General features: G+C 57.7%; 52 protein-coding genes, 2 tRNA genes and 6 pseudogenes (1 of these 60 running past the window's edge). 47 read left to right on the top strand and 13 right to left on the bottom strand.

Features of this window, described 5'->3' with window-relative positions:
• Positions 1 to 414 (bottom strand): annotated as a pseudogene (locus ACQY4M_RS03985) (transposase); the annotation flags it as partial.
• Positions 415 to 480: 66 nt separating this feature from the next.
• Between ACQY4M_RS03985 and ACQY4M_RS03990 the strand changes: the two are divergent.
• A protein-coding gene (locus ACQY4M_RS03990; RefSeq protein WP_428539245.1) for an IS3 family transposase occupies positions 481 to 1613 on the top strand; the annotation gives its coding sequence in 2 pieces (ribosomal slippage) (positions 481 to 733 and positions 733 to 1613; 1134 coding nt in all).
• 61 nt (positions 1614 to 1674) lie between these two features.
• Here ACQY4M_RS03990 and ACQY4M_RS03995 read toward each other — a convergent pair.
• The 5 genes and pseudogenes from ACQY4M_RS03995 to ACQY4M_RS04015 form a co-directional block, all read right to left on the bottom strand.
• A pseudogene (locus ACQY4M_RS03995) lies at positions 1675 to 2193 on the bottom strand (transposase); the annotation flags it as partial.
• 236 nt (positions 2194 to 2429) lie between these two features.
• Positions 2430 to 3656 carry an IS256 family transposase gene (locus tag ACQY4M_RS04000; protein WP_428542059.1) on the bottom strand — a complete coding sequence of 409 codons (1227 nt, stop codon included), beginning with the start codon at positions 3654 to 3656 and terminating at the stop codon, positions 2430 to 2432.
• 200 nt (positions 3657 to 3856) lie between these two features.
• Positions 3857 to 6217 (bottom strand): M10 family metallopeptidase C-terminal domain-containing protein, encoded by a 2361-nt coding sequence (locus ACQY4M_RS04005; RefSeq protein ID WP_428541140.1) that lies wholly within the window; start codon positions 6215 to 6217, stop codon positions 3857 to 3859.
• Between the two features lie 103 nt (positions 6218 to 6320).
• Entirely contained in the window at positions 6321 to 7547 is a 1227-nt protein-coding gene (locus ACQY4M_RS04010; RefSeq protein ID WP_428542062.1) for an IS256 family transposase, read from the bottom strand.
• Positions 7548 to 8013: 466 nt separating this feature from the next.
• Positions 8014 to 8229 (bottom strand): DUF1127 domain-containing protein, encoded by a 216-nt coding sequence (locus ACQY4M_RS04015; protein ID WP_428541143.1) that lies wholly within the window; start codon positions 8227 to 8229, stop codon positions 8014 to 8016.
• A gap of 150 nt (positions 8230 to 8379) precedes the next feature.
• Here ACQY4M_RS04015 and ACQY4M_RS04020 point away from each other — a divergent pair, with 150 nt between their 5' ends.
• The 21 genes and pseudogenes from ACQY4M_RS04020 (at position 8380) to ACQY4M_RS04120 (ending at position 28146) form a co-directional block, all read left to right on the top strand.
• Positions 8380 to 9423, top strand: a complete 1044-nt coding sequence (locus tag ACQY4M_RS04020) for an IS5 family transposase (RefSeq protein ID WP_428539227.1) — start codon at positions 8380 to 8382, stop codon at positions 9421 to 9423.
• Between the two features lie 65 nt (positions 9424 to 9488).
• Positions 9489 to 9638: a hypothetical protein gene (locus tag ACQY4M_RS04025; protein ID WP_428541146.1), complete on the top strand. Its 150-nt coding sequence runs from the start codon at positions 9489 to 9491 to the stop codon at positions 9636 to 9638.
• Between the two features lie 127 nt (positions 9639 to 9765).
• Positions 9766 to 10836, top strand: coding sequence for a P-loop NTPase (locus ACQY4M_RS04030; RefSeq protein WP_428541149.1), 1071 nt, complete (start codon positions 9766 to 9768; stop codon positions 10834 to 10836).
• Positions 10837 to 11459: 623 nt separating this feature from the next.
• Positions 11460 to 11960 carry a division/cell wall cluster transcriptional repressor MraZ gene (gene mraZ, locus ACQY4M_RS04035; protein WP_428541152.1) on the top strand — a complete coding sequence of 167 codons (501 nt, stop codon included), beginning with the start codon at positions 11460 to 11462 and terminating at the stop codon, positions 11958 to 11960.
• A 6-nt stretch (positions 11961 to 11966) separates the two neighbouring features.
• Complete coding sequence (rsmH, locus tag ACQY4M_RS04040; RefSeq protein ID WP_428541155.1) at positions 11967 to 12953, top strand: 16S rRNA (cytosine(1402)-N(4))-methyltransferase RsmH; 987 nt, start codon at positions 11967 to 11969, stop codon at positions 12951 to 12953.
• Positions 12953 to 13300, top strand: a complete 348-nt coding sequence (ftsL, locus tag ACQY4M_RS04045) for a cell division protein FtsL (RefSeq protein WP_428541158.1) — start codon at positions 12953 to 12955, stop codon at positions 13298 to 13300. Before rsmH ends, ftsL begins: the two co-directional genes overlap by 1 nt.
• Positions 13297 to 15078: a peptidoglycan D,D-transpeptidase FtsI family protein gene (locus ACQY4M_RS04050; protein ID WP_428541161.1), complete on the top strand. Its 1782-nt coding sequence runs from the start codon at positions 13297 to 13299 to the stop codon at positions 15076 to 15078. Before ftsL ends, ACQY4M_RS04050 begins: the two co-directional genes overlap by 4 nt.
• Before the next feature lie 20 nt (positions 15079 to 15098).
• Complete coding sequence (locus ACQY4M_RS04055) at positions 15099 to 16589, top strand: UDP-N-acetylmuramoyl-L-alanyl-D-glutamate--2,6-diaminopimelate ligase (RefSeq protein ID WP_428541164.1); 1491 nt, start codon at positions 15099 to 15101, stop codon at positions 16587 to 16589.
• On the top strand, positions 16586 to 18037 hold the full coding sequence (locus tag ACQY4M_RS04060; RefSeq protein ID WP_428541167.1) for a UDP-N-acetylmuramoyl-tripeptide--D-alanyl-D-alanine ligase: 1452 nt from the start codon (positions 16586 to 16588) through the stop codon (positions 18035 to 18037). Before ACQY4M_RS04055 ends, ACQY4M_RS04060 begins: the two co-directional genes overlap by 4 nt.
• Positions 18038 to 19123 (top strand): phospho-N-acetylmuramoyl-pentapeptide-transferase, encoded by a 1086-nt coding sequence (gene mraY / locus ACQY4M_RS04065; RefSeq protein ID WP_428541170.1) that lies wholly within the window; start codon positions 18038 to 18040, stop codon positions 19121 to 19123.
• Positions 19124 to 19262: 139 nt separating this feature from the next.
• Positions 19263 to 20666 (top strand): UDP-N-acetylmuramoyl-L-alanine--D-glutamate ligase, encoded by a 1404-nt coding sequence (gene murD, locus ACQY4M_RS04070; protein ID WP_428541173.1) that lies wholly within the window; start codon positions 19263 to 19265, stop codon positions 20664 to 20666.
• 78 nt (positions 20667 to 20744) lie between these two features.
• Positions 20745 to 21831: pseudogene (locus tag ACQY4M_RS04075) on the top strand (transporter substrate-binding domain-containing protein).
• Positions 21832 to 21841: 10 nt separating this feature from the next.
• On the top strand, positions 21842 to 22186 hold the full coding sequence (locus ACQY4M_RS04080; RefSeq protein ID WP_428541176.1) for a 4a-hydroxytetrahydrobiopterin dehydratase: 345 nt from the start codon (positions 21842 to 21844) through the stop codon (positions 22184 to 22186).
• Positions 22187 to 22225: 39 nt separating this feature from the next.
• Positions 22226 to 23353: a tRNA guanosine(34) transglycosylase Tgt gene (gene tgt / locus ACQY4M_RS04085; protein ID WP_428541179.1), complete on the top strand. Its 1128-nt coding sequence runs from the start codon at positions 22226 to 22228 to the stop codon at positions 23351 to 23353.
• A gap of 100 nt (positions 23354 to 23453) precedes the next feature.
• Positions 23454 to 24110, top strand: coding sequence for an IS1595 family transposase (locus tag ACQY4M_RS04090; RefSeq protein WP_428539609.1), 657 nt, complete (start codon positions 23454 to 23456; stop codon positions 24108 to 24110).
• 221 nt (positions 24111 to 24331) lie between these two features.
• Positions 24332 to 26743 (top strand): endopeptidase La, encoded by a 2412-nt coding sequence (lon, locus tag ACQY4M_RS04095; RefSeq protein WP_428542065.1) that lies wholly within the window; start codon positions 24332 to 24334, stop codon positions 26741 to 26743.
• 78 nt (positions 26744 to 26821) lie between these two features.
• Positions 26822 to 27190 (top strand): HU family DNA-binding protein, encoded by a 369-nt coding sequence (locus ACQY4M_RS04100; protein WP_428541182.1) that lies wholly within the window; start codon positions 26822 to 26824, stop codon positions 27188 to 27190.
• Between the two features lie 116 nt (positions 27191 to 27306).
• Positions 27307 to 27382, top strand: a tRNA-Val gene (locus ACQY4M_RS04105).
• 188 nt (positions 27383 to 27570) lie between these two features.
• Positions 27571 to 27647: transfer RNA gene (locus ACQY4M_RS04110), tRNA-Asp, on the top strand.
• A 31-nt stretch (positions 27648 to 27678) separates the two neighbouring features.
• Positions 27679 to 27894 (top strand): RND transporter, encoded by a 216-nt coding sequence (locus tag ACQY4M_RS04115; protein WP_428541185.1) that lies wholly within the window; start codon positions 27679 to 27681, stop codon positions 27892 to 27894.
• Positions 27895 to 28053: 159 nt separating this feature from the next.
• The gene (locus tag ACQY4M_RS04120; protein WP_428542068.1) at positions 28054 to 28146 is read left to right on the top strand and encodes a nucleotidyltransferase domain-containing protein; all 93 of its coding nucleotides are present in this window, start codon (positions 28054 to 28056) and stop codon (positions 28144 to 28146) included.
• Between the two features lie 137 nt (positions 28147 to 28283).
• Here the strand turns inward: ACQY4M_RS04120 and ACQY4M_RS04125 are convergent, their stop codons facing one another.
• Complete coding sequence (locus tag ACQY4M_RS04125) at positions 28284 to 29327, bottom strand: IS5 family transposase (protein WP_428539227.1); 1044 nt, start codon at positions 29325 to 29327, stop codon at positions 28284 to 28286.
• Between the two features lie 201 nt (positions 29328 to 29528).
• Between ACQY4M_RS04125 and ACQY4M_RS04130 the strand changes: the two genes are divergently transcribed.
• Positions 29529 to 30098: a nucleotidyltransferase domain-containing protein gene (locus tag ACQY4M_RS04130; RefSeq protein ID WP_428541188.1), complete on the top strand. Its 570-nt coding sequence runs from the start codon at positions 29529 to 29531 to the stop codon at positions 30096 to 30098.
• 131 nt (positions 30099 to 30229) lie between these two features.
• On the opposite strand, the pseudogene ACQY4M_RS04135 reads toward ACQY4M_RS04130, so the two are convergent.
• Positions 30230 to 31602: pseudogene (locus tag ACQY4M_RS04135) on the bottom strand (M20/M25/M40 family metallo-hydrolase).
• Positions 31603 to 31836: 234 nt separating this feature from the next.
• On the opposite strand from ACQY4M_RS04135, the gene ACQY4M_RS04140 reads away from it, so the two are divergent.
• Positions 31837 to 33087: an IS256 family transposase gene (locus ACQY4M_RS04140; RefSeq protein WP_428541191.1), complete on the top strand. Its 1251-nt coding sequence runs from the start codon at positions 31837 to 31839 to the stop codon at positions 33085 to 33087.
• 184 nt (positions 33088 to 33271) lie between these two features.
• Positions 33272 to 33790, top strand: a complete 519-nt coding sequence (locus ACQY4M_RS04145) for a TetR/AcrR family transcriptional regulator (protein ID WP_428541194.1) — start codon at positions 33272 to 33274, stop codon at positions 33788 to 33790.
• Here the strand turns inward: ACQY4M_RS04145 and ACQY4M_RS04150 are convergent.
• The gene (locus tag ACQY4M_RS04150; protein WP_428541197.1) at positions 33785 to 34666 is read right to left on the bottom strand and encodes a LysR family transcriptional regulator ArgP; all 882 of its coding nucleotides are present in this window, start codon (positions 34664 to 34666) and stop codon (positions 33785 to 33787) included. The two genes, ACQY4M_RS04145 and ACQY4M_RS04150, sit on opposite strands and share 6 nt — an antisense overlap.
• Positions 34667 to 34750: 84 nt before the next feature.
• On the opposite strand from ACQY4M_RS04150, the gene ACQY4M_RS04155 reads away from it, so the two are divergent.
• The 7 genes and pseudogenes from ACQY4M_RS04155 to betA all read left to right on the top strand — a co-directional run.
• Complete coding sequence (locus ACQY4M_RS04155; protein WP_428541200.1) at positions 34751 to 35347, top strand: LysE/ArgO family amino acid transporter; 597 nt, start codon at positions 34751 to 34753, stop codon at positions 35345 to 35347.
• 40 nt (positions 35348 to 35387) lie between these two features.
• Positions 35388 to 36302 carry a DMT family transporter gene (locus ACQY4M_RS04160; protein WP_428541203.1) on the top strand — a complete coding sequence of 305 codons (915 nt, stop codon included), beginning with the start codon at positions 35388 to 35390 and terminating at the stop codon, positions 36300 to 36302.
• Between the two features lie 166 nt (positions 36303 to 36468).
• A complete protein-coding gene (gene betI, locus ACQY4M_RS04165; RefSeq protein WP_428542071.1) occupies positions 36469 to 37041 on the top strand; it encodes a choline-binding transcriptional repressor BetI in 573 nt (190 codons plus the stop codon).
• Positions 37038 to 37328: a hypothetical protein gene (locus ACQY4M_RS04170; protein ID WP_428541206.1), complete on the top strand. Its 291-nt coding sequence runs from the start codon at positions 37038 to 37040 to the stop codon at positions 37326 to 37328. Before betI ends, ACQY4M_RS04170 begins: the two co-directional genes overlap by 4 nt.
• A 7-nt stretch (positions 37329 to 37335) precedes the next feature.
• Positions 37336 to 38790: a betaine-aldehyde dehydrogenase gene (gene betB, locus ACQY4M_RS04175; protein WP_428541209.1), complete on the top strand. Its 1455-nt coding sequence runs from the start codon at positions 37336 to 37338 to the stop codon at positions 38788 to 38790.
• A 9-nt stretch (positions 38791 to 38799) separates the two neighbouring features.
• Complete coding sequence (locus tag ACQY4M_RS04180) at positions 38800 to 39450, top strand: glutathione S-transferase family protein (protein ID WP_428541212.1); 651 nt, start codon at positions 38800 to 38802, stop codon at positions 39448 to 39450.
• Positions 39450 to 40950 (top strand): annotated as a pseudogene (gene betA / locus ACQY4M_RS04185) (choline dehydrogenase); the annotation flags it as partial. The gene ACQY4M_RS04180 and the pseudogene betA, both read left to right, overlap by 1 nt.
• Before the next feature lie 68 nt (positions 40951 to 41018).
• Here the strand turns inward: betA and ACQY4M_RS04190 are convergent.
• The 4 genes and pseudogenes from ACQY4M_RS04190 to ACQY4M_RS04205 form a co-directional block, all read right to left on the bottom strand.
• A pseudogene (locus tag ACQY4M_RS04190) lies at positions 41019 to 41228 on the bottom strand (DUF2924 domain-containing protein); the annotation flags it as partial.
• Positions 41225 to 41449 (bottom strand): hypothetical protein, encoded by a 225-nt coding sequence (locus tag ACQY4M_RS04195; protein WP_428541215.1) that lies wholly within the window; start codon positions 41447 to 41449, stop codon positions 41225 to 41227. The gene ACQY4M_RS04195 and the pseudogene ACQY4M_RS04190, both read right to left, overlap by 4 nt.
• 180 nt (positions 41450 to 41629) lie before the next feature.
• Complete coding sequence (locus ACQY4M_RS04200) at positions 41630 to 42346, bottom strand: hypothetical protein (RefSeq protein ID WP_428541218.1); 717 nt, start codon at positions 42344 to 42346, stop codon at positions 41630 to 41632.
• Between the two features lie 13 nt (positions 42347 to 42359).
• On the bottom strand, positions 42360 to 43532 hold the full coding sequence (locus ACQY4M_RS04205; protein WP_428541221.1) for a Fic family protein: 1173 nt from the start codon (positions 43530 to 43532) through the stop codon (positions 42360 to 42362).
• Between the two features lie 201 nt (positions 43533 to 43733).
• Between ACQY4M_RS04205 and ACQY4M_RS04210 the strand changes: the two genes are divergently transcribed.
• From ACQY4M_RS04210 to ACQY4M_RS04280, 15 genes are all read left to right on the top strand, one after another.
• On the top strand, positions 43734 to 44477 hold the full coding sequence (locus ACQY4M_RS04210; RefSeq protein ID WP_428541224.1) for a hypothetical protein: 744 nt from the start codon (positions 43734 to 43736) through the stop codon (positions 44475 to 44477).
• Positions 44464 to 46347 (top strand): 7-cyano-7-deazaguanine synthase, encoded by a 1884-nt coding sequence (locus ACQY4M_RS04215; protein WP_428541227.1) that lies wholly within the window; start codon positions 44464 to 44466, stop codon positions 46345 to 46347. The genes ACQY4M_RS04210 and ACQY4M_RS04215 overlap by 14 nt, the downstream gene beginning before the upstream one ends.
• Before the next feature lie 205 nt (positions 46348 to 46552).
• Entirely contained in the window at positions 46553 to 46759 is a 207-nt protein-coding gene (locus tag ACQY4M_RS04220) for a helix-turn-helix transcriptional regulator (RefSeq protein ID WP_428542074.1), read from the top strand.
• 11 nt (positions 46760 to 46770) lie between these two features.
• Positions 46771 to 47256 (top strand): hypothetical protein, encoded by a 486-nt coding sequence (locus tag ACQY4M_RS04225; protein WP_428541230.1) that lies wholly within the window; start codon positions 46771 to 46773, stop codon positions 47254 to 47256.
• Positions 47253 to 48146 carry an ATP-binding protein gene (locus ACQY4M_RS04230; RefSeq protein ID WP_428541233.1) on the top strand — a complete coding sequence of 298 codons (894 nt, stop codon included), beginning with the start codon at positions 47253 to 47255 and terminating at the stop codon, positions 48144 to 48146. Before ACQY4M_RS04225 ends, ACQY4M_RS04230 begins: the two co-directional genes overlap by 4 nt.
• A gap of 18 nt (positions 48147 to 48164) precedes the next feature.
• Complete coding sequence (locus tag ACQY4M_RS04235; RefSeq protein WP_428541236.1) at positions 48165 to 48791, top strand: hypothetical protein; 627 nt, start codon at positions 48165 to 48167, stop codon at positions 48789 to 48791.
• A 12-nt stretch (positions 48792 to 48803) separates the two neighbouring features.
• On the top strand, positions 48804 to 51515 hold the full coding sequence (locus tag ACQY4M_RS04240) for a DEAD/DEAH box helicase family protein (RefSeq protein WP_428541239.1): 2712 nt from the start codon (positions 48804 to 48806) through the stop codon (positions 51513 to 51515).
• A 3-nt stretch (positions 51516 to 51518) separates the two neighbouring features.
• Entirely contained in the window at positions 51519 to 51941 is a 423-nt protein-coding gene (locus tag ACQY4M_RS04245; RefSeq protein ID WP_428541242.1) for a DUF6511 domain-containing protein, read from the top strand.
• Positions 51938 to 52753 (top strand): hypothetical protein, encoded by an 816-nt coding sequence (locus ACQY4M_RS04250; protein WP_428541245.1) that lies wholly within the window; start codon positions 51938 to 51940, stop codon positions 52751 to 52753. Before ACQY4M_RS04245 ends, ACQY4M_RS04250 begins: the two co-directional genes overlap by 4 nt.
• Positions 52750 to 55059: an AAA family ATPase gene (locus tag ACQY4M_RS04255; protein WP_428541248.1), complete on the top strand. Its 2310-nt coding sequence runs from the start codon at positions 52750 to 52752 to the stop codon at positions 55057 to 55059. Before ACQY4M_RS04250 ends, ACQY4M_RS04255 begins: the two co-directional genes overlap by 4 nt.
• Positions 55060 to 55456: 397 nt before the next feature.
• A complete protein-coding gene (locus tag ACQY4M_RS04260) occupies positions 55457 to 55789 on the top strand; it encodes a hypothetical protein (RefSeq protein ID WP_428541251.1) in 333 nt (110 codons plus the stop codon).
• Between the two features lie 226 nt (positions 55790 to 56015).
• On the top strand, positions 56016 to 56363 hold the full coding sequence (locus tag ACQY4M_RS04265) for a hypothetical protein (protein ID WP_428541254.1): 348 nt from the start codon (positions 56016 to 56018) through the stop codon (positions 56361 to 56363).
• The gene (locus ACQY4M_RS04270; RefSeq protein WP_428541257.1) at positions 56360 to 56566 is read left to right on the top strand and encodes a hypothetical protein; all 207 of its coding nucleotides are present in this window, start codon (positions 56360 to 56362) and stop codon (positions 56564 to 56566) included. Before ACQY4M_RS04265 ends, ACQY4M_RS04270 begins: the two co-directional genes overlap by 4 nt.
• Positions 56563 to 56997 (top strand): DUF6362 family protein, encoded by a 435-nt coding sequence (locus tag ACQY4M_RS04275; protein WP_428541260.1) that lies wholly within the window; start codon positions 56563 to 56565, stop codon positions 56995 to 56997. Before ACQY4M_RS04270 ends, ACQY4M_RS04275 begins: the two co-directional genes overlap by 4 nt.
• Before the next feature lie 408 nt (positions 56998 to 57405).
• Positions 57406 to 57671, top strand: partial view of a site-specific DNA-methyltransferase gene (locus ACQY4M_RS04280; protein WP_428541263.1) — the 5' portion only. Its footprint extends 982 nt past the window's final position; only the first 266 of its 1248 coding nucleotides appear in the window; the start codon lies at positions 57406 to 57408; the stop codon falls past the right edge of the window.

Below are 57671 nucleotides of genomic sequence, written 5' to 3' on the forward strand. Positions count from 1 at the left end.
GGCTTCGATGAAGAAATTGAACGCGGCCTCGGCGTCCCGTTTGTTCTCGGCCATCCAGATGTCCTGTAGATGGCCCTTGGCTTTGGCTTGCAGCGACTTCGGCATGGCATTCAGGACGTTGCCGGTTTTATGCACCCAGCAGCGCTGCTCCCGGGTCTCACCGAACACCTCCCGCAAGGCGTTCCAGAAGCCGAGCGCGCCATCACCAACGGCCAGATCAGGGGCTTTTCTGAGGCCACGACGTTGCAAGTCCAGCAGCAGTTCACGCCAGCTCTGGCTGCTTTCTCGATACCCGTCCACGAGGCCCAGAACATCCTTGTTACCCCACTCGTCCGCGCCGATGATCACCAGCATGCATTGCTTGTCAGCATCCGTGCGCGGCTTGAAATAAACCCCGTCGGCCCAGAAATACACAGAGGTGGTCGCGGAAATTCGGACCAGTTGTTAAGGTGGATCGACTTATGAGAAAGACGATTCAAAATGACGAAACGAAAGAACCATTCTCCCGAATTCAAAGCCCGCGTTGCGCTTGAAGCAATCCGCGAGGAAATGACGATGGCGGAGCTGTCGAAGAAGTATGGTGTGCATCCAACCCAGATTGGCACATGGAAACGAGCAGCGATTGAAAACATGGCCACGGCATTTTCCAGACGGGGCCGTGATCCTGATCGGGTTGATGAAGCCCAGATTGAGAAGCTGCACTCCAAGATTGGTCAGCTGGTCGTGGAACGGGATTTTTTAGCCAACGCCTCGCAACAGTTGCTCGGGAAGCGAGGCAAAAAATGGTGAGCCGTGAGCATGATCTGAGTGTGCGACGACAATGCGGGCTACTTTCTCTGGCGCGCTCGAACCTGTATTACCAGCCAAAAGGCGAAAGTGCTGAAAATTTGCGGTTCATGACAATAATCGACAAGCAATTCTTGCAGACGCCGTGGTATGGATCACGGCAAATGGCCCGGCACATGCAGCGCCAAGGTTACAAGTGTGGTCGCCACAGGGTCCGCCGTTTGATGCGGCTGATGCGGTTGGTTCCGATCTACCAGACGCCCAACACGAGCAAGAAACATCCGCAGCATAAGATCTACCCGTATCTGCTGCGAGACCTGACGATTGATCGTCCAAACCATGTGTGGTGCGTAGATATCACCTACATTCCGATGCAGCGCGGGTTCCTCTATTTGGTCGCGATCATGGACTGGCACAGCCGCAAGGTTTTGAGCTGGAGATTGTCAAACAGCATGGAGGCAGATTTTTGCGTTGAAGCCCTGAAAGAGGCTATGGCCAAATACGGCAAGCCCGATATCATGAACAGCGACCAGGGCAGCCAGTTCACCGGGTTTGAATGGACGCAGGCGCTGAAAGAAGCCGACGTGAAAATCTCGATGGATGGCAAAGGTCGCTGGGTCGATAACCGGATGATCGAGCGGCTTTGGCGATCCTTGAAATACGAATGCATTTACCTCAACGCATTTGAAACGGGTTCGCAGACCCGCGCCGGGATCGGGAAATGGTTGGCTTACTACAACACCGAGCGCCCGCATTCCACCCACGGAATATTGACCCCGGATGAAGCCTATGACAGAAAAACAAAACCAATGAGTTTGGCAGCCTAAATGAAACCCTGATCCATCTTAAACTGGCTGCTGACTGGTCAAAAAAGTGGGACCACCTCTACACATAGCGTTTGGCCGACAGGTCACGCCGGTTCCAACGCTCGTATTCTGCCCACCACTCCGCCTTCAGGCGCGAAATCGTGCTCGATGTCAAACCACCCGCATCAGGCCCCAGAAGGGCCGCCAGTGCTTCGCCGAAATCACCCGTGGAAATACCTTTGAGATAGAGCCAGGGCAACAACTCCTCGACCGACTTTGCCCGGCGCAGATACGGCGGCAGAAGCGTCGAGGTGAACCTGATCTTCTCCGCCCCCGTGCCACGATCACGCACCCGAGGCACATTCACCGGGACAGGGCCGATCCCCGTCATCACCTCGCGCTCCGGCAGGTATCCGTGGCGAACAAGGCGCTGGCGACCGGCCGAATCCCTCAAATGCGCGTGTTGCGCCATCAGATCACAAACCTCGGCCTCGACCGCCTGTGCCAACAGATCCCGCGCGCCTTTGCGCAAGATATCCGTCAGCGGATCAGGTGAAATTCCGGCTGGATCGGTAAACTCCAAAATAGTATCGTCTTCCATGTGGCATATCCTTTTCTCTCTGAGAATCGCGGCGCGTCAACACCGCCATGATATGCCACCCAATCACCCCATCACCAACTTTCGGGCATTACTCTTAACAGAAAACGGACAAAGACTATCCACAATGGGACTGGAAATGGTTATTAGGAGTATTTTGAATCAATAATGGCGGTTGTGTCTCGAAAGTGGTGGAAATTGATTTCAGGCACCTCCGAGCGGGTTGAGTTATGCGCCGGTCAGGCGGCTTGGTCAAGGGTTGCGGCGGCGACGGGCTGAGCGAGCGTTTCCCAGCCATCGACCTTTCGCATGACGATCTGCCCCGAGGCCATCAGAGCCCAAAGCAGCATCGGCACGGTCTCGGCGCATGGCAGCACGGTCTGGGTCTTGATGCGGCGGCGGAATTCCTCGTTCAGGCGTTCGATCGCATTTGTCGTTCTGGCCGATTTCCACTGGCCTTGTGGCAGACGCGTGAAGGTGAAAAGCTTATCTCCTGCTTCTTCCAAGCTGTCAGCGACGGCCTTGCATTTCAGCCGCCATTTTCGCAGAAATGCCTTGCGGCGGGTGGCGATTTCCTCGGGTGTTTTGGCGTAGATCATGTCGCGGTAATCTTCTGTCAACTCATCATGCATACGCTTGGGTGCCTTGGCCAGAAGGTTGCGGTGCTTGTGCACCGTGCACCTCTGGATCGGCAGATCTTCACCCCAGAGGGCAATGAGAGCGACCTCAAGTCCCGGTGCCCCGTCCACGATGACAAATTCGGGCCGTTTCAACCCGCGCGCATCCAGATCGTTGATGAACTGACGCCAGGCGGAGGTGCTTTCGCCGCCCATGTTCATCAGTGATAACAAGACCTTCTGCCCATCCCGGCGCACGCCAATCGCGGCCAGAACCGAGATATTGGTGGCCTTCCTGTCAATCCGCGTTTTGATCACGGTGCCGTCCAGGATCAGCCGCACGATGTCTTCATCCGCAAGGCTGCGGGCGCACCACGCCTGCCAGTCCACCTTCACCTTGCGCCAGGCGCGGCTCACCACATCCTTGCTGACCGCCCCCTGAAACAGGCCGAACAGGGCGCGTTTTACCCGCCGTGTGTTGGTGCCCGAAAGGTAGACAGCAGCGATCAGCGCCTCGGCCTTCTTCGTCAGCCGCTGGTAGCGGGGCAATGCCTTCGAGCGCCATTCTCTGGCCTTGCCGGCCTCGCCTGTGATCCGCGCACGCGGCACGCGCACCGTTTCGGTTCCAAATGTTCCGACCAGTTGCCGCTCGCGATGCCCGTGGCGGTATCCGGCCTTTGCCCCGCCGCTGCGGCCATACCGGCAACGGCCCAGAAACTGCTCCAGCTCCTCTTCGAAAACCGCCTCGATCGTCGCGCGGATGTTCTGGCGCAGCCGGTCTTCAATCGGGTCATAGCCTGCTTCATTGGCCAGTAGCGCGGATGTCGATGTTGCTGTATTCTTTGTCATGGCGTGATCTCCTTGGCGGTTCCAGCCGCCGGTTGGGTGGCTTCGATGCACCCGGAGATTACGCCGTCCTCGAATTTCCACCAAACTCGCGACACTACCTCCGGTAACGCAGTTCGGTCACTGGTTTATAATTGACCATTCAGCATCTTCCCAATGTGCCATTCAGCCCATGCGCGGATGTGGCTGGCAACACGTTAAACCTAAACGTAAACCACCGAGCCATCATCATAGGTAATGCGTGTGGAAATCAAATTCCCGGCAGCATCAAAATCTTTCAAGATTTCGTCCCAAGCAGCCGTATTATCAACGTCAAAGTTGGTATCCCAACGCGTCCCGTCATCATTCACGGTGCTGCGGAAGTACACTCCACCTGTCGCATTGTAAGCTTGCATTACACTGGCCCAACTACCGGTATTATCGACATCGAAATTGGTGTCAAAATGCGTGCCATCATCATTGGTGGTGCGACGGAAATACAGCTGGCCGGCACTATCAAAATTCTGCAGGATTTCCGCCCAACTATTTGTGTCATCAACATCAAAGTTACGGATCGTCCGTGTTCCGCTATCGTTGGCTGTGTCCACATAATCAACACCGCCTGTGGCTGTATATCCAGTCAAACTGGATGCCCATGTGGCCGTATCATTCACATCGACAACAAGTTCGAATTTGGTTCCATCATCATATATAGTACGACGGAAATACACTTCACCGGTGGCTGTGTATTGCTGAAGTATGGATGTATATGTAGCCGCATTACCAGCATCAATGTTTGTCACGAATGACGTTCCATCATCATTTGTGACTTTACGATAATACAATTGGCCCGCTGTATCATAATTCTGAACAATTGTCGTCCAGGCTTCAACAGCTGCGGGATCGTAATTTGCAACTGTTCGTGTGCCAGTATCATTTGTGACATCTGTATATGTTAACTGACCAGAAGCATTGTACGCTTGCAGCATAGACGTCCATGACTGGGCGTTTGCAGCATCCAGATACTTGTCGAACCGCGTACCGTCATCATTCATCGTTTGCACAAATGACTGGGCGCCTGTTGATGTGTGGCGGGTTTCAATGGACACCCAGCTATAGGCGCTAGTGAAATCGTAAATTACATTCGCGTCCGTTCCATCATCAAAATATGTATCTTTGCTTGTCATCACGCCAGATGCATTCAAGTGGGTGTGGATTGAAGTATAAGATGACGTATTTCCAAGATCATATTCGGACACAATGGTAGGCCCATTCAGATCGGTTTCAGCATTGATCACCCATAATGTATCAAGCGCACCATTCGTCACTGTTATTGAGCCATCAATTGTCACATTATTACCCGATACGACCAAATTCGGTAGTGTCATTGTCCCCTTCAGGACAATTGTGTCTGATGTGGCTTTGCTTGCACCCGATGTGTAGTCGGTGATTGTATCCGACCCGGTTTCGCCCGAACTGAAAACAAAACCATCATAACCGGCACCACCCGTCAGGATATCCGACCCAACACCACCTTCAAGCGTGTCATTGCCGCCCATCCCGTTCAGCGTATCATTGCCGCCCATGCCCTTTATGATATTTGCCACAGCATTGCCGGTTACATTGTCATTTCCGCTGCCCATGGTGGCATTTTCAATTACGGTCCCGCGCGCAATGGCCCAGTTTCCAAGCAGCCCGTCTATGTCTGAATATGTTTCGGCATTCATATCCAGCCGGTTGCTGGCTGTGCTGAATGTAAGATCAATCAGATCGTTCCCACCTTGATCATAGATGGTCAAAGCCAGTGGATAGTAGGTCTTAACATCAACTGTTGAACCGCTATCGATCGCATTGAACAAAGTGCCAAGATAACCTGTCAGGTTTGTACCGGTTCCCCATACTGTATCGCCAGCTGTTGTGCTGCTTGCACCAGGGGCGCCATACAGGTTTTGGATGGCAATAATGTCTGCCATCATCGCAGTGGTCAGAAACGCAAAACTGGCCGCAATTGTCGTATTTTCCGTCTGACTGAAATATGACATGACAGATTCCTGCCAGCTGTCATTTGAATAGACATTATCAATGCCGTAAGTTGCCGAACCATTATAATCGCCCTGATGGCCCAATCCCAAAGCATGGCCTATTTCATGGATATACGTCTGAAACCCGTATCCCCCGATCTTTCCATCGCTGACATCATCCCAGTTGTCAGGAATATTAACAGTCGAGGAGATTATAGTGTTTCCACTAGTTGTGGAATAAGAATACGCGCCACTTGTATCAGAGCTAACAAATGTAATTTTAGCGCCGCTTGTGACTTCGGTGAAAACAATATTTGCAACATTTGACCACGCCTCAAGGGCCGCTCTGGCAAGTTTTAGTGCCGATGCACTTAGACCTGTGAGGTTTACTGTAATAACATTGCTAGCCGCGGTATTAAAGCTGCGCTCATGACCAACTCCACCCCAGGCACCACTTGTCAAGTAGCCAGCAAGCACATCATTTGAAGCAAATGGTTTGGGCGCATAATTAATCCCTGTTTGATTGTACAGCGATGCTTTCAAAGATTGGCCTGTGATACTCATATTGTCAGCTCTCCGTTAACTGATTTATTACTATTCCGGTTGTGTCTCGAAAGTGGTGGAAATTGATTTCAGGCACCTCCGAGCGGGTTGAGTTATGCGCCGGTCAGGCGGCTTGGTCAAGGGTTGCGTCGGCGACGGGCTGAGCGAGCGTTTCCCAGCCATCGACCTTTCGCATGACGATCTGCCCCGAGGCCATCAGAGCCCAAAGCAGCATCGGCACGGTCTCGGCGCATGGCAGCACGGTCTGGGTCTTGATGCGGCGGCGGAATTCCTCGTTCAGGCGTTCGATCGCATTTGTCGTTCTGGCCGATTTCCACTGGCCTTGTGGCAGACGCGTGAAGGTGAAAAGCTTATCTCCTGCTTCTTCCAAGCTGTCAGCGACGGCCTTGCATTTCAGCCGCCATTTTCGCAGAAATGCCTTGCGGCGGGTGGCGATTTCCTCGGGTGTTTTGGCGTAGATCATGTCGCGGTAATCTTCTGTCAACTCATCATGCATACGCTTGGGTGCCTTGGCCAGAAGGTTGCGGTGCTTGTGCACCGTGCACCTCTGGATCGGCAGATCTTCACCCCAGAGGGCAATGAGAGCGACCTCAAGTCCCGGTGCCCCGTCCACGATGACAAATTCGGGCCGTTTCAACCCGCGCGCATCCAGATCGTTGATGAACTGACGCCAGGCGGAGGTGCTTTCGCCGCCCATGTTCATCAGTGATAACAAGACCTTCTGCCCATCCCGGCGCACGCCAATCGCGGCCAGAACCGAGATATTGGTGGCCTTCCTGTCAATCCGCGTTTTGATCACGGTGCCGTCCAGGATCAGCCGCACGATGTCTTCATCCGCAAGGCTGCGGGCGCACCACGCCTGCCAGTCCACCTTCACCTTGCGCCAGGCGCGGCTCACCACATCCTTGCTGACCGCCCCCTGAAACAGGCCGAACAGGGCGCGTTTTACCCGCCGTGTGTTGGTGCCCGAAAGGTAGACAGCAGCGATCAGCGCCTCGGCCTTCTTCGTCAGCCGCTGGTAGCGGGGCAATGCCTTCGAGCGCCATTCTCTGGCCTTGCCGGCCTCGCCTGTGATCCGCGCACGCGGCACGCGCACCGTTTCGGTTCCAAATGTTCCGACCAGTTGCCGCTCGCGATGCCCGTGGCGGTATCCGGCCTTTGCCCCGCCGCTGCGGCCATACCGGCAACGGCCCAGAAACTGCTCCAGCTCCTCTTCGAAAACCGCCTCGATCGTCACGCGGATGTTCTGGCGCAGCCGGTCTTCAATCGGGTCATAGCCTGCTTCATTGGCCAGTAGCGCGGATGTCGATGTTGCTGTATTCTTTGTCATGGCGTGATCTCCTTGGCGGTTCCAGCCGCCGGTTGGGTGGCTTCGATGCACCCGGAGATTACGCCGTCCTCGAATTTCCACCAAACTCGCGACACTACCATAATGGCCTCGGGCCGACAGTTTCCACTTATGTGCTACATCGCAGCACGAGGGGTGGGCATTGGAAACCAACAATGAAAACGTCCCCTCTTCCAAAGAATGGGTGTTGGACTTCCTGCAGTTCCCACCAATCAAATAAACCGCCAATCCCCCCCCAACAAAAAGAAACGGCAGCGCCCAGGGAGGAGGGGCACTGCCGTTCTGTTTTTGCGTCGGGTCTTTGGGAGGAGGAAAAGACCCTTCGCATATCCGGGGTAATAATAACCCCGTATCTTTGCGCGGTGACATCCGGGAGGAGGTAGATGCCACCGCGGTCCGGCACGCCTGCATGTTCAGGGAGGAGAAAGAACAGGCGGGCCGAATGGGCTTACAGGCCGTAGGCGGCCTCGAGTGCGATGCGTTTGATCATCGAGCGGTTCAGGCCCAGATCGTCCAGTTCCCGCATACTCAATGCGCTCAGTTCATTCACTGTTTTGCGGTACAGGCGGTAGTTGGCAACGCGGTCGGTTGCGGATTTCAGGATGGCCGAAACGCGGCCTGTGACACCGGCGTTTGTGCCGTGGAATTCTGTTGTAAAAGCCATGGGGCTAACTCGCTTACTTAGGTTGTGGCCAGAACCGGATCGTCCTGACACGGCGGAACATATGGGAACCTCTAAAAATCCCCCAAAATCCGGCCTGACGGGGTAGAATCGTCATCAGGATGAAAATGATTCGACCGACGGGGTTTTGTCATGGGTCAGATGGGATTTTTTGATCTTTCCAGCCGATACGCGGGACTGGACAAATCTGGTGATCCGCTGGTGTTGCTCAACGACATGGTGCCGTTCGAGGATTACCGGGACGAGCTGAAGGCCATATGGCGCACGCCGCCCGAACAGCGCAAATCCAACGCTGGCCGCCCGCCTTGGGATGAGGTGCTGATATTCAAGACGATGGTTTTGCAGCAGCTCTACAACCTCTCTGACGATCAGATCGAGTATCAGATCCGCGACCGCCTGTCGTTCATGCGGTTTCTCGGCCTTGGCATTGAAGACAGCGTACCTGACGCCAAGACCATCTGGGCCTACCGTGAAAGGCTGGCCGGGGCCGGGAAGATGAAGGAGCTGTTTGACAAGTTCGATGCCTTTCTGCGCGAAAAGGGCTATCTGGCGATGGGCGGGCAGATTGTTGATGCGAGCATCGTTCCGGCGCCGCGCCAGCACAACAAAAGGGACGAGAACGAGAAAATCAAGGCGGGCGAAACGCCTGAAGAGTGGGAGGAAAAACCCCACAAGAAGCGCCAGAAGGACGTGGATGCGCGCTGGACGAAGAAGCACGGCAAGAGCTATTACGGCTACAAGAACCACATCAATGTCGACCGGCGGCACAAATTCATCCGCGCTTATGATGTCACCGATGCCGCCGTGCATGACAGCCAGGCGCTTGCCGGTCTGATTGATGCGAGCAACACCTCATCGGACCTGTGGGCCGACAGCGCCTATCGCTCGCAAAAGATCGAAAGCGAGCTGGAAGAGCGGGGGCTTCACAGCCATATCCATCACAAGGGCAGGCGCGGCAAGCCGCTTGGCGAGCGCCAGCAAAAGGCCAACCGGAGGCGCTCGAAAGTGCGGGTCCGGGTCGAGCATGTATTCGCTTTTCAGGAGCGCTCCATGGGCGGCAAGCTGATCCGCTCCATCGGCCTGAAGCGGGCGCGATTTCGCATCGGGATGATGAACCTGGTCTACAACATGAAGCGCTTCGTCCAGTTCGAATGCGGCCTGGCGGCGCCGGGATAAGGGTTCATGGGGTGAGGTGTGCCTGAAATACCCAAAACCGGCTTGAAACCGGTGAAAATGGGTTTATGATCCGAAGCAATCAGGCGGGACAGGCGAAAAACCGTCCACCCCGCCGCGAAGAAGGCGAAAACGGGAATTTACAGAGGTTCCCATATGTATTTTGCGCATCGCCACAACAGACGCGTTTGAATTGCCGCTATGCGTCTGGCGCATAGGTAGGGCAGGGGTGCTGTCCTATTTTCACATTCCTGTTACATGCGCGGTTTTTGCCCCTTGCACAGGGGCGCGCAAAGCCTCACCTACTGCGTAACCCATATATAACATATATAAGGAGCGCCCGAAATGGCCCTGACCCGTGATGACATCCTGAACGAACTGCGCCGCATTGAATTGCCCGATGGCCCCAATCTGGCCGATAGCGATATGATCCGGGCCCTGTCGGTAGACGGTGGCGAAGTGCGCTTTGTGATCGAAGCGCCCACCCCCGAGGCGGCGGCTGCGCTGTCCCCTGTGCGTGATGTGGCCGAACGGGCTGTGAAAAGCATTAAGGGGGTCGAGAAGGTTTCTGTGGTGCTGACGGCCCACGGCCCTGCCACCAAAACCCCGCCGCCGGATTTGAAAATAGGGCGTCACCCGACACCGCAACAGGGGCGTCAGCCGGTGCCCGGCGTGAAAAAGATTATCGCGGTTGGCTCGGGCAAGGGCGGGGTAGGGAAATCCACCGTGTCCTCGAACCTTGCGGTGGCGCTGGCGCGTCAGGGGCTGAAGGTTGGCTTGCTGGATGCCGACATCTACGGGCCTTCGTTGCCGCGTATGATGGGCACGAATGACCGGCCTAAACTGGACAAGAATGACAAGATCATCCCGCCAGTCGTGCATGGCGTGGCGATGATGTCGATCGGTCTGTTGGTGGACCCTGATCAGGCGCTGGCGTGGCGGGGTCCGATGCTGATGGGGGCCTTGCAGCAATTGCTGGGCGATGTGGTCTGGGGCGAGCTGGACGTGCTGATCATTGATCTGCCGCCAGGCACGGGTGATGTGCAACTGACACTGGGCCAGAAAACCGAAGTGACCGGCACCATCATCGTATCCACCCCGCAGGACGTGGCATTGCTGGATGCCCGTCGCGCGATCACCATGTTCAAAAAGCTGGAAACGCCCATTCTGGGGCTGGTGGAAAACATGTCGGCCTATATCTGTCCCGAATGCGGCCACGAGGCACATATCTTTGGTCACGGCGGTGTGCGGGCCGAGGCCGAGAAGCTGGGCGTGCCGTTCCTTGGCGAATTGCCGCTGGATCTGGATGTGCGACTGGCGGGGGACGCCGGCACGCCGGTTGCTGCGGGGCAGGGGCCTTTGGCCGATGCCTATGCGCAGTTGGCCAAGCGGTTGATCGACAGCGGCGCGGTGTAGCGTCCGCAGTTTACGGGAATTCACGGGACGAATAGGGAATCCGGCAGAATCTCTGCCGGATTTCGCTGTGAATCGGGGGTTGGTTTAGTCTGCCTGCGGTTTGAATCCCGCCTGATTTGCGAAAATCGGTGTGAATCTGGAATTATTTTGGGAAATTACGGGAAAATATGAACCCGAGTAAGGTATACCATATATAGTGTAGTTGACCCTAGATTACTATATATATGGTATTTTGTTCCTTTTGCGTTCCCGTTCGGGCCTTGGCGCTGATTGGCCTACACCCATGTTTTTCCCTATTTTTCCCATAAAAATCCTTTGACACCCATGATTTCCCATGGCAAACATTGATCCAAGATAAGAACGGGCACATACAAAAATTGGGGCAGATTAAAGAACCCCGAACAAAGGCACCTAATCAGGTTTCATACAGGCTCCCGCTTTTGTCTAATTAGAGATCCGGCGCGCGGGCGAGCAGACATCCCCCCAGGTGGCGCGCGCAGCTGGACATTCCCCGGAGACGGGACGAGGGCGGCGGATAGAGCAGTGGCAGCTAGCTCGATCCGCCGTTTCCCGTTTCAGGGGCCGTTTTTGGGGTGGTAAAGGTTTTAGGAGGCCGCGAGGCAGTGACACGGGAATTTTTCGGCGATGCCCACAATAAAGTGGATGCAAAGGGCAGGGTGTCTATTCCTGCCTCGTATCGCCGTGTCCTGCAGGCCGGTGACCCCGAGTGGAAAGAGGGTCTGAACCCCAATCTTGTGATCGTATACGGCGACAAAAGCCGCAACTTTCTGGAATGCTTCACGATGGAAGCGATTGCCGAGGTTCAGGCAAAAATCCGCAAGAAACCCCGTGGCTCCAAACAGCGCCGCGCGTTGCAGCGTCTTTATAACGGCAACGCCTATCCGACGTCGGTGGATGAAACCGGCCGTCTGGTGCTGCCCAAAAAGCTGATTGAAAAAATCGGGCTGGATGGCATCGCCTATTTCATCGCCAATGGCGATACGTTCGAGATCTGGAACCCGGAAACCTACGAGCAAGAGGAATACGGCAACCTCGAGGCCGATGACAGCTTTGATCCGAATGCCGATCCTTCCATCTATCTTGACGGTGATGAAGAGGAGTAGCTTATGATGTCTGCTCCTGCCCAGCCGCATATCCCCGTTTTATTGCGTCCTTTGCTGGATGCCGTTGCCCCGGTGTCCGGCCTTTGGCTGGATGGCACTTTTGGCGCCGGTGGCTATGCCCGAGGTTTGCTTGAGGCCGGTGCCGATCAGGTGATCGGTGTGGATCGCGACCCGCTGGCGTTTGAAATGGCGTCTGGCTGGGTTGGAGAATATGGCGACCATTTGAAACTGGTTGAAGGCACGTTCAGTCGGCTCGACAGTTATAGCGATGTGCCGCTGGACGGTGTGGTGCTGGACCTTGGCGTCAGTTCGATGCAACTGGACCGCGCCGATCGTGGCTTTTCCTTTATGAAGGATGGCCCGCTGGACATGCGGATGAGCCAATCCGGCCCCTCGGCGGCCGATATCGTCAACGAGGCATCCGAGGCCGAGCTGGCCGATATTATTTTCCAATATGGCGAAGAACGGGCCTCGCGCCGGATTGCCAAGGCGATTGTCGCCGCGCGCGCCAAATCGCCGTTTGAAACCACCCTGCAACTGGCGGCGGTGATTGAATCGGTTCTGCCGCGTGGCAAGCCCGGCCAAAGCCACCCCGCGACCCGCACTTTTCAGGCGATCCGCATTGCGGTGAATGATGAATTCGGTGAATTGCTGGCCGGGCTTCAGGCGGCAGAGCGGGCATTGAAACCGGGCGGGAAACTGGCGGTGGTGACCTTTCATTCGCTCGAGGACCGCGTGGTCAAACGCTATCTGGCGGCACGATCCGGCGGGGCGGGGCGGGCGAACCGTTATGCCCCTGCTACTGAGGAAGAAAAACCGCAGTTCCAATTGCTTAGCCGCCGCGCCATCGGGCCGGATGATGATGAACTGGCCGTGAACCCGCGGTCGCGTTCGGCCAAATTGCGGGTGGCCCAACGCACGGATGCGCCCTCAGGTGACATGCCGCGCACGGGTTTGGGGATGCCGAAAATTTCATTGGGGGGACAGGATTAATGCGCAGCTTCTTTTATGTGGTCTCGGCGCTGGCGGTGATTGCGCTGGCCTTTTGGTCCTATCAGGAAAACTATAAAACACGGGCGTCATTGAACGGCGTTTCGAAATTGCAACGGCAAATCGGGCAGGCGCGCGAACGGCTGGCGATTTTGCGGGCCGAATGGGCCTATCTGAACCGCCCCGAACGCCTAAAAGAGCTGGCCGACATCAACTATGACCGGCTGGGCCTGCTGCCGCTGTCGCCGGAACAGTTTGGCCGGATTGATCAGGTGGCTTTCCCGTCCCCGGAACTGACCGCCATCATCAACCCGATCGAACTGTCCGCAGATCTGGAGGATAGCCAATGACCCGCACCCCCCTGCGCCCGCTGGCCCGTATTCTGGAGGCCCGCGCCAAGGGTGAAAACCCCGATGCGATTGAACGCGCCAATATCCGTGCCCGCCACGAGGTGATGCGCGATAAAACCCGCTTGCGTTCCGAAGGGCGCCTGTTGGTGCTGGGCGCATTTTTCTTCTTTGCTTTTGTGGTGATCGGTGTGCGTATGGGCATGTTGGCCGCAAGCGAGCCGCGCGAGCCACAAGTTGCAGCGGCGGGTGCACATATCGTTGCAAGCCGTGCAGATATTGTGGATCGCAATGGCCGGATATTGGCCACCAACCTGACCACACGGGCGCTTTATGCCCAGCCACCGGTGATGATTGACAAAGAGCGCGCCGCATCAGAGCTGGCCGCGATTTTCCCGGATCTGGACAAGGAAAAACTGCTGGCGCAATTCACCGGCAACCGAAAATTCATCTGGATCCGCAAGAAGATCAGCCCCGAACAGATGCAGGCCGTGCACGACATTGGTGATCCCGGCCTGCTGTTCGGTCCGCGTGAAATGCGCCTGTATCCCAACGGCAAACTGGCCGCGCATATCCTTGGCGGGGCCTCATTTGGTCGCGAAGGGGTGAATTCCGCCGAGGTGATTGGTGTGGCCGGAGTTGAAAAAGAGTTTGACGATTATCTGCGCGACCCCGCACAGGACGGCAAGCCGTTGCAATTGTCGATCGATCTGACCGTGCAGGCCGCCATCCGCGAAGTTCTGTTTGGCGGTATGAAGCTGATGAACGCCAAAGGGGCGGCGGCTGTGCTGATGGATGTGCACACAGGCGAAATTATCTCGATGGTCAGCCTGCCGGATTTCGACCCCAACACACGCCCACGGGTTTTGACGCAGGGCGATGCCAGCGACAGCCCGCTGTTTAACCGTGCTGTGCAGGGGGTTTACGAACTGGGGTCGGTGTTCAAAATCCTGAACACGGCGCAGGCGCTGGAACTGGGGCTGGTCAACCCGTCTACCATGATTGACACCAAAGGCCCGCTGCGCTGGGGTAAATTCAAGATCCGTGATTTCCATAACTACGGCGCGCAATTGTCGATGACCGATGTTGTGGTGAAATCCTCGAACATCGGCTCGGCCCATGTGGCCCAGATGATCGGTGCAGATCGCCAGCGTGAATTCCTTGGCACGCTTGGCTTGCTCGAAGCCACACCAGTAGAACTGGTCGAGGCTTCGGGCGCAAAACCCCTGTTGCCCAAACGGTGGTCTGAATTGTCGACCATGACGATTTCCTATGGGCATGGTCTGTCCACCAGCCCGCTACATTTGGCAACGGCCTATTCCTCGATTCTGAATGGCGGGTTGCGGGTTCGCCCGACCCTGCTGCGCAGGACCACCCCGCAAACGGGCGAACGGGTGGTATCGGAACGCACGTCAGAGCAGGCGCGCTCGATGTTGCGGCAGGTCGTGGTGCGCGGCACCGCATCTTTTGGCGAGGTCGAGGGATACGCAGTGGGCGGCAAAACCGGCACGGCTGACAAGCCAAAACCGACAGGCGGCTATTACAAAGACAAGGTTGACGCGACGTTTGCGTCGGTCTTTCCTGCACATGATCCGAAATATGTGCTGATCGTGACGCTGGACGAGCCGGTCGAAACCTCTGGTCCCAAACCGCGCCGCACGGCCGGTTGGACATCGGTTCCGGTGGCCGCCGAGATCATTCGCCGCGTTGCGCCATTGTTGGGATTGCGGCCAGAGGTTGAGCCTTTGCAGCCAACTGGGGTAACACTCACCAGCAACTAGGCCAAATCAGCGGGGGCGGCATGGCACATCAGGCGGGCAGAAAAACACTTGCAGATCTTGGCCTGAGGGCCAAAGGCGGGCAAGAGGCTGAAATTACAGGAATTTGTGTCGATAGCCGCGAGGTAAAGCCCGGCTATCTGTTTGCCGCCATGTCCGGTGTGCGGGTGCACGGGGGCGAATTTATCCAATATGCGCTGCGTATGGGGGCCGGGGCGATTCTGACGGATCAGGCCGGTGCGGCGATTGCGGCGGATGAAATTGCCGATGCCGCTGTGCCGCTGGTGGTGGCCGATGACGCACGCCAGACGCTGGCCTATGCCGCCGCGCTGTGGTTCGGCGCACAGCCTGAATATATGGTGGCGGTGACGGGGACCAACGGTAAAACATCCGTCTCCACCTTTGTGCGCCAGATCTGGATCGCGATGGGCATCAAGGCTGCCAATCTGGGCACCACGGGGGTCGAGGGCGCCTATACCGCCCCGCTGCACCACACCACGCCAGAGCCGATCACACTGCACCGTCTGCTGGCCGATATGGCGGGCGAGGGTGTGACCCATTGCGCGATGGAGGCGTCCAGCCACGGGCTGGAGCAGCGCCGCCTTGACGGGGTGCGGCTGCGGGCTGGCGGGTTTACCAATTTCACCCAGGACCATCTGGATTATCACAAGACGTTCGAGGACTATTTCAACGCCAAGGCCGGCCTGTTTTCCCGTGTGATGGGGGATGACGCGGTGGCGGTGATCAATATGGATGACCCAAAGGGCGCGGTGATGGCCGGAATTGCGCGTTCGCGCGGGCAGGGGGTGATCAAGGTTGGCAAATCCGATGGTGTGGATTTGCGCCTGCTGGCACAGCGGTTTGACGCGACGGGGCAGGACCTGCGGTTTGAATGGCGCGGCAAGGCGCATCAGGCGCGGCTGGAGTTGATCGGCGGTTTTCAGGCGGAAAACGTGATGGTGGCAGCGGGGCTTGTGATTGCCTGTGGCGCCGATCCGGCCGAGGTGTTTGATACATTGCGCGAGCTGATCACCGTGCGCGGCCGGATGCAACTGGCCGCCACGCGCGATAACGGCGCGTCGGTGTTCGTCGATTTCGCCCATACGCCGGATGCTTTGGCCACCGCATTGCAGGCCATGCGCCCGCATGTGATGGGGCGTCTGGTGGTGGTGTTTGGCGCGGGCGGCGACCGTGATCCCGGCAAGCGGATACTGATGGGGCAGGCGGCGGCAAAATATGCCGATGTGGTGTTTGTGACCGATGATAACCCGCGCTCCGAAGACCCCGCCGGTATTCGGGCGATGGTGATGGAAGGCTGCCCCGAGGCCACCGAAGTGGCGGACCGCGCCGAAGCGATCCTGCGCGGGGTGGATGCCCTGCAGGCGGGGGATGTGTTGCTGATCGCGGGCAAGGGACATGAAAGCGGGCAGATCGTTGGCGATGTGGTGTTGCCGTTTGACGATGTGGAACAGGCCAGCATTACAGTGGCTGCACTGGAAGGGCGCATGGCATGAGCGTGCTCTGGACCTCTGAAGAAGCCGTCGCAGCCACCAGCGGCAAGACGCCCTGTAACTGGCAAGCCACGGGTGTTTCAATTGATACGCGAAGCATTGCGGCAGGCGAATTGTTCGTGGCGCTGAAAGACGTGCGCGATGGTCACGATTTCTTCGCACAGGCGTTGGAAAAGGGCGCGGCGGCGGCTTTGGTTTCGCATGTGCCTGAAGGGGTGCCAGCGGACGCGCCACTGCTGATCGTGCCCGATGTGTTGCAGGCGCTTGAGTCGATGGCAGTAGCCGCAAGGGCGCGGACATCGGCCAGGGTGATCGGCGTGACCGGCTCGGTCGGCAAAACCTCGACCAAGGAAATGCTACGTTCTGTACTGGAGCGGCAAGGGCGGGTGCACGCGGCGGAAATGTCGTTCAACAACCATTGGGGCGTGCCGCTGACATTGGCGCGGATGCCCAAGGATACCGATTTCGCGGTGATCGAGATTGGCATGAACCATCCCGGCGAAATTGCGCCGCTCACATGTCTGGCGCGCCCTGATGTGGCGATGATCACCAATGTGGTGACCGCGCATATGGCCGCCTTTGACGGGATTGAAGGCATCGCACGGGAAAAGGCCAGCATCATCGACGGGCTGCAAAGTGGCGGTGTGGCGGTGGTGAATGGTGATCTGGATACCAGCGGTATCCTGACCGGATATGCACAGGAAAAGGGCGTTGACTGTGTGACCTTTGGTATGGGTAAAAACAACACCCACCGCCTGCTGAATGTGCAACAGGCGGGCGGAATGACCGTTGTGAGGTCGCTGATTGCTGGTGCCGAAACTCTGTTCAAAATCAAAAGTCTGGGAGAACACTTTGCCATGAATGCGCTTGGTGTTCTGGCCGTGGTGCAGGCGTTGGGGGCGGATGTGGCGCTGGCGGCCAATGACATGGCCCTGTGGCAGCCCCCCGCCGGTCGCGGCACTTTTGAAACCGTGGTGCTGGATGCTTACGCGCCGGATCAGGCCGTGACGCTGATCGATGACGCCTATAACGCCAACCCGACCTCGCTGGATGCCGCGCTGAAGGTGCTGGCGGCGACACTGCCAGCGGACGGGGTGGGGCGTATCCACACGGGCCGCCGGATTGCAGTGCTGGGCGATATGCTGGAACTGGGCGAGGACGAGATGGCGCAACACGCCGCATTCGCCACCCATCCGTCGCTGGAAAATGTCACGCTGGTGCACTGCGCGGGGTCCCGGATGCGGGCGCTGTGGGATGCCCTGCCGGATCACAAACGCGGCGAGTGGGTCGAAAAGGCAACTGACCTTGCGGCAACCGCCCACCGGTTGGTGGACGCGGGCGATGTGATCTTGGTAAAGGGGTCCAAAGGATCATTGGTCAGCACGGTTGCGACCGCGATCCGCAATTTGGGCCAATCGGGCGAAATGAATAGTAACAAAGGGTCAGTGTAGATGCTTTACTGGTTATCCAGCCTGTCGGACGGCGGCGATTTCTTCAATCTTTTCCGCTATATAACTGTTCGTTCGGGCGGGGCATTTTTCACGGCTCTGGTGTTTGGTTTCATCTTTGGCCAACCCCTGATCAACCTGCTGCGCCGCAAACAAACCAACGGTCAACCGATCCGTGAAGACGGACCGCAAAGCCATATTCTGGAAAAAGCCGGCACGCCGACCATGGGCGGGGTGCTGATTTTGGGGGCGTTGACGGTTTCCACATTGCTGTGGGCGCGACTGGATAACCCCTATGTCTGGATGGTGATGTTTGTCACACTGTCCTTCGGGCTGATCGGGTTTGCCGATGATTACGCCAAGGTCAGCAAGAACAACACCAAAGGTGTTTCCGGCAAAATACGCATGGGTCTGGGCCTGTTGATTGCCGCAATTGCCGGCTATTGGGCGGCCTATTACCACCCCGATGATCTGGCTTACCGGCTGGCGATGCCGGTATTCAAGAATACGCTGATCAACCTGGGTTATCTGTTCATACCCTTTGCGATGATCGTGATTGTCGGATCCGCCAATGCGGTGAACCTGACAGATGGTCTGGATGGTCTGGCGATCATGCCGGTGATGATTGCGGCGGGCACGCTGGGCATTATTGCCTATGCGGTCGGGCGGGTCGATTTCACCGAATATCTGGATGTGCATTATGTGCCGAACACCGGTGAATTGTTTATCTTTACCTCGGCCCTGATCGGCGGCGGATTGGGGTTCTTGTGGTATAACGCCCCCCCGGCAGCGGTGTTCATGGGCGACACCGGATCGCTGGCGCTTGGTGGCGCTTTGGGGGCGATTGCGGTGGCCACCAAGCACGAAATCGTTTTGGCTATTGTTGGCGGGTTGTTCGTGGCCGAGGCCCTGTCGGTGATCATTCAGGTGCTTTATTTCAAACGCACCGGCAAGCGGGTGTTCCTGATGGCGCCGATCCATCACCACTACGAGAAAAAAGGTTGGGCCGAGCCGCAGATCGTGATCCGGTTCTGGATCATCTCGCTGGTGCTGGCGCTGATCGGGCTGGCGACATTGAAGGTGCGTTAAGGCATGTGTAGGGCGGGGTTCACCCCGCCACGGCTGGTCATAACGGCGGGGTGAACCCCGCCCTACGGGCCGCACAGAAGGTTTGCCAATATGCCCGCCGCGTCCTAAACAGGGGCAGGCAAGGATAAAAGGGCAGCACATGATCCCCGTTCAAGGATTTACAGATAAGAAAGTGGCCGTTCTGGGCCTTGGCCGCACCGGCCTTGCAACCGCCGTGGCGCTCGAGGCGGGCGGGGCTATCCCCGTGGTCTGGGATGACAACGAAGCCGCCCGCGATGCGGCCGAAAAACAAGGCTATCCGGCGACCGACCTGCACAAGGCGGGTGTGTGGGAGGACATCGCAACCCTGATCGTATCCCCGGGAATCCCGCATCTTTACCCCGAACCCAACCCCGTGGTGCGCAATGCCATTGCCGCCGCTGTGCCGGTCGACAATGATATCGGATTGTTCTTCCGATCCTTCGCGACATACGAATGGGACGGTTTTGACGTTGCCCCCCGCGTGATCGCCATCACCGGTAGCAACGGCAAATCCACCACCGCAGCATTGATCCATCACGTTCTGGAACATGCCAAACGCCCGACCCAACTGGCGGGGAATATCGGTCGCGGGGTGCTGGATATCGACCCCGCCCATGACGGCGAAGTCGTGGTGCTGGAGCTGTCCAGCTATCAGACCGAACTGGCCCGATCGCTCACCCCTGATGTCGCCGTGTTCACCAACCTGTCGCCCGACCATCTGGACCGGCACGGCGGCATTGGTGGTTATTTCGCCGCCAAACGCCGCCTGTTCGCCGAAGGCGGACCGGACCGCGCGGTGATTGGTGTGGACGAGGTTGAGGGCCGCTTTTTGGCCAATCAAATGGCCGAAGGCCCTGCAGATGACCGCGTGATCCGAATTTCGGTGGAAACCAAGCTGGCCGGCCTCGGTTGGGCGGTGTTCGCCCGCAAGGGGTTCTTGTCGGAATACCGAAAAGGGCGGCAAATGGGATCAATAGATTTGCGCAAAATCAAGGGCTTGCCGGGTGCACATAATCATCAGAACGCCTGTGCGGCTTACGGCGCAGTGCGCACTTTGGGCATCGCGCCCAAGGTAATCGAGGCCGCATTCCATACCTTCGGCGGGCTGGCCCATCGAAGCCAGATTGTTGGCACTGCAAACGGCGTGACCTATGTGAACGACAGCAAGGCCACCAATGTGGATGCCGCCGAAAAGGCGCTGCTGGCCTTCCAGAATATCCGCTGGATTGCAGGCGGGCAAGGCAAGACGGGGGGCATTTCCAGCCTTGCCCCGCATCTGGGGAACGTGCGCAAAGCCTATCTGATAGGTGCTTCAGCGGATGAATTTGCAGGGCAGTTGGGGTATACTCCTTATCAGATTTGCGAAACGATGCAGCAGGCTGTTGCCGCCGCCGCAAAAGACGCCGAAGACGGCGACACTGTGTTGTTGGCGCCCGCCGCCGCCAGCTTTGACCAATACAAAAGTTTCGAGCATCGTGGCGATGATTTCACCACCATCGTTACCGCGCTGATAGACGGGTAACAGCGGTTTTTTGCACGTTTTCAAGAAGATTTGGACAAAACCGATTTACCCACGCTAGAATTGGGCGGGGGATATGAAATGTATCAAATACTGAAACGACTTCTGGCCGTATGGTTGCTCTGCATTTTGGGCACGCAAGGGTTTGCACAATCGACAGAGGATCCAAAGTTGCGGGTGCTGGTCAAACCGGTCCCGCCTTTTGTAATTGAAAATGCGGATGGCACACTTACTGGGTTCAGTATTGATTTGTGGCAGATGGTTGAAAAACAACTGGATGTGCAAAGCGATATCACTGTGTTTCCCAATGTCACCGAACTGTTGCAGGCAATCGAGGCGGGCAAAGGGGATATTGCCATTGCCGCTGTGACAATCACGGCGGATGGATTTTTCCCATCCTTTCTTTCGCTCCGGTCTACAGATCATGGTGCCCAACAAGAATATAGGTATGGTTGCCAAGGCGGTATCGGTGATCAAGGGGGTTTTCGCGTCGTCGAGCTTTCGTTTTGCCCTATTGGCACTGGCCATTCTGGTGCTGGGGACCGCGCACATCACATGGCTGGTCGAACGGCGGAAAAACCCGGATTTCACCCGTAGTTACCCAATGGGTCTGTGGGACGGGGTTTACTGGACGATGGTCACGATCTCGACCGTTGGTTATGGTGACAAAACTCCGAAATCGCATCCCGGCAAGGTGATTGCGCTGGTGCTGATCGTATTCGGCTATGTCGCCTTTGCCTGGTTCACCGCGACAATATCCTCGGCGATGACGGTATCGCGTCTGGAAGGGGAAATTCGTGGCCCCGAAGATTTGGGCGGCAAGCGGGTTGCGACCCTTAGTGGCTCGACAAGCGAGGCCTATATACAGCATTTGCCGGGCGTGCAAATTAGGGCTGTAGAAACGATTGATCAGGCCTACAATGCGCTGGAATCCGGGCAGGTTGCTGCTGTGGTCTATGACTTTCCGGTACTTAGCCATTATGCGAATGGTGAGGGTCAGGAAAAGGTACGCCTGACGGGGCCGATATTTCAGCGTGAACCTTACGGGGTTGTTTTTCCGGAAGGCTCGAAATGGCGCGAGCGGGTTAATCAGGCGTTACTACAACTGTCAGAGCAAGGCGATTTTGACCGGATTTATCTAAAATGGTTTGGCCGCGCGCCGGACTAAGGAGAGTAGCATGAGCGATGATCTAAGCGGCAAGACCTGTATTGCCTGCCACGGCGGGATGCCGGTGCTGTCCAAGGACGAAGTGGCCGACAATATGGGGCAATTGCACGAGGGCTGGAAACTGGCCAAAGAGGGCCGCTGGCTGGTGCGGCGTGTCACTGTCAAGGGGTTCAATGCCGCGCACCACTGCGCCAATGTGGCGGCCTGGCTGGGCGAACAGGAAGGGCACCATCCCGATATCCACTTTGGCTGGGGCTATTGCGAGGTGGAATTCACCACCCATGTGGTGCACGGGCTGACCGAAAACGATTTCATCTGCGCGGCCAAATTCGACCGGATTCTGGCGCTGGGATAGGGATTTGCAAGCCCCGCGTCTTTGGCGTATCAGGCGCGTATGACACAGTTTTCCTTTGATTTGCACAGCACCGACGGCAAGGCCCGCACCGGTATCATCCACACCCCGCGCGGTGACATCCGTACGCCGGCCTTTATGCCTGTTGGCACAGCGGCCACGGTCAAGGCGATGATGCCTGAAAATGTGCGTGCCACGGGGGCGGATATTCTGCTGGGTAACACCTATCATCTGATGCTGCGCCCCACTGCCGAACGGATTGCCAATTTGGGAGGTTTGCACAAGTTCATGAACTGGGAGCGCCCCATCCTGACGGATTCCGGCGGCTTTCAGGTGATGAGCCTGTCGGACCTGCGTAAAATGTCGGAACAGGGCGTGACCTTCAAATCGCATATCGACGGCTCTTTGCATGAAATCACACCGGAACGCAGCATGGAAATCCAGCGCTTGCTGGGCAGCGATATTGTGATGTGTTTTGATGAATGCACCCCGCATCCGGCCCCCGAGGATGTGGCGCAAAAATCCATGCGGATGTCGATGCGATGGGCGCAGCGTTCACGCGATGCATTTGGCGAACGGCCCGGGCATGCGTTGTTCGGCATCCAGCAGGGCAGCGTGTTCAAGGACCAGCGCGAGGAAAGCGCCGAGGCGCTAAAGGCGATTGGCTTTGAGGGCTATGCCGTTGGCGGTCTGGCGGTGGGCGAGGGGCAGGAAACCATGTTTCAGGTGCTGGATTACGCCCCCGACATGCTGCCCGCAGACAAACCGCGTTACCTGATGGGGGTGGGCAAGCCCGATGATCTGGTCGGAGGTGTGAAGCGGGGTATTGATATGTTTGACTGCGTGTTGCCATCACGGTCGGGGCGCACGGGGCAGATATTCACCCGCCATGGTGTACTGAACATCAAAAACGCCCGCCACCGCGATGATCCGCGCCCGCTGGACGAAGCCTGCACATGCCCTGCCTGCCGCAACTATTCCCGCGCCTATCTGCACCATGTGTTCAAGGCGCAGGAAATCATCGGCTCGATGCTGATGACGTGGCACAATCTGCACTATTATCAGGAACTGATGGCGGGGATGCGGGATGCGATCGCGGCGGGAACATTCGATAACTTTGAATCACAATTCCATGCGCAGCGCGTGCAGGGGGATATTGAACCACTTTAGCGCGATTTTGTGCGTATAGGCGGTTTATCCACCGATATTTACCTGTTTTGGCGGTATGGGGCTGACCCAGATAACCTAAAAAGAGGTTATGATGGGAAGCATGAGAAAGAGTCGCCTGAGCCACTACAAGCAAGACCGTCTTACGGAGCATTTTGTTTCGGGATCGACAGCACGAACAGCAGCCAGTTTGTGTGGTGTAAACCGCAAGACCGCAGCGTTTTATTTTCTACGCCTGCGCGAGATAATCGCCTATGAGCTGGAGGCGGAAAGCCAAGCTATGTTCGGCGGAGAAATAGAAGTGGACGAAAGCTACTTTGGCGGCAAACGCAAAGGTAAACGCGGGCGTGGTGCGGCAGGTAAAATTCCCGTTTTTGGTATATTAAAAAGGGGTGGGAAGGTTTACACCAAGATCATCCCGGACGCCAAATCCGCCACTCTGATCCCGATCATAGAGCGCAAAGTCGTGCCGGATTCCATCGTCTATTCCGATTGTTGGCGCGGTTATAATGTGCTGGATGTGTCAGACTTCCACCACTTTCGCATCAACCATTCCAAGCTCTTTGCAGACCGTCACAACCACATCAATGGCATCGAGAATTTCTGGAACCAAGCCAAGCGCCACATGCGCCGATTTAACGGTGTCCCCAAGGCCCAATTTGGGCTATATTTGAAGGAATGCGAGTGGCGTTTCAACAACAGTGACCCTTCAGCTCAGTTATTGCAGCTAAGACAATGGGTTAAGCGTTACTTGAAGTAGTTATCTGGGTCAGCCCCGGCGGTATTTTTAGGTAACTTTGGGGAATGGTGCCTTGCCCTTGCCGCATTGCGCAGGCACATTGCGGCCCAAAGCTGCATGGCAGGTCAAATGGTTGAAAATCGGCGGGGTCGCCCCCACATCAATAGCCAAAGACCGGAGACAGGCGGGTTGCCTATGCGAACAGGGGCCTGCTGTTGTCTGCCACTAAACAAGGAATTGAAATGAGCGAGCAAATGAGCACATCCTACCCCGTACTGCCGTTGCGCGATATTGTGGTGTTTCCGCATATGATCGTGCCGCTGTTCGTGGGCCGTGAAAAATCTGTCAAAGCCCTGGAAGAGGTGATGGTGGATGACAAGCAAATCCTGCTGTCGAGCCAGATTGACCCCTCGCAGGACGACCCGGATTCGGACGGGATTTATAACGTTGGTGTTCTGGCCAATGTGCTGCAACTACTGAAGCTGCCCGATGGCACCGTCAAGGTGCTGGTCGAAGGGCGCAAGCGGGTGCGGATTACCGATTATCTGGACAACCCCGATTATTTCGAGGCCCGCGCTGAAGAACTGCACGAGGTTCCCGGTGATGCGGATACCGTCCAAGCGCTGTTGCGTTCGGTCGGTTCCGAATTCGAACGCTATGCCAAGATAAAGAAAAACGTGCCAGAAGAGGCGCTATCGGCTGTGGCTGATGCGGTCGAGAGTGACAAGCTGTCTGATCTGGTGGCGGGTCATCTGGGCATCGAGGTTGAACAAAAGCAGGAGCTTTTGGAAACCCTGAACGTGGCTGAACGGCTGGAGAAGATTTACGGCTTGATGCAAGGCGAAATGTCGGTGCTGAAGGTCGAGAAAAAGATCAAGACCCGCGTCAAAAGCCAGATGGAGCGCACCCAACGCGAATATTATCTGAACGAGCAGATGAAGGCCATTCAGAAGGAACTGGGCGACGGCGAAGACGGCAACAATGAAATCACCGAGCTGGAAGAGCGTATTGCCCAGACCAAGCTGAGCAAAGAGGCGTTGGAAAAAGCCAATGGCGAGCTGAAAAAGCTAAAAAATATGTCGCCTATGTCTGCCGAGGCCACCGTGGTGCGCAATTATCTGGACTGGATGTTGTCGATCCCGTGGGGCAAGCGTAGCCGCGTGAAAAAGGATCTGAACGCAGCGCAAAAGGTGCTGGATGACGATCACTACAGCCTTGAAAAGGTCAAGGAACGGATTGTGGAATATCTGGCCGTTGGCCAGCGGTCGCGCAAATTGAAGGGGCCGATCCTGTGTCTGGTCGGGCCTCCGGGCGTGGGTAAAACCAGCCTTGGCAAATCCGTGGCGCGGGCAACGGGGCGCGAATTCATTCGCATTTCGCTGGGTGGCGTGCGGGACGAATCCGAAATTCGCGGTCACCGCCGCACCTATATCGGCTCGATGCCCGGCAAGATCATTCAGGCGCTGAAAAAGGCGAAAACCACCAATCCGCTGATCCTGCTCGATGAAATCGACAAGATGGGGCAGGATTTCCGTGGTGATCCGGCGTCTGCGATGCTCGAGGTTCTGGACCCCGAACAAAACAGCGCATTCGTCGATCACTATCTCGAGGTCGAATATGACCTGTCGGATGTGATGTTCCTGACCACGGCGAACAGCTATAACATGCCAAGCCCGCTGCTGGACCGGATGGAGATTATCCCGCTGTCGGGTTACACCGAGGATGAAAAGCGCGAGATTGCCAAGCGGCATCTGATCGGAAAACAGATCAAAGGCCACGGGTTGAAGCCGGATGAATTCGAACTGACGGACGAGGCATTGCAGGAAATCATCCGCACCTATACCCGCGAGGCTGGTGTACGCAACCTTGAGCGCGAGATCGCCAAACTGGCGCGTAAGGCCGTGACCAAGATTGTGCGCGGGGACGAGGAAAAGGTGGTGATCACCCCCGAGAACCTTGAGGATTATCTGGGCGTCAAACGGTTCCGTTATGGTCTGGCCGAGGAAAAGGACCACGTTGGCGTGGTCACAGGTCTGGCGTGGACATCCGTTGGCGGCGAATTGCTTTCGATCGAGGCGCTGAAACTGCCCGGCAAGGGGCGGATGAAAACCACCGGCAAGCTGGGCGATGTGATGAAGGAAAGCATCGATGCTGCGGCGTCGTTTGTGCGTTCGATCAGCCCGCAAATCGGGGTGAAACCGACGCAATTCGAGAAAATCGATATCCACGTTCACGTTCCCGAAGGGGCCACCCCCAAGGACGGGCCAAGCGCCGGTGTGGGGATGGTGACATCCATCGTATCGGTTCTAACGGGCATTGCGGTAAAGAAAGACATTGCCATGACCGGCGAGGTTACTTTGCGTGGTAATGTGCTGCCGATTGGCGGTTTGAAAGAAAAGCTGTTGGCGGCGCTGCGGGGCGGTATCAAAACCGTTCTGATCCCGAAAGAAAACGAAAAGGATCTGGCCGAGATACCGGATAATGTGAAAGAGGGTTTGAAGATTATCCCTGTGGAACATGTATCCGAAGTGCTGAAACATGCGCTGGTCAAGCAGCCCGAGCCGATCGAATGGGATGAAGCGGCAGAAGAGGCCGCCGCGGCCAAGGCGGCACTGACTGCCAAGGCGGGCGATGCCGGTGCAACGGCGCATTAAATATTGTAAGGGGGCCATTAGGCCCCCTTTTTCTATGAAACCTCCTGTATTAATTCGTGAAAGAGAGTCGTAAATAAAATGGCAACCACAAGCAGCAAAACACCCCCCCGCAAGCCCGCTCCGGTCAAGAAAACCCCTGCAAAACCGGCGGTTCAAACGGCGAAACCCGCCAAACCGGTCGAGGTTCCGGTGCTTCGTAAAAAAGAGCTGATCGAACGGGTCGTCGTGCGCTCGGGTGTAAAAAAGAAAGACGCCAAACCGGCGATCGAGGCTATGCTGGCCGTTCTGGGCGAAGCACTGGCCGCGGGTGAGGATCTGAACCTGCAGCCACTGGGCAAGGTGATGGTGAAAAAAACCAAAGAACTGCCCAACGCCAAGATGATGGTCTGCCGGATTCGCCAGCGCAACGCAGAAGGCGACAGTAAAGTGGTCAAGGTGCCGACCTGATTTCGGGGCAACCCTTGTAGAAATATGAAAAAACCAACGCACCCTGAAAAGAGGTGCGTTTTTTCTGTGAAAGGGGCTTGCATACCCCGTGCAAGTCGCGTTAAACGCCCCCACAAGGGTGATTAGCTCAGTTGGTAGAGCGCTTCGTTTACACCGAAGATGTCAGGAGTTCGAGTCTCTTATCACCCACCATTCCTTCCTGTCGTTATCGGGCCAAAGCGCGCCGCAGGTTTGTTTGAAACCTGTGTTTACAATGCGCGCCGTTATAATTTCCGCGCCCCGCAAACTATTTTCAAAAAACGGGTCGGAACCGCTTGACGCCTCCGGCTACTCGCCCTAGAACGCCCAAACAAGTTGCCGTTTGGTGACATGTAAAGTGCGCGGTTGTAGCTCAGTTGGTTAGAGTACCGGCCTGTCACGCCGGGGGTCGCGGGTTCGAGTCCCGTCAACCGCGCCACTTTTCCCCCAGCGAAAAAGAAAGTGTTGATATGTCATTTCTTGACAATATTTCGTTGCCCACCCTGATTATGGCGGCGCTTCTGCTGGGCTTGGCCCCGTTCGTGCCCGAACCGCACATTTGGGAAAAGATCAAGATGCTGAAAGCGGGCACATTGAAGCGCCCGCTGGATTGGTTCGATTTGCTGCTGCATACCGCGCCGTTTGTGGTACTGGTGGCCAAGCTGGGGCAGATGGCGCTGGTGTGAGGACATTAAGTAGTCTGTGAACACTACTTTCTCCCCCCGTTAACAATTTGACGGCAGTTTTGAAGATAGATACGGTGTTATCGTATAGGTTGATCTATCTTGGTGGGCAGCGTGAAACACAGCGAAGTTATACAAACCATTACTGATGAGATCCAAGACGTGCCGGAAATTCGCGCGCTATTCCTTAGCGGAAGCTACGGGAATGGTATGGCCGATGAATATAGCGACATTGATTTTGGGGAACCTCTGTAAATTCCCGTTTTCGCCTTCTTCGCGGCGGGGTGGACGGTTTTTCGCCTGTCCCGCCTGATTGCTTCGGATCATAAACCCATTTTCACCGGTTTCAAGCCGGTTTTGGGTATTTCAGGCACACCTCACCCCATGAACCCTTATCCCGGCGCCGCCAGGCCGCATTCGAACTGGACGAAGCGCTTCATGTTGTAGACCAGGTTCATCATCCCGATGCGAAATCGCGCCCGCTTCAGGCCGATGGAGCGGATCAGCTTGCCGCCCATGGAGCGCTCCTGAAAAGCGAATACATGCTCGACCCGGACCCGCACTTTCGAGCGCCTCCGGTTGGCCTTTTGCTGGCGCTCGCCAAGCGGCTTGCCGCGCCTGCCCTTGTGATGGATATGGCTGTGAAGCCCCCGCTCTTCCAGCTCGCTTTCGATCTTTTGCGAGCGATAGGCGCTGTCGGCCCACAGGTCCGATGAGGTGTTGCTCGCATCAATCAGACCGGCAAGCGCCTGGCTGTCATGCACGGCGGCATCGGTGACATCATAAGCGCGGATGAATTTGTGCCGCCGGTCGACATTGATGTGGTTCTTGTAGCCGTAATAGCTCTTGCCGTGCTTCTTCGTCCAGCGCGCATCCACGTCCTTCTGGCGCTTCTTGTGGGGTTTTTCCTCCCACTCTTCAGGCGTTTCGCCCGCCTTGATTTTCTCGTTCTCGTCCCTTTTGTTGTGCTGGCGCGGCGCCGGAACGATGCTCGCATCAACAATCTGCCCGCCCATCGCCAGATAGCCCTTTTCGCGCAGAAAGGCATCGAACTTGTCAAACAGCTCCTTCATCTTCCCGGCCCCGGCCAGCCTTTCACGGTAGGCCCAGATGGTCTTGGCGTCAGGTACGCTGTCTTCAATGCCAAGGCCGAGAAACCGCATGAACGACAGGCGGTCGCGGATCTGATACTCGATCTGATCGTCAGAGAGGTTGTAGAGCTGCTGCAAAACCATCGTCTTGAATATCAGCACCTCATCCCAAGGCGGGCGGCCAGCGTTGGATTTGCGCTGTTCGGGCGGCGTGCGCCATATGGCCTTCAGCTCGTCCCGGTAATCCTCGAACGGCACCATGTCGTTGAGCAACACCAGCGGATCACCAGATTTGTCCAGTCCCGCGTATCGGCTGGAAAGATCAAAAAATCCCATCTGACCCATGACAAAACCCCGTCGGTCGAATCATTTTCATCCTGATGACGATTCTACCCCGTCAGGCCGGATTTTGGGGGATTTTTAGAGGTTCCCTTTGTTTTAGTTGCCAAAGACGGCGCATCTGACGCAGTTGCGGAAATTTGGCGCAGAGCTGTTGGGAAAACCGGCGAAATCATCCTTTGGTGGGACCGGATAAATGTTCCGGTCTTGATCAATGCCATCACTGAAGACTGGACACGCACAGATGTCATAATGCTGAGAGCGGATCAGACGGGATCACTGACGCAAAGTGCCTTGAAACCTCTTGTTGATCATGATGATATTTTTTCCTGCTTATCGAAAACGACAGCGACCCTTGGGCCAAACTTAAAGAAATTCAGATATCAGGTAGAAGAGTTTATCAGGATACTTGGCCTCTTGGACCTGGCTGCGGGGCGTGAAGAATATATCAATGGTGTGCTGGGCGTTTTTCATCTTCGCAATCTGCTGGTCGATTTATTGATAGAAGAAACCGGCGCCCCCAACCGTGGCGGTATTTTGCATCTTAATCGATTGATAACGGATGAGCAAAAAGACCTTCTGACATCGCTACCTCCTGCAATTCCCAATCGCGATTCGATGATTTCGGCCCACCTTGCGTATGCCAAAGCATACCTGCCGCGTGCGAGAGCAAGAGCATTGCGTTTGGGTATGAAGTGGCCTGAACGCTTTGAGGTCGCGACTTGGGCGAAGCTAAGTAAAACCCTGTCGATACAACGACCATACGATTTGGGCTGACCTTTTCATCAATCCCGGCAATGCACGTTTGGCATTTCAGACGTTACCGGCCGAGCGCCTCATTGCTCACGGTCTTCCTGCGCCTTTTCCGTACATGCCGGTGATTGGCGAGAACTATTATTGGGTTTGCCCTACTCCGCCAACGCCGCCAATATCCGCGCCCAGCTGCGCGTGCCTTTATGGAAACTCTCCATGTCGTATTTTTCGTTCGGGGAATGGATCGCGTCGTCGTCCTTGCCAAAGCCGATCAGCATGGCGTCCATGCCCAGCACCTCTTTGAAATGTCCGGCAATCGGGATTGAGCCACCACAGCCCACATAGGCGGCAGGGCGGGGCCATTCATCCGATAGCGCCTAACGGGATTTTTCGAACGCCGGATTGTCGGTTGACATCTGCGAGGCCGGTGCGCCGCGGCTGGGGGTGAATTCGACGGTGAAATCGGAGGGCAGGTTGTCCTTTACATGTTTCACAAAAGCGTCGTGGATTTTGTCGGGATCCTGCTGGCCGACAAGGCGGAAACTGATTTTGGCGCTGGCCTCGGCCGGAAGAACGGTTTTGAACCCGTCGCCGATATAGCCACCCCAGATCCCGTTCACCTCGCAGGTGGGGCGCGACCAGATCATTTCCAGCGGTGTGCGGTCCTGTTCGCCTGCCGGCACAGACAGCCCACATCGCCCAGATAGCGGGCATGGTCAAAGGCCAGATTTTGCCACTGGCTGCGCATTTCGTCGCTTAGTTCCGGCACATCGTCATAGAACCCCTCCAGCGTGATATGGCCGGTTTCGTCGTGCAGTTTGGCGATAATGTCGGACAAAACATGGATCGGATTACCCGCCAGCCCGCCATACATGCCCGAATGCAAATCGCGCGAGGCGCCCTTGATGGTGAAATCCTCGGTTACCATGCCGCGCAGTTGCGTTGTGATGGCAGGGACGGCGGATTCAAACAGGCCGGTGTCGCAGATCAGGGCGATGTCGGCGGTCAGTTCCTCGGCGTTTTGCTGCATGAACGGCACCAACGAGGGCGAGCCGGATTCCTCTTCGCCTTCAAAGAAAATCGAAACCTTGATCGGCAGGCTGCCGGTGACGGCTTTCCATGCGCGGCAGGCCTCGACAAAGGTCATCAACTGGCCTTTGTCATCGGACGATCCACGGCCCCGGATCACCACGCCTTTGTCGGTGTCTTCAAGGGCGGGTTCAAACGGCGGGCTGTCCCACAGCTCCAGCGGGTCAACGGGCTGCACGTCGTAATGGCCATAAAATAGCACATGCGGGCCGCTGCCCTTATTATGGGCGACGACCATCGGATGCCCCGTGGTCGGGCGTTTGCTGGCGTCAAAGCCAAGGCCGTTCAATTCCTCGACCAGCCAGTCGGCTGCACGGTCGCAATCCGCCTTGTAGGCCGGATCGGTGGAAATTGAGGGAATGCGCAGCAGGTCCAGTAAACGGTCCGTGGCTTTGGGCAATTCGGCGTCGATATGGGCAAGAACGGCATCTAGGGTCATGGGAATGCTCCGGTGTTGTTTCGCGCCGACCCTAGCACCATGGCGCAAACTGTCCAGTGGCACTGGTCAGATGCGGACGGGCAGGGTAGAGTTTTGGAAAATCTGTTTTGGAGGGGCAAATGGTTAGAGTTTTTACCGCAGAGTAATGCCCGAAAGTTGGTGATGGGGTGATTGGGTGGCATATCATGGCGGTGTTGACGCGCCGCGATTCTCAGAGAGAAAAGGATATGCCACATGGAAGACGATACTATTTTGGAGTTTACCGATCCAGCCGGAATTTCACCTGATCCGCTGACGGATATCTTGCGCAAAGGCGCGCGGGATCTGTTGGCACAGGCGGTCGAGGCCGAGGTTTGTGATCTGATGGCGCAACACGCGCATTTGAGGGATTCGGCCGGTCGCCAGCGCCTTGTTCGCCACGGATACCTGCCGGAGCGCGAGGTGATGACGGGGATCGGCCCTGTCCCGGTGAATGTGCCTCGGGTGCGTGATCGTGGCACGGGGGCGGAGAAGATCAGGTTCACCTCGACGCTTCTGCCGCCGTATCTGCGCCGGGCAAAGTCGGTCGAGGAGTTGTTGCCCTGGCTCTATCTCAAAGGTATTTTCACGGGTGATTTCGGCGAAGCACTGGCGGCCCTTCTGGGGCCTGATGCGGGTGGTTTGACATCGAGCACGATTTCGCGCCTGAAGGCGGAGTGGTGGGCAGAATACGAGCGTTGGAACCGGCGTGACCTGTCGGCCAAACGCTATGTGTATTTCTGGGCCGACGGGGTTTATTTCAAGCCGCGCACGGATGCTGACAAGCAATGCATGCTGGTGATCATCGGCGCGGACGAGTGGGGTAACAAGGATGTTCTGGGCCTCGTGGACGGGTATCGAGAAAGCAGCCAGAGCTGGCGTGAACTGCTGCTGGACTTGCAACGTCGTGGCCTCAGAAAAGCCCCTGATCTGGCCGTTGGTGATGGCGCGCTCGGCTTCTGGAACGCCTTGCGGGAGGTGTTCGGTGAGACCCGGGAGCAGCGCTGCTGGGTGCATAAAACCGGCAACGTCCTGAATGCCATGCCGAAGTCGCTGCAAGCCAAAGCCAAGGGCCATCTACAGGACATCTGGATGGCCGAGAACAAACGGGACGCCGAGGCCGCGTTCAATTTCTTCATCGAAGCCTATGGCGTGAAATACGAGCGTGCCGTGGGGAAGCTGACCAAGGACCGGGACGTGCTGCTGACCTTCTACGACTTCCCTGCCGAGCACTGGAAACACATCCGCACATCCAACCCCATCGAAAGCATATTTGCCACCGTGCGGCACCGAACGAAGAAGACCAAAGGCTGCCTCGGGCGCAAGACCGCCTTGGCAATGACCTTCCGCCTGATGATGTCGGCAAAGAAGAAATGGCGTAAACTCGACGGCGCATTCCGATTGCCGGAAATCATCGAAGGGGTTGAATTTAAGGACGGGATCAAGCAGGAAAAACATGCCGCCTGATTACTGCGTCACCAACTTTTGGGCATAGCTCGCCGGTGACAAGGATGGTTTGATCAGACATGGGGAAACCCTTTCGGAATGATTTTTTGACAAGCTGACAAAATATGCGTAAAGTGTCAAGATGTATAATCCAGCACAGGCAACAGCGATTGCGCAACCCCGTGTCAAACACTAGAACGGCTCTATGTACGACAAGAAAATACATATTCTAAAGGCAGCAATGCGGGTGGTGATCGCTTATGGGTTCAAGCGTATCTCGATGGCCGATATTGCACAAGAGGCAGGAATATCACGCCCCGGGATTTACCAGATTTTCCGCAACAAGGACGATGTGTTCTTTTCCTGTATGGATATGCTGGTGGACGAGGCATTTGCCACGGCCTATGCGGCGATTGACGGGGTAGCCGGGCAAAAGGCACGGGCTTCGGCCTTTTTGCTGGCCTATATGGGGTATTTCCACGATTTGCTGGTGGCAGGGCCACACGGGCAGGAATTGCTGGATGTGAACAACCGGCTGGGGGCCGAGAAATCGCAAGCGGCGCAGGCCCGGTTTGTTGCAGAGCTGAACGGGGTGATGGGGCTGGATGCGTCTGCCGAAGAAGGGCAGGTTCTGGCATTGGCTGCGACGGGGATCAAATATAACACCACAGATCCGGCGCAGTTTCGGGCGCGTTTGCAAATGCTGACCGAGCGGTTTTTATAACTGCACCAGCCATTGTTTCGCCACCTGCCGCACCGCGCGGGTCAGCGGGGCCAGTGCCTGACGTGTGACGCGGTTGAACTGCCAGAACAGCGGCACGTCATAAGTGGGCACATCGCCCAGAGTGACCAGATTTCCGTCCTTGATATGATCCTGCACCAGCGGTTCGGGGTTTAAGCCCCAGCCGATACCGGCCAGTGCGGCGGTGACAAAACCACGGGTGCTGGGCAACAGGTGCAGGGGCGGGGTGATCCGTTTGCCAAATTGCGCCGTTAGCCAGTGGTGTTGCGATAAATCCTTGCGATTGAACATCAGCATCGGCGCTGTTTTGGCGCTGGCCGCAGTGAACCCGCCCGCAAAATGCCGCGTGGCAAATTCGGGGCTGGCGGTGGCCAGATAGCGCAAGGCCCCCAGCGGGATACTGTCACAGCCCTGCACCGGTTTGGCATGGGCCGTCACCGCCGCCATCACCTCGCCCCGTCGCAGCCAGTCGGCGCTGAAATCCTGATCGTCGGTGCTGATGTCAAACAGCACCCCGTCCACCTGCGCCATCGACTCGATAAACCATGTATCCAGACTGTCGGCATTCACCACCACCCGCACGGGTGCCGCGGGACCGGGGGCCAGCCCGTCCAGATCATCGCCAAGGGCGGTTTCCAGCAGCGCCACTTCTTCGGCATGGCGAAACAGCCGCTGACCGGCAGCGGTAGCCGTGGCCGGAGTGCCGCGAATGATCAATACTGTGCCCAACTGATCCTCAAGCGCCTTGATGCGTTGGGAAATCGCCGAAGGGGTGACATTCAGCGCGGCGGCCGCACCGTCAAAACTGCCGGTTTGCAGGATGGCGCGCAGGGCGGCCAACTGGGTATAGTCCATCATTAGAAAAGTTAATCCACAAATAGAATAGTTAACTGGCCTAATGATGCGCCCCACGCTATCCCCTGTCAACAACAGGAGCCTTTGATGCAGACATTCACCGCTGGATTTATCCTCAGCTTCAGCCTGATCCTTGCGATCGGGGCGCAGAATGCCTTTGTGCTGCGCCAGGGGCTGCGGCGCGAACATGTGTTTGCGATCTGCTTTGTCAGCGGGCTGTCGGATGCCATTCTGATTGCCATCGGCGTCAGCAGTTTCGGAGTGGTTTCAATTCTGATCCCTTGGCTGGCACCGGCGTTTCTGTATGCGGGCGCGGCATTCCTGATTTGGTATGGTTGGCAAAATTTCCGCGCGGTACTCAGGGGCGGGCAGGCATTGGCGGCCTCCGACATTCAGGCCAACAGCCTGAAGAAAACCATGCTCACGGCGTTGGCGATGGTCTGGCTTAACCCGCACGCTTGGCTGGATACGGTTGTGTTGGTTGGCTCCGTATCCACCAAATACGACGATGGCGTGATGTTCGCGGCAGGGGCGACGCTGGCGTCTTTCACCTTTTTCTTTGCGCTGGGGTATGGCGCGCGACTGCTGGCACCGCTGTTTGCCAAACCGGTGGCGTGGCGCGTTCTGGACGGGGTTGTGGCGCTGACGATGTGGATTATCGCAGCCTCGCTTCTGCTGGAATAACCTATTGCCAAAACGCGGGCTTTGCTGTCCTTTGCCAGCTATGAGCACACAATCGGACATAACTGCATCCCGTCCCGTCTGGGGGGTGATCTGGATGCTGGTCACGGGGCTGACCTTTGTGGCGGTGACGGCGATTGTGAAACATATCGGCGGGGGCGTGCCCGCGGCCGAAGCGGCGTTTTTGCGTTATATTCTGGGGCTGGTTTTCCTGCTGCCGATGATCCGCTCGCTACTTAATGCGCATCTGGATAAAAGCGATCTGATGTTTTTCGGCGCACGCGGGCTGGCGCATGGGCTGGGGGTGATCCTGTGGTTTTACGCGATGACCCGCATCACCATCGCCGAGGTCACGGCGATGAATTACCTCTCGCCGGTCTATGTCACCATCGGGGCAGCGCTGTTTCTTGGCGAAAGGCTGGCCCTGCGCCGGATCATGGCAATTGGCGCGGCGTTGATCGGGGCAATGATCATCCTGCGGCCCGGGTTTCGGGAACTCAACCTTGGCCACTATACCATGCTGGGCACGGCAATTCTGTTTGCCACATCTTACCTGCTGGCCAAACGCATGGCCGACCGCGTATCGCCCGCCGTGGTCGTGGCGATGTTATCAATCACTGTGCCGATCGTGCTGGCCCCCTTTGCCTTTGCGGTCTGGGTCACCCCGACTTTGGAACAACTGTTCTGGCTGTTTCTGGTGGCTGTATTTGCCACGGCAGGGCATTTCACCATGACGCTGGCCTTTCGCGCCGCCCCGATGACGGTGACGCAGCCGGTTACCTTTTTGCAACTGGTCTGGGCCACCACATTGGGCGCGGTGGTGTTTGGTGAACCGGTGGATGGCTGGGTGGTGCTGGGCGGGGTGATCATCCTTGCCTCGGTCAGCTTCATCACATGGCGTGAAGCGATGCTGAAACGCCGTGCTATCACGCCTGTGGACGGGGCGACCAAAGTCTGATTTCTTCATTATCGTTCCTGAAATATCCCCGCCGGAGGCATTGAATCTCTTTGGCACCACAGCTGTTGACTGACCCGCTGTTTTTTATTGATTGACGAGTCAATCAAAAACCTGCAAATCTGATAATGCGTTAATAACCGGAGTCCCCGCTGTGCCCAAACTTGGAATGGAACCGATCCGCCGTGACGCTTTGGTCAAGGCAACAATCAGCGAAATCGGCCGCGCCGGATCACTGGATGTAACCGTGGCCCAGATCGCCAAGCGGGCAGGGATGTCCAGCGGATTGGCGCATCATTATTTTGGTGGCAAGGACCAGATATTCATCGCCGCCATGCGCCATATTCTGGGTGTCTACGGCGCACAGGTGCGGGGTGCACTGGCGGTTGCAAAGGGGCCGCGCGCGCGGCTCGAAGCCATCATCCGCGCGAGTTTCGAGGCCGGAAATTTCCGCAGCAAAGTGATCAGTGCGTGGATGAATTTCTATGTGCAGGCGCAAACGTCAACAGGGGCGAAACGGCTGTTGCATGTCTATCAGGCACGGCTGCGTTCAAACCTGATGCACGACCTGCGCCCGCTGGTCGGGATGAGGGCACCAATGCTGGCCGACAACATCGCCGCGCTGATCGACGGGCTGTATATCCGCCACGCCCTGCGCGGGGCCGATCCGGATGGCAAGGCGGCCTCTGAGCGGGTACTGGAGTATCTGGATGCCATGCTTTCAGAAGGGAATAAGAAATGAAAACAGTAGCCTGGAGCATTGCGGTGCTTTGCATTGCCGGCACAGCCCAAGCAGAGGCTGTTGTGGAATGCAGTGTTGATCCGATGCCGGAATGCGTGCAGCAGAGTGGCGCTTTTGCCAATAAAGTGGCGGAACAAACCTGTCGCCAAGCCGTGAAAGATTACCAGCGCACAGTCACGGCATTCTGGGACTGCCAGCGGGCGCAGGCCAGCAAAGTTGACCGCAATGCCCGTGACGTAATCCGCCTATTCAATTGCCGAAAACGCGGCAAAGAAACCTGCGAGTGAGGATGCTATGAAAGCCCAGCCCCAAGCCAGCCATTTCATCAATGGCGCCTATGTCGAAGACAGCTCCGGCACTTTGGTCGACGTGATCTATCCCGCCACCGGCGAAGTGATCGCGCGGGTTCATGCCGCCACCCCTGCGGTGGTGGATCAGGCGCTGGCCTCGGCCAAGGCGGCACAGGGCGAATGGGCCGCCATGAGCGGCACCGAGCGCGGGCGTGTGTTGCGACGCGCCGCTGACATCATCCGCGCGCGCAACCGTGATCTAAGCATTCTGGAAACGCTGGATACCGGCAAACCCTTGCAGGAAACGCTGGTGGCCGATGCCACTTCGGGCGCGGATGCGCTGGAATATTTCGGCGGGCTGGCGGGTGCGCTGACCGGCGAGCACATCCCGCTGGGTGGTGGCGATTTTGTCTATACCGTGCGTGAGCCTTTGGGGGTTTGCGTTGGCATTGGCGCGTGGAACTACCCGACGCAAATCGCTTGCTGGAAGGCATCCCCCGCGTTGGCCTGTGGCAATGCGATGGTGTTCAAGCCGTCCGAAACCACGCCGCTGGGCGCATTGAAAGTGGCCGAGATTTTGCATGAAGCGGGCCTGCCCGCGGGCGTTTTCAACGTGGTTCAGGGTATGGGACAGGTGGGCGCATCCCTTGTGACCGATCCGCGCGTGGCCAAGGTCTCGCTGACCGGCTCGGTTCCGACAGGGCAAAAGGTCTATGCGGCGGCAGCCGCGGAAATGAAACATGTGACGATGGAACTGGGCGGTAAATCCCCGATGATCGTGTTTGATGACGCCAATATCGAGGATGCGGTGGGCGGCGCTATTCTGGGGAATTTCTATTCCTCAGGGCAGGTGTGCAGCAATGGCACGCGGGTGTTCGTGCAAAAGAGCGCCAAAGAGGCGTTTTTGGCGCGGCTGAAGGAACGGGTTGAAGCGGCAGTAATCGGTGATCCGCTGGACGAGGCGACGAATTTCGGTCCGATGGTGTCCGAGGGACAGTTGGGTATCGTGCAGCGCTACATCGACAAGGGCGTGGAAGAAGGCGCGCGTCTGGTCACTGGCGGGGCACGGCTGAACCGCGACGGGTTCTATATCCAGCCGACGGTGTTTGCCGATGTGACAGACGACATGACCATCGCCAAGGAAGAGATTTTTGGCCCCGTCATGTCGGTGCTGGATTTTGAAGATGAGGCCGAAGTGATCGCCCGGGCCAATGACACCCCATACGGGCTGGCCGGTGGCGTATTCACCGCCGATCTGACCCGCGGGCATCGGGTTGTGGGGGTGCTAGAGGCCGGTTCCTGCTGGATCAACACCTATAATCTGGCGCCGGTCGAGGCCCCCTTTGGCGGGGTGAAAATGTCGGGTGTCGGACGCGAGAATTCCAAGGCTGCGATCGAACATTACAGCCAGTTGAAATCGGTTTACGTGGCGATGGGTCCGGTGGACGCGCCGTTTTAGGAGGCAATTATGATCACGGTTTACGGGCGGGCGTCCTCATCCAATGTGCAGGCGGTGATGTGGGGCATCGGCGAGTTGGGGTTGGCATATGAGCGGCTGGATTATGGCCTGTATTTCGGAGGGAATGACACGCCGGACTATCTGGCGTTAAATCCGCATGGTTTGGTGCCGACGATCTGCGATGGTGATCTGGTGCTGTGGGAAAGCTGCGCGATCCTGCGCTATCTGGCGGCGAAATACGGCGATGGCGGCGCCTTCTGGCCCGCCAATCCGGTGGCGCGGGCACGGGTTGATATGTGGGCCGAATGGGGCAAGGTCAGTTTTTCGCGCGATTTTACGGTGCCGATATTCTGGGCGCGGGTGCGCACGGCGGCAGAGGATCGGGATGGGGCTGCGCTGACGGTGGCTCTGGACAGGTTCGATGGATATTTGGGCCATTTGGAAGCACAGTTGGGGGATAACCCTTATGTGATGGGCGCGGATTTAACGCTGGCCGATATTGTCATCGGGCATGTGCTGTTTCGCTATTTCGACATTGATATTCCGCGCAAGGACCGGCCGGTGATTGCCGCCTATTACGCCCGCTTGCAGGGGCGGGCGGCGTTTCGTGAACATGTGATGGTTTCCTACGAGGTTTTGCGCGCCAAAGGGGCAGACTGATGGAAGCGGATTATGTGATCGTCGGTGCGGGGTCGGCAGGCTGTGCAATGGCGTATCGCCTGTCCGAGGCGGGGGCCTCGGTTCTGGTGATCGAGCATGGTGGCACCGATGCGGGGCCGTTTATCCAGATGCCCGCTGCCCTGTCCTATCCAATGAATATGGGGATTTATGACTGGGGCTTCAAAACCCAGCCCGAGCCGCATTTGGGCAACCGGACGCTGGTTTGCCCGCGCGGCAAGGTGATTGGCGGCTCTTCCAGCATCAACGGCATGGTCTATGTGCGCGGTCATGCCAAGGATTTTGACCATTGGGCCGAACAGGGTGCGCAGGGCTGGTCCTATGCCGATGTGCTGCCCTATTTCAAACGGATGGAACATTGGCATTCCGGTGGCCATGGTGGTGATCCTGTATGGCGGGGCAAAGACGGGCCGCTGCATGTAACGCGCGGGCCGCGGCGCAATCCGCTGTTTCGCGCCTTTGTCGAGGCTGGCGCGCAAGCCGGATACCAGACCACCGATGACTATAACGGTCAGCAACAAGAGGGCTTTGGCCCGATGGAACAGACCGTCTGGCGCGGGCGGCGCTGGTCGGCGGCCAATGCTTACCTTAGACCCGCGCTGAAACACCCGAATTGCAACCTGACCCGCGGGCTGGCACGGCGTGTGGTGATCAGGGACGGGCGGGCCACCGGGGTCGAGGTCGAGCGCGGCGGCAAGATCGAAGTGATCCACGCGCGGCGCGAGGTGATCCTTGCGGCGTCCAGTATCAATTCGCCGAAATTGCTGATGTTGTCGGGCATTGGTCCGGCGGCGCATCTGGCGGAATACGGGATTGATCTGGTCGCGGATCGGACCGGTGTGGGGCAGAACCTGCAGGACCATCTGGAACTGTATATCCAGTATGCCAGCAAACTGCCGATCACGCTGTATCGCTATTGGAACCTGATTTCCAAGGCGCGGATCGGGGCGCAGTGGCTGTTCAGCAAAACCGGCATGGGGGCGAGCAACCAGTTTGAGTCAGCCGCCTTTATCCGCAGTCGGGCCGGTGTGGAATACCCCGATATCCAGTATCATTTCCTGCCCATCGCTGTGCGCTATGACGGTAAGGCGGCGGCCGAGGGGCACGGGTTTCAGGCCCATGTCGGACCGATGCGCAGCCCGTCGCGCGGGGCGGTGACTTTGGCGTCCTCGGACCCTAGGGAAGCGCCGAATATCCTGTTCAATTATATGTCCCATGATCAGGACTGGCAGGATTTTCGTGCCTGCATCCGCCTGACCCGCGAGATTTTCGCACAAGAAGCCTTTGCGCCCTATGTGAAGCACGAAATCCAACCCGGTGTGGATTTTCAAAGTGATGACGAGTTGGACAGCTTTATCCGCGAACACGCCGAAAGCGCGTTCCACCCCTGCGGCACGGCGCGGATGGGGGCAAAGGATGACCCAAAGGCGGTGGTTGATCCCGAATGTCGGGTGATCGGGGTGGATGGGCTGCGGCTGGCCGCCCAGCCGCTTGCCGTGCATCTCGGCGGACAGTGCCTTCAGCATCTGGCGGCTTTTCTTGGACAGCCCGCCATGGGTCAGTTCCTGAATGCGGTAGGCAATGCGGATTTCCAGGTAGGACCGGCTGTTGTTGGGCGCGCCAGAAGCAAAAAGCCGTTCCCATTCTTCCTTCAGCTCGTTCACGCTCATGGTTTTCAGGGCCGCGAGGCGGGAGAGAACGGTTTGGTCGGTGGCGGGGTGTTCGCCCGGTTTGGGCGGGGATGCAGGGGCGGACGTCATTTGCCACCCCCGATCCGGATCCTGGTGCGCCGCCCGCGGCGGCTCTTGCCGACCACCTCGACATAGCGGGGCGTATCAGGTTTGGGTTCGCCAGTTTCCGGCTCTGCCCCGCGCATCCGCCGGATGCCCGCCGCCAGGATGCGGCCCAGATCGGCCAGCCGCTCCTCCGCATTCATCCTGTCCACCGGAAAAGGGTCCGGCCCCACGATTTGTTCTTCCATAACGACCTCCAGAGAGTGAGTTGGTTTTGTCGTATGAAAGGGATGTGTGAGAGTATATCAAGTAATATCAATGAGTTGACGTAACCGTGCGTGGTGGGGCGAAAACATTAGAAAGCTGATCAAAAGTTGGAAATCCTTTCTTCGTAATTTCCATCCAAATTGATTCGCCCAGATGTCCGGTCAGTGACGCATCGCGGATTGAACCATATCGTCCGTATCGAGCCGCAACGCGGAATGCCATAGCGGTGTTTTGGCGAACACGGCGTCTTCGACCCATTCCCCCTTGTCGCGGTGTTCCGCCAGCAGGCCGGTCCATATCAGGGGGCGCAGGACCTGCGCGTAGAGGCTTGCCAGATCACGATTGTATTGCGCCTTTGCATGTGTGCCATAGAAAACGCGATCAATATCGCGGCCGGATATGCCATTTTCGGCCTCGACATTCAGCACATTCAGAAAAACATCCCAGTTGCCGAGTGGTCGTTCCGGCATGCGGGCAAAGCGCTGGTGGTCGAACTCGAATAGGTAGAACGGAGTAATGATGCCAAACAGCCGCCCGGGATGGTCTATGAGCGACTGGCCTGCCTTGGTCAGGCGGAAACTGCCTTTGTAATGCCGCCCGATCTTGAGCGCGATCAGTGTGTCGTGGATATCCATCAGCGGCCAGAAATCCATTTCGTTCAGCACCTTGTTGACGCTGAACAGCTCGGCCTCGGACAATCTGGGCCAGTCGAACTCTGCTGCTGCCCAATGCACGAACACCCGTTTGAAGGCCATTGATGGTGTCAAACCAATCGGGCCGTTCTCGGCGATATAGGCGAAGGTCTTGCCGATGGCGCGCACCATTGGAGAATGCGCCAGGGCCGGATCGTCATCATTTACGGCCACAAATTCTATCATTGCTTCCCCCGCATCAGATTGGCTCCGTTCCCTGGCTGAGGATGCTCAGATAATCGCTGTAGACAAACATGCGCCCCCGCTGCTTGCCGGTGATTTCGCGCAACAGGCCAAGGTCGCGCAGGTGCTGGATCGATTTTGCAACGGTCGGTGCCGACATGCCGGTTTCGCGCGCCGCATCGGGGATGGCGATGATCGGTTTTTGCTGAAGCAATTGATGCACCCGCAGGGCCGAGGCTGCCGGCCGCCCGAGGCTTTCGATTTTAGCGCGGTCTTCCTCGAACAGCGACAGGATTTGCCTGGCGGCATCGGCCGCCTGCAACGAGGTTTCCGTGATTCCCTCGAGAAAGAACTCGATCCAGGCCTCCCAGTCGCCATCCTCGCGCACCCGTTGCAAAAGGTCATAGTAATACCGGCGATGGGTTTTGAAATAGAGGCTGAGATAAAGGATCGGCTCCTTCAGAATGCCTTTGTCGCAGAGCAGAAGCGTGATCAACAACCGGCCCAGACGGCCGTTGCCGTCAAGAAACGGGTGGATGGTTTCGAACTGCACATGCACCAGCCCGGCCTTGACCAGCGTCGGTACGGCGGGCGTGTCGGCATGGATGAAGGCCTCTAGATCGGACATCAGGTCCAGCACCTCTTCCGGTGGCGGGGGTACATACAGCGCATTGCCCGGACGGGTGCCGCCGATCCAGTTTTGCGAATGGCGGAATTCGCCCGGCTGTTTGGTGGCACCGCGCCCCTTGGCCAGCAGAATCTCGTGGATTTCGCGCATGAGGCGAAGGGAAATCGGAAAGCCGCCCCTGATCCGCTCCAACCCATGGTTCATGGCCGCCACGTAGTTCGACACCTCGACCACGTCGTTGATCGGGACGCCGGGCGCCTCTTCGTTTTCGAACAACAGAAGGTCCGAGAGTGACGATTGCGTGCCCTCGATCTGTGAGGACAGCAGGGCTTCCTTGCGGATATACATGTAAAGAAACAACGGTGTATCCGGCAGAATCGAGGCAATCCCGTCGAGCCGCCCCAGCGCCCTGTTGGCCCGTTCCAGCGGGCCATAGAGCTTGTCCATCCGAACCATCGGTATGGGGGGCAACGCAGGCGGGATGAACGCCTTCGCCACCTCTCCGGCGGTTGAAATCGTGACGAGTTTTCCGAGACGAGATGAATTTTCCGATATCGTCATGGTTGTGCTTTGCGCCTTTCTTTGGCAATGTGCTTGCTAAAGGATAGCGAAGAATCGTTTCCTTGTCGAATTTCTAACGAAAGGTTCCGTATTTTCGGAGTGAACGGGCAGATTTTACTGCATTCACACTTTCTTAAGAGGGTTGAAATGGGCCATGTCAGGCTGGGCCAACCGCCCGCAACAAAAAAATGGCGAGAAATCGTGGCATACCTAGAGGCCGGGGATGTGTCTATTCCCGCGTTGGCCGACGCCGTCGCCGAAGCAACTGACAAATCCCTGATGAAGGCAGCAAAAGACCCGGCGTTTATCGAAGCCTTGTGGCTTCTGATTAAAATTCCACAGGCTGCGAAGTCCAAGAACTTTGCCCAAGCATTGAAAGATTTAGGGATAACCGTCCCCGATTCCCCGTCGATTACCGACTTGGCGGTTGGGTTCGATGCTGCGATCGAGACCGCGCAACGGCGAAATAGCCCGAATACCACCGATCTGAGTGAAATGGCTAAGCATGCTGGTATCGCGGCATTGGATAGTTTGGCTCGGGAAAGCACACCATCCCTTTGGAAGTCTGACCGGGAAGATGAAAGAACGACAGTGGCAACCTTTTCAGCACCCGAAAAATTCGCAGAATTATCACAACGGTTTTTCACCAATCTGGTTGAGCACAATATCCAGTATTTTCTTGACCGGGAAATCCCCCGTCATGTCAGGCCAGGTAACTTTGTGCAGTCGGTCGGTGACATGGCGTCCTTTGATGGTGCGGTAAAGCGCCATTGTGCCGAAACAACAATCATCATGCGGGCCTTTGCAAAAGATTGGCTGGGTAAGAACGCCCATAACCTGAAAAAAGACATCTCGCGCAAGGATGTTGCAGGGTTTGCCCATGTTGCATTCAAGAAAATCAGGAAAGAATTGTCTATCAGGAGTGCCGCAAATGAACACGTTTAACTTTATCTGCGGCGGTGCCACCCCCGATTCTGATGCCGGCGAAGCAGGAAAGGATATCCAGTTGGATGTTCAGGGGGACCTGAAAAACGTCAACTTGAAGATCGAAGACATCAGCAAGGCAATGGTGAGCAACATTCCTGATGTTTTGCTGGATTTGCTCGAGGTTGCCTCATACGTTTACTGTGCAGACCAGCAATCTCGCCGCGGAACAGAAGTGTTGGCGGGGTATGGGAAAAATTGGCGACGGGTCATGAATTTCACGATTCCGTTGCGTGACCCTGAACGCTGGCAGAACGAAGCGGTCATCAACGCTCTTTGTGAGACTTTGGGGTTTCTGTCTGAAGATTCCTACGCCTTTTCTTTCGTAAAGGCGGAAAAACCCCTGGCTGAGAAGGAGTTGTATTTCCCCGGGCTAAGCCACGGAACATTTGACCCGGATGAAATTGCGTTATTTTCAGGGGGTGTTGACTCGTTTTCGGGAGCTGTCAGAGACCTTGTGCAGGAAGGCAAGAAGCTGGTTCTCGTGGGTCACCATTCGGCACCCGGCGTATTCAAAGTCCAAAAAGAGCTTATTGAAGGCCTGAAACAAGGCGGTTTGGCGAACCAGATATTTTATGTCCCGATCAACGTGACCAATACCAAGGTAAATGCGAGCGAATATACCCAGCGGACCCGCTCCTTTCTCTTTGCGTGTCTGGCTTTGGTCGTTGCACAGATGTTCAAGAAAGATGAATTCACTTTCTATGAAAATGGCGTTGTGAGCTTGAATATCCCGATAGCAAAAGATGTGTTGGGTGCCAGGGCCACGCGGACGACGCACCCAAAGGTTATTAGTGGCTTCGAGGAATTGTTCTCGGAGATATTGGATAAGAATATAGAAATAAGAACACCTTTCCAGTGGTTTACCAAGAAGGAGGTGACGCAAATTATTCCTGCAAACGGGTTTGGGCACCTTCTTGGAAAAACCAACAGTTGTACCCGCCCGAGAACCTGGACGAAAAAGAAGCACCATTGCGGTGCCTGTTCGCAATGCATCGACAGAAGGATCGCAATTTTGGCGGCAGGCTTGGAAGATTTGGACCCCGGAGATAGCTACAAGCTGGACTTGCTATTGGGCGATCGTAGCCAGGATCGTGATGTTCGCATGGCGCTTGCCTATGTGAAATTTTTCCAGACTTTTTCGTCATCAACGAAGGACAGGTTTCTTTCGACAAATCCACAAATCACACCAGCACTCGGTGAATTTTCCGATCTTTCGGCGGATGAAGCAAAGGATCGGGTTTATGAATTGTATATGCGCCACTCCCTTGATGTTGTGGCCGTCATTGAAGATGGCTTGGTGCAACATAAGGGAAAACTTGCGCAAGGCGGAGAGGGGTTACCGGCAGGAGCCCTTTTGAGCATGTGCCTGAATCGTAGCCAAATCACTGTGGCACCGCCGTCGGATTATGATGCGCAGGCAAAGGGTTTCATGGACCGCCTTGCAGCACCAATTCTTGAATTTGCTGTCGATGAAAGGAGCAAGCATGTCTTGTTCCACAACGGCTTGGCGCTTGAGGGTGCCAATTTCAAACTGGTTGAAAATTTGCTGCCCAATTTCCGATCGGCCAAGCACGACGTGCGAACGATCGAGTGCATCACCGCTCGTGACTTGGCTGGCGAACTCGACATATCTGAACCAGCTTTGCGAACCTTGCTGAGACGATTGCGCAGCTCTCTTGATCCACTCGCCACGGATCTTGGCATTCCTCTGGATGAGGACAGTTTCATCGAAAACCTTCATGGCAAAGGGTATCGGCTCAGCCCGAATCTGCGCGAAGTTGCCCTTGCGGATATCAAGAAAAAGGGGCCGCCACCCACAGAGCCTTGATGGCGATGTCACAAACAAACTGGCATCATGTCACAATTGAACCGCTCGGGTCCTGATTTTTCAGGGCCTTTTTCGTGCGGCATGTCACAAAGAAAATCGAGCCTGATTATATAATTTGGCGGCCAAAACACTGAAATTAATGGGTAATTCCAGACGCCAAAACGTGTCGGGGAGAAACGCAACCATTAACTTCGTGGAGAGGCCCATGCCTGTCAGACATTTCAACCAGATCGAGCTTGCGGCTCGATGGAACATTTCACCGCGTACATTGGAGCGGTGGCGTTGGGCCGGTGAAGGCCCACAATTCATCAAGCTTGGTGGACGGGTCATTTACCGGCTCGAGGATGTGGAGGCTTTCGAGGCCGAGCAGATCCGACAGGCGACACCGAACGTCCCTCGGGCGATGGCGTGAGGGGGGTGGACATGAACATTCCCAATCACATCACGCTCGAGGCGCTCAAACACATGCCCGTGGGCGAAATCGCGGGTTTGCCGGCGGCGGAGTTGGCGCGCCTACAGCAGGAAACCACCAAGGCGCTGCGCTCGGCCAAGATGGCCTGCGAATGGCTCGACGGCGCACTGGCGCTCAAATACGCCGATCAGGCCGATGATCTGCGCCGGTCTGCACAAAAAGATACCGGAACGGTTCGGTTTGCAGATGGCGAGGTCACGGTCAAAGCCGATCTGCCCAAGCGCGTTGTCTGGGATCAGGCGCAGCTGGCCCGCATGATTGAGCGCATCCGCGCGGCGGGTGATGACCCCTCCGAGATTATCGATATCAGCTACAAGGTTGCCGAGCGTAAGTTTGCCGCCTGGCCCACATCGATGCAGGAGGCGTTTCGCGATGCCCGCACGGTTCATCCCGGCAAGCTGAGGATTACCCTTTTGGATGAGGGGGACGCGCAATGAGCCTTCCCATCATCAGCGCCGACGAGCGCCTGGCCGAAGCCCGCGGTATCAAAGGCTGCATCTTCGGGAAATCCGGTATCGGCAAAACCAGCCTGCTCTGGACGCTCGATCCCGCCACCACCCTGTTCATGGACCTCGAGGCGGGCGATCTTGCCATCGAAGGCTGGCAGGGGGACACGATCCGGCCGCGCACCTGGGCCGAGTGTCGGGATTTCGCGGTGTTCATCGGCGGACCCAATCCGGCGCTGCGCGATGATCAGCCCCCGCGGGGCACGCTGCCCTATGGCCCGGCGCATTATGCGGCCGTGTGCGAGCAGTTCGGCGATCCCGCCGCGCTCGTGAAATACCAGACCATCTTCATTGACTCGATCACCGTGGCCGGGAGGCTGTGTTTCGGCTGGTGCAAGGGCCAGCCCGAGGCGTTCTCGGAAAAGACCGGCAAGCCGGATGTGCGCGGGGCCTATGGGCTGCACGGCCGCGAGATGATCGGCTGGTTGACGCATCTCCAGCATACGCGAGCGAAAAATGTCTGGTTCGTCGGCATCCTCGACGAGAAGCTGGACGACTTCAATCGCAAGGTATTTTCGGCCCAAATCGACGGCTCCAAAACCGGCCTCGAGCTGCCGGGCATCGTCGACGAGGTCATTACCATGGCCGAATTGCCGGGCGAAAGCGGCGTGCCCTACCGCGCCTTCATCTGCCAGACCATCAACCCTTGGGGCTTTCCCGCCAAAGATCGCTCGGGTCGCCTCGCGCAAGTCGAGGAGCCGCATCTGGGCCGTCTGATGGAGAAGATCAGAACCCCAGGCGTGCCCGCAAGTGATCGGCTGACCTACACCCAATCCCCTGAACCGGCCGCTGTGGCCGATCAAAACCCATCCCCCAACTGAACGAAAAGGACCTGATCCATGACTGGACTCTGGAATGATTTCAATGACGCAAAAAGCAACATCAACCTGATCCCCAAGGGCACGCTGGCCAAGGTACGCCTGACCATCCGCCCCGGCGGGTTCGATGATCCGAGCCAGGGTTGGACCGGCGCCTATGCCACGCGCGGCTCCACCGGTGCCGTTTATCTGAACGGTGAATTCACCGTGCTGGAAGGCCAATATGCACGCCGCAAGATCTTCACGCTGATCGGGCTCTACAGCCCCAAGGGGCCGGATTGGGGCAATATGGGGCGCAGTTTTGTGCGGGGCATCCTCAATTCCGCGCGCGGGATTTCCGACAAGGACATGTCGCCCGAGGCTCAGGCGGCACGCCGTATCGGCGGCTTTGCCGATCTCGACGGGATTGAATTCGTCGCCCGTATTGATGTCGGCACAGATGCCAATGGTGACGACAAGAACGAGATCCGGTCTGCGGTGACGCCCGATCATAAGGATTACGCGGCAATCATGGGCGCGGTCGCTCCAGCGCAGCCCCCGCTTTCGCAGGGTCAGCAATCCCACAACCTGCAGGGCGCGCAGCCCCCGCAGGGTTCGCAATCCTCTCAGGCACCGTCGGCCACCGGCCGTCCGTCCTGGGCGCAATAGGAGGATCCGGCCATGCTGCTCCGCCCCCGCCAGAAACTCTTTGTCGAGCGCAGCCTTCGCGCGCTCGAAGAACACGGCAACGCGCTCGGTGTGGCGCCGACCGGCTGTCACGCGCCGGGAACGCTGATCCTCATGCATAACGGCTCCCTGAAACCTGTGGAGGATATCGCCGTCGGGGATGTCCTCATGGGCCCCGGCAGTACGCCGCGCCATGTGCTGGAATTGCACCGGGGCCATGACCGGATGATCGAAATCCGCCCCATCAAAGGCGAGGCGTTTACGGTCAACCTCGGCCACATCCTGACTCTGGTGCGCACCAATGACGGCATGCCCGCCCGTTGCCGCAACCGGGACGGCGAACTGGTGGATATCAGCGTGGCCAACTGGCTTGCCTCCTCGAACAACTTCCGCCACCTGCACAAACTGCTGCGCATGCCAGCTGATTTTGTGGAGCGGAAGGCTCCGGAACTGGCCCCGTATTTCCTCGGCCTGATCCTGGGCGATGGCAGCATCATCCGCAATGTATCCGTCACCACGCCGGATGTGGAAATCGTCGATGATCTCTATCGGTATGCGGCCCATCTGGGCCTCAGGCTAAGATGCGAGCAACTGCCCCATAACGAGGCCAACACCTATTTTTTCGTTGATGACCGCGATCACCACAACGCGTTGATTGGCCAGCTTCGGGGGCTTGGCCTGTTCGGAAAATCCTCGGGCCAGAAGTTCATGCCCGAGGAATACCGCCTCGGCTCTCGCGAGGTTCGTTTCGCCATTCTGGCCGGATTGCTCGATACGGACGGACATTTGATGAACGGGCGCTGTTTCGAGTTTGTCAGCAAGTCGCGCCGCCTGGCGGAGGATGTGGTGTTTGTTGCTCGCAGCCTCGGGTTTCTGGCCACCTTGCGGGAAAAGGAAGTGAAGGGGCGGATTTACTTCCGGGTCCACATTTCCGGCGATCTCGATGAAATCCCCACGCGGGTACTGCGCAAACAGGCCCCGCCGCGCAAGCAGAAGAAAAATGTATTGCGTTGCGGCTTCACGGCTCATCCGGCCGATGAGGGCGAATATTTCGGCTTTAGCGTCGATGGTGACCACCGTTATCTGATGGGGGATTTCACCCTCACGCATAATTCCGGCAAGACGATAATGCTGTCGGCGGTGGCCGGAGACATGGTTGGTGACAGCGATGCCAAGGCGTGCGTGCTGGCGCATCGGGACGAGCTGACCGAGCAGAACCGTGGCAAGTTCGCCCGCGTCAATCCCGGGCTGTCCACCTCGGTGGTCGATGCCAAAGAAAAATCATGGCGGGGTCAGGTGACCTTTGCCATGGTGCCGACGCTCACCCGCGCCGCCAATCTGGACGCTCTGCCCGCACTCGACCTGCTGGTGATCGATGAGGCCCACCATGCGGCGGCCGACAGCTACCGGCGCATCATCGATCGTGCCTTGGATCGCAATCCGGATTGCAAGGTTTTCGGGGTCACGGCCACGCCGAACCGGGGCGACAAAAAGGGGCTGCGGCCAGTCTTTACCAATGTCTCGGACCAGATTCGTATCGGCGAGTTGATCGCTGCGGGCCATCTGGTGCCGCCGCGCACCTTTGTTGTCGATGTGGGCGTGCAGAGCGATCTGGGCCGCGTGCGCAAAACGGTGGCGGATTTCGACATGGGCGAGGTCGACGCCATCATGAACCGCGCGCCGGTGACCGATGCGGTTATCGAGCATTGGCGGGAAAAGGCGGGAGACCGGCAAACCGTGGTCTTCTGCTCCACCGTCGACCACGCCCGCAATGTAACTGATGCGTTCAACGCCGCCGAGGTGCCGACGGGCCTGATTTACGGCGACATGGGCGAGACCGAGCGCAAATCGGTGCTGGCGGATTACAGCGCGGGCAAATTACGGGTGGTAGTCAATGTAGCCGTCCTCACCGAGGGCTGGGACCATCCGCCCACCTCCTGCGTCGTGCTGCTGCGGCCAAGTTCCTACAAGTCCACCATGATGCAGATGGTCGGGCGGGGTTTGCGCACGGTTGATCCCAGTGAGCATCCGGGCGTCATCAAGACCGATTGCATCGTGCTGGATTTCGGCACGTCCACGCTGCTGCATGGCTCGCTCGAGCAGGACGTTGATCTCGATGGTCGCGAAGGTAGCGGTGAAGCCCCGACCAAAGAGTGCCCCGATTGCGAGGCGACCGTGCCGCTGGCGGTGATGGAATGCCCGCTTTGCGGCCATCTCTGGGAACGTGACGACGCTGACGGCCCGTGCGAGCTTTCCGAGTTCGTCATGTCCGAGATCGACCTGTTGAAGCGCTCCAGTTTCCGCTGGTGTGACCTGTTCGGCGATGATGCGGCCCTGATCGCCAACGGGTTTGTCGCCTGGGGCGGGGTGTTTTTTCTGAATGGCCGCTGGTACGGAATCGGCGGGCGGCAAAAGGAACGGCCCCGATTGCTGGCCGCGGGCGAGCGCACGGTTTGCCTCGCCGCCGCCGATGACTGGCTGAACACGCACGAATCTGATGAGAGCGCCCACAAGACGCGGCGCTGGCTGAACCAGCCGCCGACACAAAAGCAGCTGCAATATCTGCCAGCAGAATACCGGCAGGATTTCGGGCTGACCCGCTATCAGGCCTCGGCGCTCTTGTCGTTCCGCTTCAACCGCAAGGCCATCCGTTCGCTGGTGTTCGGGGCGGATAATGCTGCCGATGCAATCGGGAGGGCGGCATGACCAATGACGCATTTCCCGACAACAACCGACCGGCAACGGCTCTGGCATCCGCGTGGCGCGCTTTGTGCGGTCTGCCAGCAACCCACCCGTGGTTTTGGCTGGCGCGATCCGCACCGTTCGCAACGGCCCCATCAGCGGAAACATTCCCGCTCTTATTTTTGGTTCTGCTCGATAGCCTGTCAGGCCTTCTGGGCGGCGCGAGCACGGGAGTCTGTGGCCATGGTTGATCTCACCGAAGAAGAACGCGCCGCCGTCACCGCCACCATGCAACGCATCGCCCTGCTGATGGAGGAAATCGGTTGGCAGACGGAATTGGCCGGTCTCACCGAGCGCCAGGTTCGCGCCCTGATCGAGGAGGCCGTCGAGGGTTTCCGCGAGGCCATGGCCGACATCGCCAAATCGCAAGCATCGGAGATTCCGTTTTGACACTGGACTTCAACCACAGGCCGTCCATCGGGGAGCGCATCAACGGTCTCGTCGATGCCGCGCTGATCGGCGAGCGGGACAACGAGACGCCGCGCGATTATCTCGGGGCCTCCCGCCTTGGTGTGCCCTGCGAACGGGCGCTGCAATTCGAGTTTGCGCAAGCGCCAAAAGACGAAGGCAGCGATTTCAGCGGCCAGGTTTTGCGGATATTCGAGATTGGCAACCGGCTCGAGGATCTGGCGATCCGTTGGCTGCGGGCCGCTGGCATCGATCTCGTCACGCAAAAAAACGATGGCGGCCAGTTTGGGTTTTCGGTCGCGAGCGGCCGCATTCGTGGTCATGTCGACGGCATCATTTTGGGTGCATCCGCTGCGCTTGGGTTGCGCATGCCTGCACTCTGGGAGTGCAAAACCATGAACGCCAAGAACTGGCGCGCCTGCGTCAAGGACGGGGTTGCTATTTCCAAGCCGGTCTACGCCGCTCAAATCGCCATTTATCAGGCCTATATGGAGCCGGTGGTGCCGGGGATTTCCGAGGCATCGGCACTGTTCACTGCCATCAACAAGGACACGGCTGAACTCTACCACGAACTGGTGCCGCTCAACGCCGCCCTTGCGCAGCGCATGTCGGATCGCGCCGTGCGCATTCTGCAGGCCACCGACGTGGGTGAATTGCTGCCCCGCGTCGCCCAATCTCGCGATTTCCATGAATGCCGGTTCTGCTCTTACGCAGACCGCTGCTGGAGTGAGCGGTGTCTTGGAAACGCTCCGGGGGAGCGTTTCAGTCGCGAACGGGCGGAGCCCCGGGCATGAGCGACGACAACATCATTCATTTCAACCCGTGGACGGATTTCAACGATGCTGCTCCGCTCGATGATCCGTTCGGGGTGGAGCCGGACGCGGCACAGATCGCAACATTTCTCGATGTGGTGTTCGGCTACTGCGAGGGCCTGATCCCCGTGCGCGGCTTTGTCGACAAGGGTCAGGGTAAAGATGGCAAGCCCCATAATATATGGATCGATGCGGACGATACTGCACCGGAAAAGCTTGCGACATTTGCCAATTGGGCCTCAAAGGAAGGCGCTGCGGTCTATGTGATTCCGGGCACAGTTACTGAGTCGGGTCAGGCCAAATCGGCCGATGTGCTGCAAATGCAGGCGATCATCGTCGATCTGGACGCGGGCGACATTCCGGCCAAACTGGAACATCTGGTCCGGCATCTCGGCCAGCCCACCCTGATTGTCGAGAGCGGCGGGCGCACACCGGACGGTGCGACCGTTGCGAACGGGGCCACCAAGCTGCACATCTGGTGGAAACTGACCGAGCCGGCCGAGGGCGAGGATCTGGCGCGGCTCTGTGCCCTGCGCGGCGAGATTGCCATCAAGGTCGGGGGCGACACCCATTTCCGCTCTGCCCACCAGCCGATCCGCGTCGCGGGCAGTGTCTATCACAAGGGAGGGTTCCAACGCCTGGTGCAGATCCGCGAGCAGAATGCCGTGGAAGTCGATCTCGATGATTTCGCCGAACAGGTTGCGGACATGCCGGCCATTCCCGGTGTTGGCATGACCCCCACACCGGAAACAGCGGACAAACCTGCCCTCGGATCGGTACTGACCACACCGGTGAATGAAGGTGGCACAGACGGTTGGACCCGGTTCGAGGGGGCCTCCGCCGCCATCGGGCATTTCATCCGCATGGTGCACGAGGGGCGCATGTCACCGGACGAGGGCTGGGAGGGCATCCGAGGTTATAACGCCGCCATGTTGCGCCCAAGCTGGCCTGAAGACCGCCTGAAGGCCGAAGCCGACCGGCTCTGGGCCAAACATGTGGAAAAGAACGGCCCGCCACTGCTGCGTACCAACAGTGCCAATACCTCGCCGGAAATGTCCGCGTTCACCCTTGGTGAATTGCTGGATGACACCACGCCAATGCCCGAAGACATCATTGCGCCCCGCGTGTTGACCCCCGGCGGGCTGTTGGTGGTCGGTGGCGCACCCAAGGTTGGCAAGAGCGATTTCCTGATCTCGTGGCTGGTTCACATGGCAGCCGGTGTTTCGTTTTTGGGCTTCACCCCGCCACGCCCTTTGCGGGTGTTCTATTTGCAGGCCGAGATCCAGTATCACTATCTGCGCGAACGCCTGAAGCAGATCGCCCTGCCACCCGAGGTCATCAACGCCGCGCGCGAGACCTTCGTGGCCACGCCCAAGCTGAAACTGCTTCTGGACGAGCAAGGGACCGCCATGGCCGCCGATGCCGTCCGGCAGGCGTTTCCGAACGACCCCATCGACATTCTCTGCATCGACCCGATCCGAAACGTCTTTGATGGTGGCCCGGACGGTGGCGGTGAAAATGACAACGGCGCGATGATGTTTTTCCTGCGTGACCGCGTGGAGGTTCTGCGCGAGGCCGTGAACCCCGATTGCGGCGTGATCCTCGTCCATCACACCAAGAAACTCGGTAAGCATCAGGTCAAGGAGGATCCGTTTCTGGCGCTGTCGGGGGCCAGCTCCCTGCGCGGGTTCTACACCTCGGGCATCATCATGCACCGCCCCGACGAGGAGGCGAGCGAGCGCAAACTGGAAATCGAGCTGCGCAACGGACCGGCGCTGCCGTCCAAACTGATCGACAAGGTCAAGGGCCAGTGGGTCGAACTGAACCCGATGAACGAGCGCCTCGTGCGCAAGGATGTGGGTGCGAAACATGACGCCGAGCGGGTGCGCAAGGGGGATGTGATCCTCGGCATCCTGCTGGATGCGGCCAGTGACGGGCATCTCTACACCATCAACCAATTCGCCGAGGCGTTTGAAAACACCGCCGGTCTGGGCGGAAAGGACACGATCCGCGAACGTCTGAATGTGCTTTCCACCAAAGGGTTCATCAAATTCCTGCGCGATGGAAAACCCTATGGCCTTGCGCCTTCGCGTTCCCGTTTTGGCTATCTCTGCGTCGAGGGGATGGAGTTCCCCGGGGAAGGTGAACAGGTCGATCCCGACACTGGTGAGGTGCAACCCGCCCGTATTCCGGTGCGCCCGACGCATTTCAAATCCCCTCGCACCGGAGCTCTGCTCGAGGTCGAAAACCCCGAAATCTGGGTCTGTGCGCAGGAGGATCGGCCATGATTTTCAATGCCATGAAACCTGCGCGGTTTTGCGCTCCAACCAGTTTGAACCAGATAGGGTGGATTTCCGAAACTACCCCGACAATATCCCGACAGGCTACGCGCTACCCAGTTTGGACCAGTTTGGCTTCGCAACCCAAACTACCCCTGCAGCGCTACGCCCAACCACGTCGTGCTTCGTCCCAACCAGATTGGGTGGACGATTGCGGTTTAAGCGCCCCAAACTGCATTTTCATCCGCAATAACAATCCCTTGCACCCCGTTCCTAGTTTAGGGGTGAAACCCACTCCTACGGAGTGGGAGGAGGACGCTGGCGGCTACGCCTTGCGTCTCCTCCTCCGGGCTCCGTTTCGGAGAGTTTCCGCGCATTGCATTCGACCACCAAGGAGACCCAGCCCATGGCCACCAAAAAGCTCGCCCGCAGAATTCATTTCCAGCAGCCCCCGGATGTCGGGTTCGTCCTGATGTGGGAAGGTCAGCGCTACGAGCTGGTGGCGCACGAACCGCACATTCGTCGTGATGGTTTACCAACAACCCTTTTGGTTTGGCGCAGTCATTGCTGCGATTGCGGCGAGGCCTTCGAGGTGGTCACGGGGCTGGTGGCGAACGGGTATTTCAACCGGCGTTGCCCAGACCACCATCGCCCTGGCCGAGCCGTCACCATGGCCGGGCAAAAGCGTCGCGAGCGATTTCTCAAACGAAATCCGACGCGGAGGAAATCCCGTGTCTGAGCATTTCCAATTCCAGAGCAGTTCAAACAACAGGAGACTACCGATGAACAGTATTGACCCCAACCTTTGCAAACCCGAACCCGCACTGGCTACTCCCCCACCAACCCTCGGGGCCATCCTTGCCCTTGACCTTGGCACCACAACGGGCTGGGCGCTGAAATCTCCCGATGGTTTGATCACCAGCGGGACCGTCAGCTTTCGCCCAAGGCGCTTTGATGGCGGGGGTATGCGCTACCTGAGGTTCGTAAACTGGCTGACCGAGTTGGACCAACTCGCGGGGCCGATCGCCACCATCTGGTTCGAGGAGGTCCGCCGCCACGTGGGCACCGATGCAGCACACGTCTACGGCGGGCTGATGGCCACGCTGACCGCCTGGGCGGAAATGCGGGGTGTGCCCTATCAGGGGGTGCCGGTTGGCACGATCAAGAAACACGCCACCGGCAAGGGTAATGCCAGCAAAACCATGATGATCGCGGCAGCCCATGCACGGGGCTACCGCCCTGCAGACGACAACGAGGCCGACGCCATCGCCATCCTGCACTGGGCGCTGGAAACGAAGGGAGGCATGGCATGAACGGCATGAGGTTTGCCCCGCGTGGTTACGGCGGTACCCGCCGCGCGCCCGATCAGGTCAAGCGCGAGGGCTGGAAGGAACAGGGGTTGTTGGCCGTGGCACTCGATGATGACCGGCTGACATGGCCGGAACGGGAGTTAGTTCGCCAACTGGGCGAAAAACTCTATGGCAAACGCCCGCAGGACGGGGAGGTCGCGCGATGAATGACTGGACCCCGAGCCTGGTAGAGGCCCGCCTTGCCGAAGCCGCCTTCGTTCTCAAACGCCTGCCCGAACCGCGTCAGCAGGGGTATTTCAACGCCTGGCCGGAATACTTCCACAGCTTTGCCGATCAGGTCGGACAGGACCCCAGGCCCATGCGGGTGCTGCCCTCGCCGCAGGCGATCAGCCGGATGGAGGAAACCCTGACCTGGACCGCGTGCCTCGAGCCGACGGATGGCAAGATCGTCTGGATGAAAGCCCACGGCCAACGCTGGAAAACCATCTGCTGGACGGTCGGTTTGCAGCGTTCGGCCGCCCATCAGCATTGGGTTTACGGGCTTTGTGTGATCGCGCTCACTCTGAATAAACGTCGGTTCAATCGCAGGCTATCGAAGCGGCGCATAATAGAACTGGCGGGTGCGTCGCAGTTCTGATGGCTGGATAGAATTGTGTCCGGCGGACACTTTTCGATGGGACAAAAGCCAGCTTGTGGGGCTATATTTTGGATATACTCGGGAGAGGAACGCGCAGCGATGATCGCAGCCAAACAGTGCCCGCAATGACTACCGCAACGATTTGTACGGGTCCCTTCCTGTGTAAAACGTATACGGGGGGGCTAGGCGCGCAAGTTTGCTAGCGACAGGGCGAAATTTTTGGGAAGCCACCCGGAGTCCAGTTTCGCGACCGCCCGCAGTAATGATCAATAAAACAAAGCGTTAGCCGCCCGTTACAGGTGGCTTCCTAGTGGACCCCTTTGGGTCCGGAAAATCCAGTTGGAATCCGGTAGCGGGGTCCACCCGTCGGAATCCATCGGCTCCATTCAGAAATCACAGAAAACCGATATGACCCTCAGCTTCGCCCCTGACGCGATCGAGCATTGGTCGCTCGACCGCCTGAAACCCTATGCCAAAAATGCCAAAATGCACGGCGCGGACCAGGTTGCCAAGATTGCCGCCAGCATGGCCGAGTTTGGCTGGACCGTGCCTTGTCTCGTCGCGGACGACGGTGAGCTGATCGCGGGCCACGGTCGGGTGCTGGCCGCCGAGCAACTGGGGTTGAAGGAAGCCCCGGTGATCGTGCTCGGGCATCTGTCGGACGAACAACGCTG

This window comes from Profundibacter sp. (assembly GCF_965277155.1).
GTDB lineage: Bacteria > Pseudomonadota > Alphaproteobacteria > Rhodobacterales > Rhodobacteraceae > Profundibacter.

Coding starts and splice junctions, on each gene's coding strand:
- ACQY4M_RS04000 (WP_428542059.1), bottom strand. CDS start 3,656: ATGACAAAGAATACAGCAACATCGACATCCGCGCTACTGGCCAATGAA.
- ACQY4M_RS04005 (WP_428541140.1), bottom strand. CDS start 6,217: ATGAGTATCACAGGCCAATCTTTGAAAGCATCGCTGTACAATCAAACA.
- ACQY4M_RS04010 (WP_428542062.1), bottom strand. CDS start 7,547: ATGACAAAGAATACAGCAACATCGACATCCGCGCTACTGGCCAATGAA.
- ACQY4M_RS04015 (WP_428541143.1), bottom strand. CDS start 8,229: ATGGCTTTTACAACAGAATTCCACGGCACAAACGCCGGTGTCACAGGC.
- ACQY4M_RS04020 (WP_428539227.1), top strand. CDS start 8,380: ATGGGTCAGATGGGATTTTTTGATCTTTCCAGCCGATACGCGGGACTG.
- ACQY4M_RS04025 (WP_428541146.1), top strand. CDS start 9,489: ATGATCCGAAGCAATCAGGCGGGACAGGCGAAAAACCGTCCACCCCGC.
- ACQY4M_RS04030 (WP_428541149.1), top strand. CDS start 9,766: ATGGCCCTGACCCGTGATGACATCCTGAACGAACTGCGCCGCATTGAA.
- rsmH (WP_428541155.1), top strand. CDS start 11,967: ATGTCTGCTCCTGCCCAGCCGCATATCCCCGTTTTATTGCGTCCTTTG.
- ftsL (WP_428541158.1), top strand. CDS start 12,953: ATGCGCAGCTTCTTTTATGTGGTCTCGGCGCTGGCGGTGATTGCGCTG.
- ACQY4M_RS04050 (WP_428541161.1), top strand. CDS start 13,297: ATGACCCGCACCCCCCTGCGCCCGCTGGCCCGTATTCTGGAGGCCCGC.
- ACQY4M_RS04055 (WP_428541164.1), top strand. CDS start 15,099: ATGGCACATCAGGCGGGCAGAAAAACACTTGCAGATCTTGGCCTGAGG.
- ACQY4M_RS04060 (WP_428541167.1), top strand. CDS start 16,586: ATGAGCGTGCTCTGGACCTCTGAAGAAGCCGTCGCAGCCACCAGCGGC.
- mraY (WP_428541170.1), top strand. CDS start 18,038: ATGCTTTACTGGTTATCCAGCCTGTCGGACGGCGGCGATTTCTTCAAT.
- murD (WP_428541173.1), top strand. CDS start 19,263: ATGATCCCCGTTCAAGGATTTACAGATAAGAAAGTGGCCGTTCTGGGC.
- ACQY4M_RS04080 (WP_428541176.1), top strand. CDS start 21,842: ATGAGCGATGATCTAAGCGGCAAGACCTGTATTGCCTGCCACGGCGGG.
- tgt (WP_428541179.1), top strand. CDS start 22,226: ATGACACAGTTTTCCTTTGATTTGCACAGCACCGACGGCAAGGCCCGC.
- ACQY4M_RS04090 (WP_428539609.1), top strand. CDS start 23,454: ATGAGAAAGAGTCGCCTGAGCCACTACAAGCAAGACCGTCTTACGGAG.
- lon (WP_428542065.1), top strand. CDS start 24,332: ATGAGCGAGCAAATGAGCACATCCTACCCCGTACTGCCGTTGCGCGAT.
- ACQY4M_RS04100 (WP_428541182.1), top strand. CDS start 26,822: ATGGCAACCACAAGCAGCAAAACACCCCCCCGCAAGCCCGCTCCGGTC.
- ACQY4M_RS04115 (WP_428541185.1), top strand. CDS start 27,679: ATGTCATTTCTTGACAATATTTCGTTGCCCACCCTGATTATGGCGGCG.
- ACQY4M_RS04125 (WP_428539227.1), bottom strand. CDS start 29,327: ATGGGTCAGATGGGATTTTTTGATCTTTCCAGCCGATACGCGGGACTG.
- ACQY4M_RS04140 (WP_428541191.1), top strand. CDS start 31,837: ATGGAAGACGATACTATTTTGGAGTTTACCGATCCAGCCGGAATTTCA.
- ACQY4M_RS04145 (WP_428541194.1), top strand. CDS start 33,272: ATGTACGACAAGAAAATACATATTCTAAAGGCAGCAATGCGGGTGGTG.
- ACQY4M_RS04150 (WP_428541197.1), bottom strand. CDS start 34,666: ATGATGGACTATACCCAGTTGGCCGCCCTGCGCGCCATCCTGCAAACC.
- ACQY4M_RS04155 (WP_428541200.1), top strand. CDS start 34,751: ATGCAGACATTCACCGCTGGATTTATCCTCAGCTTCAGCCTGATCCTT.
- ACQY4M_RS04160 (WP_428541203.1), top strand. CDS start 35,388: ATGAGCACACAATCGGACATAACTGCATCCCGTCCCGTCTGGGGGGTG.
- betI (WP_428542071.1), top strand. CDS start 36,469: ATGGAACCGATCCGCCGTGACGCTTTGGTCAAGGCAACAATCAGCGAA.
- ACQY4M_RS04170 (WP_428541206.1), top strand. CDS start 37,038: ATGAAAACAGTAGCCTGGAGCATTGCGGTGCTTTGCATTGCCGGCACA.
- betB (WP_428541209.1), top strand. CDS start 37,336: ATGAAAGCCCAGCCCCAAGCCAGCCATTTCATCAATGGCGCCTATGTC.
- ACQY4M_RS04180 (WP_428541212.1), top strand. CDS start 38,800: ATGATCACGGTTTACGGGCGGGCGTCCTCATCCAATGTGCAGGCGGTG.
- ACQY4M_RS04195 (WP_428541215.1), bottom strand. CDS start 41,449: ATGGAAGAACAAATCGTGGGGCCGGACCCTTTTCCGGTGGACAGGATG.
- ACQY4M_RS04200 (WP_428541218.1), bottom strand. CDS start 42,346: ATGATAGAATTTGTGGCCGTAAATGATGACGATCCGGCCCTGGCGCAT.
- ACQY4M_RS04205 (WP_428541221.1), bottom strand. CDS start 43,532: ATGACGATATCGGAAAATTCATCTCGTCTCGGAAAACTCGTCACGATT.
- ACQY4M_RS04215 (WP_428541227.1), top strand. CDS start 44,464: ATGAACACGTTTAACTTTATCTGCGGCGGTGCCACCCCCGATTCTGAT.
- ACQY4M_RS04220 (WP_428542074.1), top strand. CDS start 46,553: ATGCCTGTCAGACATTTCAACCAGATCGAGCTTGCGGCTCGATGGAAC.
- ACQY4M_RS04225 (WP_428541230.1), top strand. CDS start 46,771: ATGAACATTCCCAATCACATCACGCTCGAGGCGCTCAAACACATGCCC.
- ACQY4M_RS04230 (WP_428541233.1), top strand. CDS start 47,253: ATGAGCCTTCCCATCATCAGCGCCGACGAGCGCCTGGCCGAAGCCCGC.
- ACQY4M_RS04235 (WP_428541236.1), top strand. CDS start 48,165: ATGACTGGACTCTGGAATGATTTCAATGACGCAAAAAGCAACATCAAC.
- ACQY4M_RS04240 (WP_428541239.1), top strand. CDS start 48,804: ATGCTGCTCCGCCCCCGCCAGAAACTCTTTGTCGAGCGCAGCCTTCGC.
- ACQY4M_RS04245 (WP_428541242.1), top strand. CDS start 51,519: ATGACGCATTTCCCGACAACAACCGACCGGCAACGGCTCTGGCATCCG.
- ACQY4M_RS04255 (WP_428541248.1), top strand. CDS start 52,750: ATGAGCGACGACAACATCATTCATTTCAACCCGTGGACGGATTTCAAC.
- ACQY4M_RS04260 (WP_428541251.1), top strand. CDS start 55,457: ATGGCCACCAAAAAGCTCGCCCGCAGAATTCATTTCCAGCAGCCCCCG.
- ACQY4M_RS04265 (WP_428541254.1), top strand. CDS start 56,016: ATGCGCTACCTGAGGTTCGTAAACTGGCTGACCGAGTTGGACCAACTC.
- ACQY4M_RS04270 (WP_428541257.1), top strand. CDS start 56,360: ATGAACGGCATGAGGTTTGCCCCGCGTGGTTACGGCGGTACCCGCCGC.
- ACQY4M_RS04275 (WP_428541260.1), top strand. CDS start 56,563: ATGAATGACTGGACCCCGAGCCTGGTAGAGGCCCGCCTTGCCGAAGCC.